General features: G+C 59.6%; 57 protein-coding genes. 27 read left to right on the top strand and 30 right to left on the bottom strand.

Annotated features, from left to right (window positions below; translation table 11 throughout):
- Window positions 1–181 precede the first annotated feature (181 nt).
- Together Q1B16_RS19495 and Q1B16_RS19490 are read right to left on the bottom strand one after the other, a co-directional pair.
- Complete coding sequence (locus Q1B16_RS19495; RefSeq protein WP_008335621.1) at window positions 182–520, bottom strand: DUF736 family protein; 339 nt, start codon at window positions 518–520, stop codon at window positions 182–184.
- 555 nt (window positions 521–1,075) lie between these two features.
- The gene (locus tag Q1B16_RS19490; RefSeq protein ID WP_299793072.1) at window positions 1,076–2,239 is read right to left on the bottom strand and encodes an ATP-binding protein; all 1,164 of its coding nucleotides are present in this window, start codon (window positions 2,237–2,239) and stop codon (window positions 1,076–1,078) included.
- Between the two features lie 105 nt (window positions 2,240–2,344).
- Here Q1B16_RS19490 and Q1B16_RS19485 point away from each other — a divergent pair, with 105 nt between their 5' ends.
- Complete coding sequence (locus Q1B16_RS19485; protein WP_299793069.1) at window positions 2,345–2,662, top strand: helix-turn-helix domain-containing protein; 318 nt, start codon at window positions 2,345–2,347, stop codon at window positions 2,660–2,662.
- A gap of 8 nt (window positions 2,663–2,670) precedes the next feature.
- Here the strand turns inward: Q1B16_RS19485 and Q1B16_RS19480 are convergent, their stop codons facing one another.
- From Q1B16_RS19480 to Q1B16_RS19430, 11 genes are all read right to left on the bottom strand, one after another.
- Window positions 2,671–3,582 (bottom strand): DUF2493 domain-containing protein, encoded by a 912-nt coding sequence (locus tag Q1B16_RS19480; protein ID WP_299793066.1) that lies wholly within the window; start codon window positions 3,580–3,582, stop codon window positions 2,671–2,673.
- Window positions 3,583–3,893: 311 nt separating this feature from the next.
- On the bottom strand, window positions 3,894–4,940 hold the full coding sequence (locus tag Q1B16_RS19475) for a toprim domain-containing protein (protein WP_299793062.1): 1,047 nt from the start codon (window positions 4,938–4,940) through the stop codon (window positions 3,894–3,896).
- Window positions 4,937–9,334 (bottom strand): strawberry notch-like NTP hydrolase domain-containing protein, encoded by a 4,398-nt coding sequence (locus tag Q1B16_RS19470; protein WP_299793059.1) that lies wholly within the window; start codon window positions 9,332–9,334, stop codon window positions 4,937–4,939. Before Q1B16_RS19470 ends, Q1B16_RS19475 begins: the two co-directional genes overlap by 4 nt.
- Window positions 9,335–9,460: 126 nt before the next feature.
- A complete protein-coding gene (locus Q1B16_RS19465; RefSeq protein ID WP_299793056.1) occupies window positions 9,461–9,760 on the bottom strand; it encodes a type II toxin-antitoxin system RelE/ParE family toxin in 300 nt (99 codons plus the stop codon).
- Window positions 9,753–10,004, bottom strand: coding sequence for a type II toxin-antitoxin system ParD family antitoxin (locus tag Q1B16_RS19460; protein WP_299793053.1), 252 nt, complete (start codon window positions 10,002–10,004; stop codon window positions 9,753–9,755). Before Q1B16_RS19460 ends, Q1B16_RS19465 begins: the two co-directional genes overlap by 8 nt.
- A gap of 50 nt (window positions 10,005–10,054) precedes the next feature.
- Entirely contained in the window at window positions 10,055–10,699 is a 645-nt protein-coding gene (locus tag Q1B16_RS19455; RefSeq protein WP_299793050.1) for a hypothetical protein, read from the bottom strand.
- A 109-nt stretch (window positions 10,700–10,808) separates the two neighbouring features.
- A complete protein-coding gene (locus tag Q1B16_RS19450) occupies window positions 10,809–11,285 on the bottom strand; it encodes a hypothetical protein (RefSeq protein WP_299793046.1) in 477 nt (158 codons plus the stop codon).
- 1 nt (window position 11,286) lies between these two features.
- On the bottom strand, window positions 11,287–11,670 hold the full coding sequence (locus Q1B16_RS19445; RefSeq protein ID WP_299793043.1) for a DUF6878 family protein: 384 nt from the start codon (window positions 11,668–11,670) through the stop codon (window positions 11,287–11,289).
- Window positions 11,671–11,747: 77 nt separating this feature from the next.
- Window positions 11,748–12,044: a hypothetical protein gene (locus Q1B16_RS19440; RefSeq protein ID WP_299793040.1), complete on the bottom strand. Its 297-nt coding sequence runs from the start codon at window positions 12,042–12,044 to the stop codon at window positions 11,748–11,750.
- A gap of 116 nt (window positions 12,045–12,160) precedes the next feature.
- Window positions 12,161–12,541, bottom strand: a complete 381-nt coding sequence (locus Q1B16_RS19435) for a DUF3768 domain-containing protein (protein ID WP_299793037.1) — start codon at window positions 12,539–12,541, stop codon at window positions 12,161–12,163.
- Between the two features lie 126 nt (window positions 12,542–12,667).
- Window positions 12,668–14,839, bottom strand: a complete 2,172-nt coding sequence (locus Q1B16_RS19430; protein WP_299793033.1) for a ParB/RepB/Spo0J family partition protein — start codon at window positions 14,837–14,839, stop codon at window positions 12,668–12,670.
- A 628-nt stretch (window positions 14,840–15,467) separates the two neighbouring features.
- Between Q1B16_RS19430 and Q1B16_RS19425 the strand changes: the two genes are divergently transcribed.
- The 5 genes from Q1B16_RS19425 (at window position 15,468) to Q1B16_RS19405 (ending at window position 21,868) form a co-directional block, all read left to right on the top strand.
- Window positions 15,468–17,063: a GMC family oxidoreductase N-terminal domain-containing protein gene (locus tag Q1B16_RS19425; protein WP_299793030.1), complete on the top strand. Its 1,596-nt coding sequence runs from the start codon at window positions 15,468–15,470 to the stop codon at window positions 17,061–17,063.
- A 74-nt stretch (window positions 17,064–17,137) separates the two neighbouring features.
- Window positions 17,138–18,337: a sugar ABC transporter substrate-binding protein gene (locus tag Q1B16_RS19420; RefSeq protein ID WP_299793027.1), complete on the top strand. Its 1,200-nt coding sequence runs from the start codon at window positions 17,138–17,140 to the stop codon at window positions 18,335–18,337.
- An 86-nt stretch (window positions 18,338–18,423) separates the two neighbouring features.
- On the top strand, window positions 18,424–19,371 hold the full coding sequence (locus Q1B16_RS19415) for an ABC transporter permease (RefSeq protein WP_299793025.1): 948 nt from the start codon (window positions 18,424–18,426) through the stop codon (window positions 19,369–19,371).
- On the top strand, window positions 19,368–20,897 hold the full coding sequence (locus Q1B16_RS19410) for a sugar ABC transporter ATP-binding protein (protein WP_299793022.1): 1,530 nt from the start codon (window positions 19,368–19,370) through the stop codon (window positions 20,895–20,897). Before Q1B16_RS19415 ends, Q1B16_RS19410 begins: the two co-directional genes overlap by 4 nt.
- Window positions 20,894–21,868 (top strand): ABC transporter permease, encoded by a 975-nt coding sequence (locus tag Q1B16_RS19405; RefSeq protein WP_299793019.1) that lies wholly within the window; start codon window positions 20,894–20,896, stop codon window positions 21,866–21,868. The genes Q1B16_RS19410 and Q1B16_RS19405 overlap by 4 nt, the downstream gene beginning before the upstream one ends.
- 455 nt (window positions 21,869–22,323) lie before the next feature.
- On the opposite strand, the gene Q1B16_RS19400 is transcribed toward Q1B16_RS19405, so the two are convergent.
- The 11 genes from Q1B16_RS19400 to Q1B16_RS19350 form a co-directional block, all read right to left on the bottom strand.
- On the bottom strand, window positions 22,324–23,133 hold the full coding sequence (locus tag Q1B16_RS19400) for an SDR family oxidoreductase (RefSeq protein WP_299793017.1): 810 nt from the start codon (window positions 23,131–23,133) through the stop codon (window positions 22,324–22,326).
- Window positions 23,133–23,927, bottom strand: a complete 795-nt coding sequence (locus Q1B16_RS19395) for a hypothetical protein (RefSeq protein ID WP_299793011.1) — start codon at window positions 23,925–23,927, stop codon at window positions 23,133–23,135. Before Q1B16_RS19395 ends, Q1B16_RS19400 begins: the two co-directional genes overlap by 1 nt.
- Before the next feature lie 140 nt (window positions 23,928–24,067).
- Window positions 24,068–25,063 carry a substrate-binding domain-containing protein gene (locus Q1B16_RS19390; RefSeq protein ID WP_299793008.1) on the bottom strand — a complete coding sequence of 332 codons (996 nt, stop codon included), beginning with the start codon at window positions 25,061–25,063 and terminating at the stop codon, window positions 24,068–24,070.
- A 48-nt stretch (window positions 25,064–25,111) separates the two neighbouring features.
- On the bottom strand, window positions 25,112–26,062 hold the full coding sequence (locus Q1B16_RS19385; RefSeq protein WP_299793005.1) for an ABC transporter permease: 951 nt from the start codon (window positions 26,060–26,062) through the stop codon (window positions 25,112–25,114).
- Window positions 26,063–26,103: 41 nt separating this feature from the next.
- Window positions 26,104–27,666, bottom strand: a complete 1,563-nt coding sequence (locus Q1B16_RS19380; RefSeq protein WP_299793002.1) for a sugar ABC transporter ATP-binding protein — start codon at window positions 27,664–27,666, stop codon at window positions 26,104–26,106.
- Between the two features lie 112 nt (window positions 27,667–27,778).
- Entirely contained in the window at window positions 27,779–29,368 is a 1,590-nt protein-coding gene (locus tag Q1B16_RS19375) for a GMC family oxidoreductase N-terminal domain-containing protein (protein ID WP_299792999.1), read from the bottom strand.
- A gap of 4 nt (window positions 29,369–29,372) precedes the next feature.
- Complete coding sequence (locus Q1B16_RS19370) at window positions 29,373–30,359, bottom strand: ABC transporter permease (RefSeq protein WP_299792996.1); 987 nt, start codon at window positions 30,357–30,359, stop codon at window positions 29,373–29,375.
- Between the two features lies 1 nt (window position 30,360).
- Entirely contained in the window at window positions 30,361–31,233 is an 873-nt protein-coding gene (locus Q1B16_RS19365; protein WP_299793171.1) for an ABC transporter permease, read from the bottom strand.
- A gap of 83 nt (window positions 31,234–31,316) precedes the next feature.
- On the bottom strand, window positions 31,317–32,822 hold the full coding sequence (locus Q1B16_RS19360; protein WP_299792994.1) for a sugar ABC transporter ATP-binding protein: 1,506 nt from the start codon (window positions 32,820–32,822) through the stop codon (window positions 31,317–31,319).
- A 59-nt stretch (window positions 32,823–32,881) separates the two neighbouring features.
- Complete coding sequence (locus Q1B16_RS19355) at window positions 32,882–33,937, bottom strand: ABC transporter substrate-binding protein (RefSeq protein ID WP_299792991.1); 1,056 nt, start codon at window positions 33,935–33,937, stop codon at window positions 32,882–32,884.
- 132 nt (window positions 33,938–34,069) lie between these two features.
- Window positions 34,070–34,744, bottom strand: a complete 675-nt coding sequence (locus Q1B16_RS19350; RefSeq protein WP_299792989.1) for a GntR family transcriptional regulator — start codon at window positions 34,742–34,744, stop codon at window positions 34,070–34,072.
- A 106-nt stretch (window positions 34,745–34,850) separates the two neighbouring features.
- Here Q1B16_RS19350 and Q1B16_RS19345 point away from each other — a divergent pair, with 106 nt between their 5' ends.
- From Q1B16_RS19345 to Q1B16_RS19285, 13 genes are all read left to right on the top strand, one after another.
- Window positions 34,851–35,720 carry an SMP-30/gluconolactonase/LRE family protein gene (locus Q1B16_RS19345; protein ID WP_299792986.1) on the top strand — a complete coding sequence of 290 codons (870 nt, stop codon included), beginning with the start codon at window positions 34,851–34,853 and terminating at the stop codon, window positions 35,718–35,720.
- Window positions 35,721–35,744: 24 nt separating this feature from the next.
- Window positions 35,745–36,779, top strand: coding sequence for a sugar ABC transporter substrate-binding protein (locus Q1B16_RS19340; protein ID WP_299792983.1), 1,035 nt, complete (start codon window positions 35,745–35,747; stop codon window positions 36,777–36,779).
- An 86-nt stretch (window positions 36,780–36,865) separates the two neighbouring features.
- Window positions 36,866–38,389, top strand: coding sequence for a sugar ABC transporter ATP-binding protein (locus Q1B16_RS19335; RefSeq protein WP_299792980.1), 1,524 nt, complete (start codon window positions 36,866–36,868; stop codon window positions 38,387–38,389).
- Window positions 38,386–39,387: an ABC transporter permease gene (locus Q1B16_RS19330; RefSeq protein WP_299792976.1), complete on the top strand. Its 1,002-nt coding sequence runs from the start codon at window positions 38,386–38,388 to the stop codon at window positions 39,385–39,387. The genes Q1B16_RS19335 and Q1B16_RS19330 overlap by 4 nt, the downstream gene beginning before the upstream one ends.
- Before the next feature lies 1 nt (window position 39,388).
- Window positions 39,389–40,177 carry an SDR family oxidoreductase gene (locus Q1B16_RS19325; RefSeq protein WP_299792973.1) on the top strand — a complete coding sequence of 263 codons (789 nt, stop codon included), beginning with the start codon at window positions 39,389–39,391 and terminating at the stop codon, window positions 40,175–40,177.
- A gap of 26 nt (window positions 40,178–40,203) precedes the next feature.
- On the top strand, window positions 40,204–40,698 hold the full coding sequence (locus Q1B16_RS19320; RefSeq protein WP_299792970.1) for a lactoylglutathione lyase family protein: 495 nt from the start codon (window positions 40,204–40,206) through the stop codon (window positions 40,696–40,698).
- Complete coding sequence (locus Q1B16_RS19315) at window positions 40,691–41,722, top strand: C-terminal binding protein (RefSeq protein WP_299792967.1); 1,032 nt, start codon at window positions 40,691–40,693, stop codon at window positions 41,720–41,722. Before Q1B16_RS19320 ends, Q1B16_RS19315 begins: the two co-directional genes overlap by 8 nt.
- 12 nt (window positions 41,723–41,734) lie before the next feature.
- Window positions 41,735–42,424, top strand: coding sequence for an RraA family protein (locus Q1B16_RS19310; protein WP_299792964.1), 690 nt, complete (start codon window positions 41,735–41,737; stop codon window positions 42,422–42,424).
- Window positions 42,405–43,325: a 2-dehydro-3-deoxygalactonokinase gene (locus tag Q1B16_RS19305; RefSeq protein ID WP_299792961.1), complete on the top strand. Its 921-nt coding sequence runs from the start codon at window positions 42,405–42,407 to the stop codon at window positions 43,323–43,325. The genes Q1B16_RS19310 and Q1B16_RS19305 overlap by 20 nt, the downstream gene beginning before the upstream one ends.
- Window positions 43,322–43,957: a 2-dehydro-3-deoxy-6-phosphogalactonate aldolase gene (locus Q1B16_RS19300; protein WP_299792958.1), complete on the top strand. Its 636-nt coding sequence runs from the start codon at window positions 43,322–43,324 to the stop codon at window positions 43,955–43,957. Before Q1B16_RS19305 ends, Q1B16_RS19300 begins: the two co-directional genes overlap by 4 nt.
- Window positions 43,954–44,655 carry an SDR family oxidoreductase gene (locus Q1B16_RS19295; protein ID WP_299792955.1) on the top strand — a complete coding sequence of 234 codons (702 nt, stop codon included), beginning with the start codon at window positions 43,954–43,956 and terminating at the stop codon, window positions 44,653–44,655. The genes Q1B16_RS19300 and Q1B16_RS19295 overlap by 4 nt, the downstream gene beginning before the upstream one ends.
- 10 nt (window positions 44,656–44,665) lie before the next feature.
- Complete coding sequence (locus Q1B16_RS19290) at window positions 44,666–45,181, top strand: 2,4'-dihydroxyacetophenone dioxygenase family protein (protein ID WP_299792952.1); 516 nt, start codon at window positions 44,666–44,668, stop codon at window positions 45,179–45,181.
- A complete protein-coding gene (locus Q1B16_RS19285; protein WP_299792949.1) occupies window positions 45,159–45,569 on the top strand; it encodes a methylglyoxal synthase in 411 nt (136 codons plus the stop codon). The genes Q1B16_RS19290 and Q1B16_RS19285 overlap by 23 nt, the downstream gene beginning before the upstream one ends.
- Window positions 45,570–45,581: 12 nt before the next feature.
- Here Q1B16_RS19285 and Q1B16_RS19280 read toward each other — a convergent pair whose 3' ends face one another.
- The 4 genes from Q1B16_RS19280 to Q1B16_RS19265 all read right to left on the bottom strand — a co-directional run bounded on the left by Q1B16_RS19280 (window position 45,582) and on the right by Q1B16_RS19265 (window position 49,588).
- A complete protein-coding gene (locus Q1B16_RS19280) occupies window positions 45,582–46,727 on the bottom strand; it encodes an alpha-hydroxy acid oxidase (protein WP_299792946.1) in 1,146 nt (381 codons plus the stop codon).
- A gap of 5 nt (window positions 46,728–46,732) precedes the next feature.
- Window positions 46,733–48,016: a TRAP transporter large permease gene (locus Q1B16_RS19275; RefSeq protein ID WP_299792943.1), complete on the bottom strand. Its 1,284-nt coding sequence runs from the start codon at window positions 48,014–48,016 to the stop codon at window positions 46,733–46,735.
- 10 nt (window positions 48,017–48,026) lie between these two features.
- Window positions 48,027–48,512 (bottom strand): TRAP transporter small permease, encoded by a 486-nt coding sequence (locus Q1B16_RS19270; protein ID WP_299792939.1) that lies wholly within the window; start codon window positions 48,510–48,512, stop codon window positions 48,027–48,029.
- Between the two features lie 77 nt (window positions 48,513–48,589).
- Window positions 48,590–49,588 (bottom strand): TRAP transporter substrate-binding protein, encoded by a 999-nt coding sequence (locus tag Q1B16_RS19265; protein WP_299792936.1) that lies wholly within the window; start codon window positions 49,586–49,588, stop codon window positions 48,590–48,592.
- Window positions 49,589–49,714: 126 nt separating this feature from the next.
- On the opposite strand from Q1B16_RS19265, the gene Q1B16_RS19260 reads away from it, so the two are divergent.
- From Q1B16_RS19260 to Q1B16_RS19250, 3 genes are all read left to right on the top strand, one after another.
- Window positions 49,715–50,440: a GntR family transcriptional regulator gene (locus tag Q1B16_RS19260; RefSeq protein ID WP_299792933.1), complete on the top strand. Its 726-nt coding sequence runs from the start codon at window positions 49,715–49,717 to the stop codon at window positions 50,438–50,440.
- Window positions 50,441–50,728: 288 nt separating this feature from the next.
- Entirely contained in the window at window positions 50,729–50,950 is a 222-nt protein-coding gene (locus tag Q1B16_RS19255) for a helix-turn-helix transcriptional regulator (protein WP_067264667.1), read from the top strand.
- Between the two features lie 65 nt (window positions 50,951–51,015).
- A complete protein-coding gene (locus tag Q1B16_RS19250) occupies window positions 51,016–51,216 on the top strand; it encodes a hypothetical protein (protein WP_299792929.1) in 201 nt (66 codons plus the stop codon).
- On the opposite strand, the gene Q1B16_RS19245 is transcribed toward Q1B16_RS19250, so the two are convergent.
- Window positions 51,210–51,788: a hypothetical protein gene (locus tag Q1B16_RS19245; protein ID WP_299792926.1), complete on the bottom strand. Its 579-nt coding sequence runs from the start codon at window positions 51,786–51,788 to the stop codon at window positions 51,210–51,212. The genes Q1B16_RS19250 and Q1B16_RS19245 overlap by 7 nt on opposite strands.
- A 132-nt stretch (window positions 51,789–51,920) precedes the next feature.
- Here Q1B16_RS19245 and Q1B16_RS19240 point away from each other — a divergent pair, with 132 nt between their 5' ends.
- The 5 genes from Q1B16_RS19240 to Q1B16_RS19220 are packed head-to-tail and all read left to right on the top strand — an operon-like array spanning window position 51,921 to window position 55,832.
- Window positions 51,921–52,235 (top strand): hypothetical protein, encoded by a 315-nt coding sequence (locus tag Q1B16_RS19240; RefSeq protein WP_299792923.1) that lies wholly within the window; start codon window positions 51,921–51,923, stop codon window positions 52,233–52,235.
- On the top strand, window positions 52,195–52,872 hold the full coding sequence (locus Q1B16_RS19235; protein WP_299792920.1) for a lytic transglycosylase domain-containing protein: 678 nt from the start codon (window positions 52,195–52,197) through the stop codon (window positions 52,870–52,872). The genes Q1B16_RS19240 and Q1B16_RS19235 overlap by 41 nt, the downstream gene beginning before the upstream one ends.
- A gap of 16 nt (window positions 52,873–52,888) precedes the next feature.
- A complete protein-coding gene (locus Q1B16_RS19230; protein WP_065335126.1) occupies window positions 52,889–53,170 on the top strand; it encodes a TrbC/VirB2 family protein in 282 nt (93 codons plus the stop codon).
- Window positions 53,171–53,185: 15 nt separating this feature from the next.
- Window positions 53,186–53,464: a VirB3 family type IV secretion system protein gene (locus tag Q1B16_RS19225; protein WP_274576734.1), complete on the top strand. Its 279-nt coding sequence runs from the start codon at window positions 53,186–53,188 to the stop codon at window positions 53,462–53,464.
- On the top strand, window positions 53,403–55,832 hold the full coding sequence (locus tag Q1B16_RS19220; RefSeq protein ID WP_299792886.1) for a type IV secretion system protein B4: 2,430 nt from the start codon (window positions 53,403–53,405) through the stop codon (window positions 55,830–55,832). The genes Q1B16_RS19225 and Q1B16_RS19220 overlap by 62 nt, the downstream gene beginning before the upstream one ends.
- Before the next feature lie 2 nt (window positions 55,833–55,834).
- Here the strand turns inward: Q1B16_RS19220 and Q1B16_RS19215 are convergent.
- The coding region (locus tag Q1B16_RS19215; protein ID WP_299792883.1) for a hypothetical protein at window positions 55,835–56,023 on the bottom strand (189 nt) is incomplete at its 5' end.

The raw sequence follows: 56,023 nt of genomic DNA, 5'->3' as shown, positions 1-56,023 counted from the left end.
GAGGGGGGACCAGGAAGACATCTCCTCCGAAACGGATTGCCTCATCATCTCCTACGCCCAATCAGCTTTCAGTTGCTTCCACCAAGCATACCAACCAGTGCGCGCCAACATGCAGGGGATGCGTATCAAGGCGAAGGGAAACAGAGGAAATCGGCTGGGCTGCCCCAGCCGATTCTTTGCGTCACGCGGCGTCTTTGGGGCCCCAGGGGATGACGGCCTGCAGGGACAGATCGTCCTGGTTTGCCGCCTTGCCGAGGTTGGCGTTGAAGCCGTGATCGCGGATGGTCAGCGTGTAGTAGTCGGCGCCGGTCTCCTTGTTCTGCTTCTTCCAGATGCCGCCGCACTCGACCAGCTTGCCGCGCGGGGAGCGGCCGAGGACGCGGTGCGTGGGGGCCATCGGGTTCGCGCTCGCGACGGGCTCGACCGTGATGTCGAGGTCGAAGGTCAGGGTCGAGATGGAGCCGACGCCCTTGGCGGTTTCGATGTCGGCGCTGGTGAATTTGATGCAGTTCGTGGTCATTGCTCTTCTCCTTGTTTGCGTTGCAATGATGGTCACCTTGCAGCTGGCCAAGGCCCGGCCACACCGAAGGCGGAGCGCAGCGGAGAGGGGCAGGCGCCGGTCTTTTTGGTCCGCGCGGAATGACCCGCAGGGTTAGGGGAAAAAGATCGGCGACAACCTTTGTGGACGGGACGACAGCTGCGACCAGCATGTCATGCAACTCAGACAAAGGGAGAAGTGCGGTGGCCATGAAGGAAAGTAGGGGAACAGACGAGAGAGATGCCGCAAGGAGTAGGGATTGTCTTCTCGCCCATCCAAACTTCAAGACTCTTCGAAGACCAAAGCCGTCAGATCACAAATCGATGGCAACGGCAGAGCATTCGCCCATCCTTCCGTGGCATCACAGGGGCGTTTGCGTTCGCATTCGGAGATGCAGGCGTCCAGATACCATCGAGTTGCCAGACACTCATCCGCTCTGGTGCCCGACTAATGGCCAGACCTGGCTCTGAGATTCTTCGCGTGTCGCTGTTATCCACAGACCAATGGAAGTGTCCTGAGCCAGAGATAAAAACGAGGTCATAGCGCGCTCAACAACTCGATTGCATGTGCCAGTGGTAACGCTCGAATGTCCTTCGCGACGGGGACCTCATGCTCACCGGCATAGACCAGGAGCTTTCGGTTGGCTCCAATGTCCTCGGCCCCTGTGTGAAATCCTCTCGAAACCTTTGGTGCAGTCGTCCGTTTGATCTCAACAGCCCAGATGTCGCCGCTTGGCAAACGCAAAACCAAGTCGAGTTCAGCACCGGCCGAAGTGCGATAGAAGAAAGGTTCGGTGCCTAAAGGGGCGGCAGCAAGAAGCGCCTCGATACAGAACCCCTCCCAACTGCCGCCAACGACCGGGTGCCCGAGCAAGCCTTCTGTCGTGCCGATGCCCAACAGCGCATGCACGATCCCGCTGTCTCTCACATACACCTTTGGCGATTTCACCAGACGCTTGCCGACATTCTCGTGCCAGGGCTGCAGGCGTCTCACCAGCATGAGATCGACGAGCAGATCGAGGTAGCGCCCAACGGTCTGGCCGGACACGCCCAATCCCTCGGCAAGGGCCGCGGCGTTCAGAAGGCCGCCCTGGACATGCGCAAGCATCGTCCAGAACCGCCGCAAGGTCGCTGCCGGAATCCGAGGTCCGAGGGCAGGGATGTCTCGCTCCAGATAGGTGCGCAGGAAATCCAGACGCCAGTCCATACTTGCCCGATCGCTCGCGGCCTGAAAGCTGTCGGGAAAGCCGCCGCGCAGCCAGAGCAAGTTCAACTGATCGGCCCCCACCTCGTCAGGCTGCAAGGGGGGCATTTCAACATATCGAACACGACCGGCGAGGGATTCCGCCGTTTGGTGCAAGAGGATATTGGAAGCCGATCCCAATAGCAGGAACTGTCCCGTCCGAAACCCGGCCCGCCGACGCTGATCGATCTGGCCGCGCAAGGTTCTGAAGAGGTCAGGCATCTGCTGCACCTCGTCGAGGATGACGAGTTTGCCCGCCTGTTCGTCCAGATAGAGATCTGGTTCAGTCAGGATTTGCCTGTCCGCCTCACGCTCAAGGTCGAGATAGACAGATGGGCGCTCTGATGCGATGTCGAGTGCAAGTGTTGTCTTTCCGACCTGTCGGGGGCCGAGAAGGACCAAAGCCGCTTGGCTCTCCAAGGAAGACTGAACGAATTGTTGGGTCTTGCGTTTGTACATACCTTGCAATTACTCCACGATACGGAAGATTTGCAAGGTTAATCTTACCTACGGCCATAGCTAGTTGCTCAAGCCGAAGTATCTTACTGCCCCAGCAAAACAGCCGTGGCCAAGGAGCATCGACGCAAAATGAGTGCATTCAAATCTGTATCCAAGGGCTTGGAAGAGGCTCTGGCCTTCGCGAATGGCGACTTAGCAAGCGCGAAGGTGCATGAAGTTTCCGTTGCTGAGGTCGATGTCGCCCAAGTCCGGCAACGGACTGGCCTGTCCCAGGCAGAGTTTGCAAAGAGCATTGGCGTCGCGAAAGGCACGCTGCTGAACTGGGAACACGGGCGTCGGCAACCGACAGGCCCGGCACAGGTTCTGCTCACCCTGATCGCCAAGAATCCTTCTGTCGTGCAGGATCTCTTGCGCGGCGCGTGAACCGGGGCCTAAGCCCCGATCCTCTTGATGCGGATCCCGAGCTTGCGGGCCTTGTCGACGATGTTCTCGGTGATGCCCGAACCGGGCGTGGCAATCAGACCCTGTGGCATGGTTTCGAGCATCTTGTCGTTGCGCTTGAAGGGGGCGGCCTTGCCGTGGCTCTTCCAGTCGGGCTTGAAGACCACCTGGGTGATCCCACGGGTATCTGCCCAGCGGGCCGCGATCATCTCGGCACCTTTGGGCGTACCGCCGTGCAGCAGCACCATGTCGGGATATTTCGCATGGGTGGCATCGAGGACGGACCAGATCAGATCGTAGGCGTGATAATCCCCGCCCGAGAAAGCGATCCGCGTGCCTTCGGGGCAGTGCACCTCGGTCTCTTTGCGGCGCTTGGCCGAGAGATAGGCCCGGCTGTCCACCACGGCGGAAGTCAGGCCGCGATGCGAGACGCGTGAACCGGTGCGGGGCAGCCAAGGAGACCCGGTGGCGGCCGAGAAGTGGTCCACGGCCAGATCGCGCATCTGTTCGAAGGCGTCGCGATGGTCCCAGAGCTTGAGCCCGATCAACTGGAGGCGTTCCAGTTCAACCGAAGCGACCTCGGAACCGTCCTGTACGCCCAAACTTTCCCGGACCTCGAATTCGTTGTCGTCGAGGAGCTTCTGGATATGGGAGAGCCGGCGATGGAAGATCGAGGTGAGGGACCAGAGCATCTCTTCGAGATTGTCTTCCAACTGGCTGCCAGTGAGGAGGCCGATGGTGGCCTCAAACAGTGTCGCCATGGCGAGCTCGACCTCGTCGGGTTGGGGCAGGGGGCGATGATCGGTCTCGCCGGGTCCCGGTGTTGCGCCGTGAAGTGCCAGGTGGTCGAGGATGGCGGAGGTTACGCCGGTTTCCTCCTGGATGTCTGTCTGATGGGGCATTGTCTGGTTCCTCTCTTTGATCTGACCCGATTTGGATGGGGCGATACCAGGACCGGCGGCGACCGGGCCGCATCCGTCAGGATCGGAGCGCAGCGGAGAATGCGCCCAGGGCCGGAAAATTGGTCCCGCGAGGAATGGCCCGCCACGGTCATGTGGTGGGGCAGGGGAATTTTCTGGTACGGGGCGCATTGCTGCCCGGGCGAGGAGCACTCAGCTCCGACCCGCCGGTCCATCGCTCCCCTTATCCAAACGGGATCAGATCGAACCGGCGGAACCTTTGCCCTGTCGGGCGTCACAGAGGGGGCTGGCGCTCACCCGTCCTCGATCTCCAGACCTTGTGCTTTCATGGCCTTGAGCAGGGACCGGCGCAGCACATCTCCGCCAAAAGCCCGCAGATCGTCGTTGAAATCCCCCATGGCCGGCACGAGATCACCGCAGACAATTTCTCGCGATTCCAGTTGGTTACGCAATCTCATGAATGCGTTATGTCCAGCTTCGTCATTGTCCCGCGCGATCCAGATACGCTTGATCCCCGGCGGCGGGATGAAGAGACCGAAATGGGTGGCGGTGAGACAGGAGGCGAGGTCAAACTCCGGAAGAGCCGTGCCGACCGAGAGAGTATTCTCGAGCCCTTCGCCCACGATGAGATCGGAGCGCGCCTCGCCAGACCAGAAGCGGATGGCATGGCCGTGCAGCTGTCCGAGGATCCGCTTCGGGCTCTCGATCTCGGCCAACCCGCCGGTGAACGGGTCGAGATAGAGCCGCGCGCATCCGGTGATCTGGCCCCGATTGTCGGTGATCTTTGCGAGCAGGGCAGGGGACCTCTGCGGCGGATCAGGGTTGTCCTCGCCCTGACGCAGGACGACCCGCGGGTGATAGCGCAGGGCAGGTCCAAGCCGTGTGATCCCGCGCCCCTGCAGATAGGTGGCGGCCAAGGTGCCAAACACCGGCTTGCCTGCGGCGAAAAGTTTGCGCGCCCGCGCGATGCGTTTGCTGGAGGCTGCATCCGGGCGCTCAACCCTTTGGGTTTCACGAGGTACGGTGGGGCGGGGAGCTTCGCCGAGAAAGGACCGGGCCTCCCTCAGCGTCTCCTTGAGCGTCACGGACCCAAGCCGTTCCTGCATCAGGTCGATCAGGTCGCCATATTCACCCGTCGCGAAATCTTGCCAGGACCCGGCTTTACGACCACCCTGCGCCTGCAGACGGATGGCGAGGCTCTGGCCCTTTGCACCGGACGTGTCGCCGACCTGCCAATAATTGCCCTGCTTGCGCCCCTCGGGAAAATACTGGCGGCAGAAACTCTCGGCACGGTCTGCCAGATCGGCCGAGAGGTCTGCGATGCTGCGCCGCGCGCTCATGCAGCGGCATCCGTTGCGCTGGCACCGACCGGGTGGTCGGCGAGCACCCGCGCCAGCACGTCAGTGCCTTCCACCGGGATGAATACCCGCGTCTTCCACTGGATCACTTCGGTGAAACAGCCCATAACCTTCAACCTCGGCATTGCTGCGCCCGACGCACCGATGAGTTCGAGCCTCGGCTGTCCCATGACGAGCGAGCGGCGCAGCTGATAACCGCCGCGAAGGCAGAGGGTCGTTCTTGCTTCCATGACCGCGGCGAACACCTCCTTCGGCGTCATCTCGATCTGGCAATCGAGTCCCAATCGCGCATAGACGTTCAAAAGCTGCTCCTGGCTGACCAGACGGCCGATGGCGCGTTCCCCATCCTCGGTCTGCAGACGGTAGATGCGCATGTTGTCGGCGGGCAGCCGGTCCCAGATCGGCAGGAGGAGGCCACAGATCAGCGTGATCTTCGAGGTGGTGAACTCCTGCACCGCGTCGACCTCGGCCTGCCAGAGCTGTTCGAACATCGCGTCATCGACCTCTACCCAATGCGATTTTGAGAACTCAGAGAGCGCGAGGAGCTCGGTCGCCATTGGCCGCAGCAGTTTCACCCGCAGGATCGGCACGCCATCCTCGTCCATGAAGGCCGGCGCTTTCACCATCAGCGCCGCGCGTTTGGAGGTCTTGTTCCAGCACAGCGTCGCGCCTTTGTTATCAGCGCAGATGGCTTTCACGCGGGGCAGGGTCAGCGGGTCGTTGCGATCCGTGCGCTCCACGGTCAGGGCGGTGGCCGTTGCCCCCGTCGCCTCATGCTCGAAAATCACTTTGCGATCAACAATCTCGAATTTTTCCGCGCGCAGGGTCTCTAGCCCGACATCGAGCGTTCCCGCCTGGCGCGCATCTTCGATGATGGCCGAGAGGAATCCGCCAAAAGCTTCGAAAATTGCGTCCTGCATGTCGATGCGGAGCGCGAGACAGCGGTTCAGGAACTGCTGGATCGGCGGCAGGTTTTCCTTCATCGTGCCATCCGCCTCATCGAGCGTCAGCCCGATCATCTCCTGGAACTTCGCGTAGGAGCAGGCCTCGATCTTGCCCGCCCGCAGCTTGTAGAAGAACTGCCGTAGCGCAGCGCGTGCGTAGGGGCTTTCGAGATTGTCCTCGGCGCGGAACATGTTCTGGCCGCCGGTCTCGCGTTGCCCCTTGGTGATCGCCCCGAGCGTGTCGAGGCGGCGGGCGATGGTGGAGAGGAACCGCTTCTCACCCTTCACGTCTGTGGCAACGGGGCGGAAGAGCGGCGGCTGCGCCTGGTTGGTGCGGTTGGTGCGCCCCAGCCCCTGGATTGCATTGTCTGCCTTCCAGCCGGGCTCAAGGAGGTAATGCACCCGGAGGCGCTGGTTCTTCGCACCCAGATCGGCGTGATAGCTGCGCCCCGTGCCACCGGCGTCAGAAAAGATCAGGATGCGCTTGGCATCATCCATGAAGGCCTGCGTCTCGCCGAGGTTGGAGGGGGCGGGGCGGTTCTCGACCTTGAGCCGCCCTTGCTGCGTTTTCACGATGCGCCGTTTGCGCCCCGTGACCTCGGCGACCGCGTCGCCCCCGAAATGCCAGAGGATCTGGTCGAGCGCGCCCTGCACCGGGGCAAGGGCACCGAGATGCTCGACAAGATCATCCCGCCGCCGCTCCGCCTCACGGCAGATAATCGGATTGCCATCACCATCGGGGGCGGGACGCGAGCGTAGGTCGCCATTCTCGTCGGAGTAGGGCTCGAAGAGCTGCGTCGGGAAGCTGTGCATGAGGTAGTCCATGATGTTCTCGCGCGGCGTAAAATCGACCTGCAGGTCGTCCCACTCCGAGGGCGGGATCTCTTCGAGGCGCCGTTCCATCACCGCCTCGCTGGTCGAGACCACCTGAATCACGGCCGAATGCCCCGCCGCCAGGTCCGCTTCGATCGCGTGGATGAGCGAGGGGCATTTCATGGCGGTGATGAGATGGTTGAAGAAGCGCTGCTTGTTGCTTTCGAAGGCCGAGCGCGCGGCGGATTTCGCCTGGGGGTTCAGCGTACCGGTCTCAGAGGAAATACCCGAGGCCCGAAGGGCGGCCTCCAAGTTGGTGTGGATGATCTGGTAGGCGTCGGCATAGCTGTCATAGATCGCGACCTGGGCGGGCGTCAGCTCATGCACCAGCATTTCGTATTCGACCCCGGCATAGGAGAGGGACCGCGCGAGATAGAGCCCGAGCGCCTTCAGGTCGCGCGAGATCATCTCCATGGCGGCAATGCCCCCGGCCTCCATCGCGGCAACGAACTCGGCCCGCGTCACGAAGGGGAAATCCCCCGTGCCCCAGAGACCGAGGCGGGAGGCATAAGCGAGATTGCCGACGACCGTGGCGCCGGTGGCCGAGACGTAGAGCACCCGCGCATCGGGCACGGCGTTTTGCAGCGCGAGGCCAGCGAGACCCTGCTGGGACGCCTTTTTGTCGCCGCGGTCGGACTTTTCGCCGGCGGCGTTCGCCATGGCGTGGCTTTCGTCGAATGCGATCACTCCGTCGAACCCCTCACCGAGCCAGGACGTCACCTGGTCGAGGCGCGAAGCCTTCCCGTCGCGTTCGGCCGAGCGCAGGGTGGCATAGGTGACGAAGAGGATGCCTTCGGGCAACCGGATGTCACCCCCTTGACGGAATTTCGAGAGCGGCACGATATCGCTTTCGCGGCCCCCGAGCGCCATCCAGTCGCGCCGCGCATCTTCGATGAGCTTGTCGCTCTTCGACACCCAGACCGCCCGGCGGCGGCCCTGCAGCCAATTGTCGAGGATGATACCTGCCACCTGCCGTCCCTTGCCGCAGCCCGTGCCATCGCCTAGAAACCAGCCCTTGCGCAGACGGAAAGCGCCTTCGTCGCCCTCGGCCGCGGCCATCAGCTGGCCTTCGATCTCGCCGCGCTTGAACCAGCCCTTCAGGTGCGTTTCGTGGGCATTGCCCGCATAGATGACGCTTTCAAGCTGCGGCGCGGAGAGGAGACCGTCCGCGACGAGGGTCTTCGGCAGCATTGGGCGGTAGGTCGGTACCGGCGGCGGCACCGAGGCCATGGCGGCGGATTGCACGAGTGCGGTCGGATGAGCGGCCGCGCCGTCGATCCGGATCGATTGCAGGTCATAGGCTTCGTAGACCGTATCCTGCAGCGCGCCCTCGGGTTCGCTCCAGACTTTCGGCAGGTAGTCGAGCGGGGCCGTGTCGATGTCGTCAAAGGGATGCTTGGCGCGTTCTTCGGCGAGGGCGCGGGTTTCTTTGCGTGCTGCGTTGCGCAGGGCGTGGAGGTTGGTGCGGGTCGGCTGAGACGGGACCGAAAGGGCCGATGTGGTGGGGCAGGGCGGGGGGCTGCGGCGTTCCGGGCAATGAGCGAGCACAGCGGAAAGAAGATCACTCGTGGTCGCGCAGATCGGATGATAGGCGGCGTCAATATCAGCCGGTGCGGTCTCTTGTTCGCCCGCCGTGCGCTTGTCGATCACCGTCAGCCGTGTGTCGATCGTGGTGCCATGCCGCGCGAAGACCTTGCCGTCGATGGCGGCGGAAAACACCACGTCAGCGCTCTGGCCGATCCGCTGAAATGTCGATCGGAAGCTTTTCGTGGAGGGGCAAAAACTCTCACCGGTGATGACGACCAGTCGCCCGCCCGGCGCGAGGCGTGCCAGGGCAGAAAGCACATGCTGACTGGTCGCCTGCCGGAACTGACCCTCGACATGGTTCGCAGCCGAAAACGGCGGGTTCATTGCGATGACCGAAGGGGTGAGCGACCGGTCGAGACGGTCGTCGATCGACGCGGCATCGTGATCCGAGACGACGACCTCCGGAAACAGCTGTCCCAGCAAGGCGCGGCGGGTTTCGGCAAGCTCGTTGAGCGCCAGACGTGCACCCGCAATCCGGGCGAAAACCGCCAGCATGCCGGTGCCGGCGGAAGGCTCGAGCACCAGATCGTCGACACGGAACCCCGCTGCCTGCGCGACGATGGCCGCAAGGGGCAGAGGCGTTGAGAATTGTTGTAGACGCACGCTGTCCTCGGAACGCCGCGTGTGAGACGGAGCCAGACCGGCGACACGCTCGATCATGGAGAGGAAGGCCTGCGGCGTGGACGCCTGCCGCTGCATCAGCGCGCCGTAGCGGGCAAGCATCAGGATCTGGGCCACCTCGGCGGCCTCATAGGCGTCCTTCCAGACCCAGGCGCCGCTTGTGTCACTGCCGCCAAAGGCATCTTCCATCGTGGTGCGCAGGGCCGCAGCGTCGATGGGTTTGCCGGCCTCGAACATGGGGACGAGGGATTTAGCAGCCTGCATCAGGTTGTAGGCGCAGCGCGAGGCATCCGGCAGGGCAGGGGGCTCGGCCTCGGTTGCAAACGGGGCGGAATGGGGGTGAGCGTTCATCGGCAATCTCCGGGGTTGAGGGTTGGCCCCGAGCCCCGCGCGCACTCTCTCACCCGGGAGGGGTCACCCCTCCCGCCCTGTCTTTCGCTCTTTCATGGCAAAGCCCCGGTACGCAATTGCCCTGTGTCAGGTCGGCCGCAGATGGCGCGGCACGTCCATGGATTCATGCAGGACCCGGATCACGAATATCCTGTCCGGGTCCACCTCGTAGAACACGAGGTGGCGACCCGTGATCAGTTTGCGCGCACCCTGCTGGAGGTCGGAGCAGTCCGATCCCATTTGCGGGTTGGCGATGACCCCCTTCAGGGCACGATCGATGTCGTCGAGATAGCGGTCCGCCTGCGCCGCGCCCCACTGTCGATCTGTCTCGACACAGATGTCGACGAGATCGGATTTTGCCGCCTGGGAGTGATGGATTTCACGCATCGGAAGCGCCGGAGCGGCTCCGCGCTTCGCGCTTGATCTCATCCATGTCAAGCGGACCGGCGTCACCGGATTGTTTGCCCTCCTTCAGCGCAACGCGAAGCCGCGCCCGCTGACCTTCCTGCTCTTCCATCAGACGCAAAGAGGCGCGGATCAGCTCGCTGGTTGATCCGTAGCGCCCCTCCTTCAGCATCAGGGCGATGAATTCGTCCCAATGGGGGCCAAGTGTTACGCTTGTGCTTGCCATGCTCACCTCCAAAATACGCATGAATAAGATATATGAGTATTTCGGGCGTTTCAACTCGGGGGTGGGCTTGCGCCCTGTTCCGCAGCGGCGGGTCTTTGTACCTCTCGCAAAATCAGAGGATCTACAACCGCCCGCGCCTCGGACAGGCAGTCCAGCTCATAGTGCCCGAAGAACCCCCAACAGGCATCGATCTCTTCACCGTCACGCTCGACGACATAGCCGTAAACCCGTCCGCCGAGGTAGGCGTCGTAGCTGACGATTTCGCCGCGCAGGATGTCGGCTGCCTTTTCGCGTAGCGTCTTGGTGACGCGCTTCACTTCGAACTCGTCCCGGACTGCCTCAAGCGTCACATAGACATAGCCGACCTGACCGGAATCCCACGGACAATGGAAGCCGATGGTGTTCATGGCAAGGCCGGAATGATCGTAGAGAAACACGGGCAGAAGGACTGCCTTGCGGTCCGCCCGCTCGCGCAACTGCGCCATCGAAAGGTCGCTCTGATCTGAGACATCGGCGAGATCGCGCAGGAACGCTTCGGGGCTGTCGAACTGATGGCTGTCACCGAGCCGATAGCGCCGGTGCCAGCAGATCAGCGTGCCGAGGTTGGACCATTCGCGTGGGTCCTCAGCGTCGGGGTCGTGGAAGATTTTGATGGTAAGGCCCTGATAGGCCTCCTCGTAGACAGGGTCGTGCATGTCGATGTCCTTTCTTGAAACGCAATCGACCCGCCAAGCCGGTTGTGGCGCAGTCGGGTCGATTGGAACGGGATCAATTGGGCGGTTGGCAAGCTTGCCGCCCGGTGGATCAGGGGGCGGCGCGGTTCTGGCGGTGCTGAACGTGTTCGACCGAAACCTTCAGCAGCCATTCCTCGAAGCCGAGAATGGTCTGGTGACCCGTAACCGCTTCGACCCAGGCCGCACGCGGATCGCCGACGATCTGCGTCGGATCGTCGTCGATCCGGCCATTGGCCATCCACGGCTCTGGCTGAATGCGCCCGAGCCAGTCTGCCAGCGACGGGATGCGTCCCTGGCAATCCTCGCGCACATGCTGTTCACCGATCCAGCGGATCGGGACGACCCGGCCCGCGCTGTTGGTCAGGCTGCGACCGAACAGCCGTTCGGCATCATAGATCCCAACGGCATGATGTTTTTGGGCTCTGTGAACAAAGAGACCTAGGTGCTCTTTGGATGAGTCGAACCAGTCATGCACGAACTGATAGTCATCTGGCACACCGCCGAACTTTCGGGCTGAGCTTTCGGCGTGATGGAGGGGATGAGCCATATCAAAGCCCCTCGTGTTCGGTGGTGTTGGTTTCGATATAGCGGTTCGAGTGGCTGACATCGATTTTGTCAGTCGCGAGTGCCCAAGTGAGTTCGCCATAGCCGCCTTCGTTGTTCTCGAACCCGGGGCTGAGCGCATAGGCGAAGTCCCAGCCGAAATCTTCGACCAGGCGGCGCATCTCTTCTGTCAATGTGATCGTGTCGGGTGACACGAGGACCTCCTCGACATTGCCGGAATCGCCGTAGCCTTCGTATTGCACCTCGATGTTCGTTATGCCGAGGGTGCGCAGTTCGGAAAGAAGCGCCGCGCGAGTTTCTACCCGCTGTCCGGCGGTACGCCTCTGGGATTCGAGTATCTGCGCGTAGAAATCAGTCTCTTGTGTCATGTCTTTGATCCTTTGGAATTGAGGAAAGGGGAGGGCGACCATTACGCGAGGTCGCCCAGAAAGTTTCCTGCGGGGCTTCAGGCCGCAGCGTCGCCGCGTTTCTCAGCCGTCCTGTCAACGAGGTTGAAATAGAGGTTCTCGGTCGCGCGCTTGAACCCCGGCGGTTTGCGCGGAGCGAGGCAACGCACCGAAGCGCTGCAGCTCTCGCCGTGCTCCATCGCGTACTGCGTCACCTGGTCGATGAGGTCATCCATGCCCGCGGCCTGAATGCGTTTTTCGGGGTAGCTCCCCAGCATCTGGAACTGGGTAACAACGAAGGCGCCATCGCGATGCGCGGGATAGAGGGTGATCTGGTAATCGAGTGTCTTGGCCATCTCTGGTCTCCTGCGGCGGACGGGACGCGACAATCGCGCCCATTGGAACCCGCCAGCCCGAAAGGACCGCCCTTTGTGCAAGGGCGATCCGTGGCGATGTCGGTGAAAAAGGGGCGTCAGTATTCCGACGGGAGAAGCAGGGTCAGCACGCGACGCGTCTGCGCGGGGTCGGAGGGCTCGGGCGAGCCGTACGTGTAGTCGACGTCATACAAGTCGAGCTTGAACCAGACCGTCGTGTCCTCAAGCTCGATGACCCCCATCTCGTGCCAGCCATGGGGGTCGCTATCAGCATTGAAGCCGTCGAAGGCCGCAACGCGGCGTGTGAGCTCCAGTTGCGCATCAAGGCCAAGTGCGGCGACACCGCGGGTCATCACGAACTGGCCCTGCGGGGAATCAGCAACGGGGGTATTGCCGAGGATGGTACGGCGAAACGCGTCATTCTGTCCGGCAATGCGTGCGGCTTCCTGGACAGGATCGAGGTCGAGTGTGGTGGTCATGGGATATCTCCGGGACGGGCCAGCCGATCCGATATCGGCTGTAGGCAACCCGTCAGTCGGAAAAGGCCGCCCTCGATATGAGGACGGCCCAAGGCTCAGGTCAGGTTCAGGTTGGTGCTCGGCTCGTCAGGCCGCATCCTCGCTGAGGAAGGCGGGCAGGGACGACGGTTCATCGCTCTCGGCCTCAGTCAGGGAATCTTCGGCGGACACATCCCCCTCCTCGGCCTCCGGCACATCGCCAGCCATGTCGGCACCGGCGTCTGTGGCACCGGAAAACACCATCCCGTCGGGCAGCCAGCGCGTCGTCTTCGCAACCCTCGCCGCGTCGAACCCTTCCGTCTCGCCGGCCGTTTCCGCGAAAGCCCGCTCCATCGCGGCCGCGATATCGCCTTTGCGCTCGCGATTGCGATCCTCGGCGTAGTCGTCGCCGATCAGCTTGCGTGCCGTGGTCACTGCATGGCCCTTGTTGACCCGGCCCCAGTAGTTTTGCGCGGTCGGGCGCCAACAGGCCGCCACATCGACGTCGAGCCGCGCGCCGATCTCCTCGATGATCGAGGAGGGACGATTGTCGGAGGAGAGCTGGGGTTTGACCGCCAGACCCGTTGCCCAGGCGAAAAGTGCCTGCTTGTCGGCAATGGGCAGCGCCGACATCGCCCGGAAGTCCTCTGGCTTCTCCAGCTTCATCCAGTCGGTGGCGAGGTCCTGTTCCAGCGCCTCGAGCATTTTCTGGGCGACGGTATCCGCATGCAGTACCTCGCGGTTCTGCGCCTGGAAGGGCCGGATCGAGATGTCGAGCGCCTCGTTGTTGTAGGACCGTCCCAGAGCCTGCTCGCAGAGCGCGTAAAGCATCGCATCGAACGCCACCTCGAAATCCGCCGCCAGATGCGCCCGCAGGATGTGTTGGCGCGTCGCCCGCAGATCGTCGGCCAAGCTTGCCGAAATCCCGTCTGCCTTGCGCAAAGTCGCAGCCGGGTCGGAGGTTGGCACCGGCGTCGAGGAGGTCGGCGGCGTCACATGAGGACGGGCAGGGGAGGGAGAGCCACCCGTATCGGCGGCGGTCTCGTCGGGCTTAGGTGCAGCAGGAATATCCTCGGGCCGCACCAGGCCCTTCTCGACACGCAGCGCCCCGTCATGACCGATGGTCAGAACAACGCCTGCGATGGCACGATCTTCGTCCGCATACGGCTGCCGTTCGCGCTGCAGAGCCTCGATCTCGCGCAGGCGCGGCTCGATGGCGTAATATTCTTCCGTCTCGGCGTCCGTCCAGTCTTCGCCGTCATTCTGCGCCGCCAGTTCTTCCTCGCGCGTGATGAGACGTTCCTCTTCGTCGAGAAGGTCTGGATCAGGTTCGATATCCTGCGGATAGACCCGCCCGAAACTGCGAAACGCACCGTAGTCGACCGAAAGATGCACCTCGACCCATTTCCACGCCCCCTCGAAGGGTTTCGCCGCAGCTTGCAGCTTCTCGATCGCGAGACGCTCCAGGAGCTCGGGGTTTTCCATATGGGCGCTGGCGCGATCATCAAAGAGATCGCGGAGCAGTACACCGCCCGCCGCCTCATAGGCCTCGATGCCGACAAACCGACCCAAGGCCGAGTTCGCCGAATGCGCCATCTCGGTCAGATGACGTTTGATACTTTGCGGGTGGATGTGGTAGCCGCCCTTCACTGCATTCCAAACCGCCAGCTGGCGGTCATGGTCGTCGGTCAGGGTGAACGCCATCACGCATTCGAGGGTTAGGTCGCCAGCACGAAACTGTTCGATGATCTCGGGTGCGACGCGAGCGAGTTTCAACCGGCGGCGCACGAGGTCGACGGAGACCCCGAACCTCAGGGCGATCTCGTCCTCGCTGCGACCCTCGACGATCATCTTATCAAAGGCCTCGAACTGGTCGGCCGGATGCATCGCCGCGCGCTGGAGGTTTTCTGTCGCGGAGGTGAGGATGGCGTCGCGCTCATCTTCGATGAGACAGAGCACCGGGTGATCCGCAGGGATGACGCCGTCCTCGGCGAGCTGCTTCAGCGCTTTGAGGCGGCGGCCGCCGGCATCGACGGCAAAACGTCTCTCAGACAGTGCGTGAACCACCAGGTTTTGCTTGATGCCGGTCTCGCGGATGCTTGCAAGAAGTTCGGCGTCGTCGCTGACGCTCGCGGCTACTTTTCGGACGTTGAGCGGGCTCGGCTCCAGTTGGTCGAGCGGGATCAGGCGGATATCGGCGGTGCCGGCAAGCGCGGCCGATCCGGGCGCTTCGGTCTTCTTCACGTTGGCGGGTTTCGGGCGGGTTGAGGTCTTGGCCATGGTCAGGGTCCTTGTCACGCCGGACCCGGATGAGACTCTCTCTATCCTTTCAAGCCCGGCACCCGGGCTTCCCTTTCTCTGGCTCTCTGCATTTGCGGAACACGTCACCAATCGACCGTTTGTAAACGAATGCAAGGGTGGGTTCTCTGATGTTGATTACCGGAATGCCCTTGGTTTCCATAGGCTGAGCGCGATCAGAGAGCCCTCGCCGACTATCGCCCGCGCGTGCTATATAAGAAGCGCGCGTGCACTCTGAAAAAATCCTTGGGTAAAATGCTAAAACCCAGTGCTTTGCACATATGAAGCCTCAACCGCCAGCCTTTCATGATGAATCGGCCGCTATCTTTCTCGATGCTGAGGAGGTGGAGCAGTCGTCCGAGGACGATCTTTGATCGCCGGAATCACTTCGCTCGACGCTTTGAATCGAAACTTTGCCCCTAGGCGACCAGTGCTTCTTCGAACTCACAACTATCCCTCCTAAATTATCCAGCTTCAGGATAGGTGCGCCACACAAATTGACGATGATCCGATTAAAGGGCACCGCGATACCCACCTAAGATATCAGATTTCAAGATTCTGTTGACACACTAATATCTGATATGTCAGTTATGGATGGGGAGGGACGAAAGTGCCATCATACGACTACATCATCGTTGGCGGAGGATCGGCAGGAGCAGCGCTCGCTGGTCGCGTACTTTCGCGCTCTGATGCCAGAGTGGCGCTGCTGGAAGCCGGTTCGAAAGACAGCCATCCCTTGATGCCGCTTCCGGCTGGATTCGCCAAACTGATGCCAACAAAGCATTTGTTCCATTACAAGACCACACCGCAACCGGGGTTGGACGGACGCCCACGTATTCTGCCACAGGGGCGCGTTCTGGGCGGCGGATCATCGGTCAATGCTATGGTGTATATCCGTGGGCAGGCGGAGGATTTTGACGACTGGGCCGACATGGGTGCCGAGGGCTGGGGCTATGACGACGTCCTGCCCTACTTCAAGCGCGCCGAACGCAATCAGCGGTTCTCGGGTCAGTATCATGGCAACGATGGCCCGCTCGGTGTGTCAGATATCGGGCATATTTCTCCCATGTCCCGTGGGTTCGTTCGGGCGGCGCAGGATGTGGGTCACAGCTATAACCCTGATTTCAATGGCGGTCATCAAGAAGGGGTGGGGTTCTGCCAGGTCACCATTCGAGACAACCGCCGCTCCAGCTCGGCCCGCGCCTATCTGCATGGGCAGCTCGACAATCCTAATCTGACCCTGATCACAGAGGCCTTTGCCACCCGGGTCAACCTGTCGGGCGGTCGCGCGGTCAGTGTAACTTACCGGAAAGGCGGCCAGAGCCACACGATTGCAACCGAGGGAGAGATCATCCTGTCAGCTGGTGCGATCGCGACGCCGAAATTACTCATGCTGTCGGGCATCGGACCCGAAGCGGAGCTGGCCCGACACGGGATAGACGTCGAAGTCGCATTGCCGGGCGTTGGCCAGAATTTTCACGACCATTGCGAAGTGCCCGTGATCGGATTCTGCCGTCCCGGAGAGCGGCATGGATACTTTGGCCAGGACAGGGGCTGGCGCATGATCCGCAACGGGGTTCAGTTTCTGGCCACAGGAACCGGGCCAGCGGCCTCGAATGTGGTCGAGGGGCATTGTTTCGCAGCGACGGGTCTCGCTGGTGCGCGCCCGGACGTGCAGATGCAGTTCCTTCCGCTGGTCTATCTCGACCTCATGGATCGGCCGGTCATCAACAGGCCGGGCGCGACCATCAACACCTGTATGCTGCGCCCGAAAAGCCGAGGAGAGGTCACACTGGCCAGTGCCGACCCCTCTGCGCCGGCAATCATCGACCCGCGCTACCTATCGGAGCAAAGCGATGTCGACACCACGATGCGTGGACTGGAGTTGGCGCGCGAAATCATGGCCTCGCCGCTGATGCGGGAATTCGTGATGGAAGAAGCGATGCCGGGGCCTGCCTGCACAAGTGCCAGGGACCTTCGGGAATTCTTGGGTGCCTATGGCAAGACAGTCTACCACCCGGCGGGCACCTGCCGGATCGGCCACGATGACATGGCCGTCGTGGACCCGCAGCTTCGCGTTCGCGGGGTAGATGGCCTGCGCGTGGCCGACGCATCCGTCATGCCCGTAGTCACCTCGGGCAACACCAATGCGCCGTCCATTATGATCGGAGAGAGGGCAAGCGATTTCGTTCTGGGCAATCGATGACCCGCGCCGTCTTGCACGAAACATCCGACACAAAAAACCAGCGCATAATGCGCACAACAGGAGGAAATGATCCGATGAAACTCAACCGTAGACGCTTCATGGGCACTGCTGCAGCAGCGTCCGTGATGAACACCGCTCTCGCGCGCCCGCTCTTTGCGCAGGAGACGGTCAAGATCACCTCGGTCGTCACACGCCTTGCCAATGACTATTTCACCGATTGGAACGTCGGCGCGACGCAGGCCGCCGAGGCGTTAGGGGTGGACTACAGCATTCTTGAATACGAAGGCTCGGCCGCGAAGCATATCGAGATTATCGAAAGCCAGATCGAAAACGGGGTCAAGGGTTTCTTTGGCGACAGCAACGACACAGCGAACGTGCGCAACATTACGAACCTCGCCGGGTCGCGTGATGCCACCAATATCGCTGTATGGGATACTCTGCCCTGGATGCACCCGATCGACCAGGGCATGGGCTACGGCACGTATTTCACGGCCGATGACGTGGTGAATGCCTACTCCTTGGCGAAAGTGCTGTTCGAGGAAATGGGCGGTGCGGGGAACCTCGTCCATATCACCGGTTTTCCCGGAGCGTCGCCTGATATCGCGCGCACACGTGGCCTGGACAAGGCTTTGGAGGAATATCCCGACATCAAGCTGATCGTCCGCCAGCCCGGGAACTGGAATCCGATCGACGGTCGGCAGGTGATGGAAGATGCCATCGTGGCCCATGGGGAAATTGGGGGCGTCTATGCCCAGAACGACTCAATCGGGCTTGGTGTCGTTCAGGCCCTCGAAGAAGCGGGCATTACCGTGCCGGTTGTGGGGCATGACGGCAATGCTGCGAACCTCGACATGATCGCCGAGGGACGCTATCTCGCAACCATCAGCTACATGCCGCAATACCAGGCCGGATATGCATTGGTCCGGGCGTATGACGTGATCCAGGGTTTCCAGCCGTCGGCCGTCGAGCGAATGATGTATACCGGTGGCACCCTTGTGAACAAGGACAATGTCGGTGCGTTGAAGACCTTCCTCGCGGGTGACAACGGCAAACTGCCCTTCGATTGGCGCAAGATGTCGCGGACCCTGCACCCCGATGACTGGGATCCGCAGAATGTTGTTTGGCCCATCGACGCGGCAGACATGTGGGCACCTTATGACAAGCCGGAAGGTTACGCGCTTCCGGAAGCCTATCTGACGGCGGTCTCGGCAGGTGAGCTCGAGTCCGTGACGGCGCTCTATGCTGATCACTACAAGATGAAACTGCCATTCTGACCTTCATGCGCCCGGCGGTTCTTACGCCGCCGGGCGCCCGATACCTTATGAAATTTTGCCCGCGTGGGCTTGGGACGGTTCCATTTATGTCAAACCACACCGGTCATCGGGACTATCGTCCGCTCGCAACTCTCGGGTTTCTTGTCCTCCTGGTTGTGCTCTTCTCTGTCCTTGAGCCCAACTTCCTTGCCGCGGGCAATCTGCGTTCGATCAGCTTTGCACTGTCTGTTACGTTGGTCGCATCCTGCGGAGCGACGATTATCATCCTAATGGGGTCTATTGATCTGTCGGTCGGGGCGATTGCCAGCATTTCGGGCATGGTCGCCGCCGCCTTGGCACCAGAGCTCGGTTTGGCGGTATTTCTTGTTGGCCCCCTGGCGGGGCTCTTTTTCGGGCTGTTGAACGGATCCCTGTTCGTCTGGCTGCGCATACCGTCGATCCTTGTGACCCTTGGTATGGCGACAAGTCTGTCGGGGCTGGTTTTGTTCATCTCGGATGGCCAGTCTATCCCCATTCTAGACGAGCGCCTGATCCGGGTCACCCATGCCGGACCTGTACAAGCGCTGCCGGTGATCGTCTTGTACGCATTGATCATCTATCTCTTTGCGACTTTCCTGCATGAAAAGACACGGTTCGGGCGCGTCCTTTTTTCGATTGGGCGGGACGAGACGAATGCCCGTCTGCTCGGGGCTCCGCTCGACCGGGTGAAGATAGGGGCATTTGCCTTTTCGGGGCTTTTTGCCGGTATGGCCGGCACGTTGCTGATGTCGAGGCTGGGCACGGGGGCTGCCAGCATGGGCGATTACATGATGCTGGAAACCATCACCGCCGTGGTGATCGGTGGAACCGCCATCACCGGCGGGAAAGGTGGAGTGCGGCTGACCATTTTGGGTGTGGCGATCATCGTGGTCCTGTCGAACGGCATGAACATCATTTCGTTGCACCCCTACATTCAAACCGCCGTCAAAGGGCTGACCATCCTGTTGGCCGTCTACGTGACGTCCCGTTCCACCAATGTGGAGGACGTGAAATGACCGAATGGCTGCTTTCGACCGAGGGTCTGGCAAAATCCTATGGGGACATCCGGGTCCTGTCAGATATCTCGATCCGCATAGGATACAACGAGATCGTCGGCATCGCCGGCGAGAACGGGGCAGGCAAATCGACGGTGCTAAAGCTGATTTCCGGGGTCGTAGCACCGACAGAAGGCGCGATGGTGCTGGGCAGTGCGCAATATCGGCCCGTGTCTTATCGCAATGCGGTGACCATGGGGGTTTCCATGGTTTTTCAGGAACAGGCACTGATCGGCAACCTGAGGATATACGAGAATATCTTCTACGGCTTCGAAGACAGTTTTACCCGAGCGGGTTTCGCGCTGGATCACCGCAGGATGCGTGCCGAGGCGCGCGAAAGGCTGAATGACCTCGGGTTTTCGCATATCGATGTGGATGTTCTTGCTGATGACCTTCCGTTCCACGACCGGCAAATGGTCGAGATCGCGCGCGCGTTCATTCTGTCCGAACATTCCGGAATTTCCCATCCTCTCATCCTGCTCGATGAGCCGACCGCCTCTATCGGGGAACGCGAGATAACGCTCCTGTTCGACGCTGTGCGGCGGTTGCGGGACAAGGCATCCTTCGTGATCGTCACGCACAAGCTGTCCGAGTACATGGACCTCTGCGACCGGATCTACGTCTTCAAGGACGGTCAACTGGCCGGTGAGGTCGCAGGGCCGGAAATGGATACGGAAACCATTCATAGGCTGATGGTTGGCCGCATTCGCGATGAAGCGCTCTATCATGAGAACAAGCAGCGCGATGCATATGGGGACGTGCGCCTAGAAGTGTCCAACTTGGACGGGCAGGACGTTTCGGCCGTCAGTCTGACTGTCGCCGAAGGCGAGATCCTGGGTATTGGCGGTCTGATCGGCTGCGGCAAGGAAGAGGTTGTGCGCGCCATTGTCGGGCAGCAGCCGTTTCCCGAAAACGGTAGGGTCACGCTTTGCGGAGACCCATTGCCTATCAAGAATAGAGCCACCGTCGTGAAATCCCGCGGGCTTGGCTATGTGCCCAAGGAACGCAAATCCGAAGGTATCGTCGGCTATATGTCGGTGGCCGAGAACATCTCTTTGCCATCGCTACCGCTGGTGTCGACCGTCAGGGGGGTGATTTCGCGCAAGAAGGAAAGCATCCTTGCCAAACGTCTAATTGAACGGCTCTCGATCAGGACCCGCGGTCCTGCACAAGACGTCGTCTACCTGTCCGGTGGCAACCAACAAAAGGTCGTTCTGGCAAAATGGTTGGCGCGCGATATCTCGGTCATGGTGCTGCACAATCCGACACGCGGTGTCGACGTAGGAGCGAAATCCGAAATCTACCAGATTGTCCGCGAACTGGCCGCCAAGGGCGTCGCAATTCTGATGGTATCTGACGACCTGCTCGAATTGATAGGGCTATCCAACCGAATACTGGTCATGCGTGAAGGCAGGATTTCAGCTGAAATCGACGCACAGGTCTCGGCCAAGCCGGGCGAGAGGGATATTGTGAGGCACATGACATGAGAGGTTTTCTGACACTGTTTTCCGACCGGCAATTGGCCATTCTTCGTGCCGTTCTTCCGCTCCTAGTCATTTTCGCGCTCATCGCCTTGTTCTATTCGATCAACCCGCGTTTTCTGTCGACGCCGAACCTGTTGAACTTGTTGCGGCAGTCGGCCGTGCTGTTGATTGTCGCATCCGGGCTGACATTTGTTATCCTGATCGGATCAATCGACCTGTCGATTGGCGCCATCGTGACCTTTTCGGCCATCGTCACTGCGCTGATGCTCAGCACTGTGCAGGCCCCCGCATTCGTCGCAATAGTGGTAGGCATTCTGGCAGCGGTTGGCGTTGGGCTCGTCAATGGATTTCTGATCGTCAAAGGGCGCATACCCTCGTTTGTCGCGACACTGGGCACGATGACCGTCTTGGGGGGTGCCACGGTTTGGCTGACCGGGGGACGCAATGTGCTTTTCAGGGACGAAACCCTGCGTTGGCTGGCGTCAGGCTCGACCATCGGGATCATTCCGAATGTTGCACTCTGGGCGATCCTCATTTTTCTCGTCTTGGCCTTTGTTGGCGCGCGCACGCATTTCGGAAGGCTGATCCTCGCAACGGGTGCAGCTCCAACGACAACGATGCTGTCCGGCTACAACGTCGTTCGCATCAAGATATTCGCCTTTGTTCTCTCGGCTTTCGCGGCAGGTATTGGCGGCGTCATGATGGTTGCAAGAACCTCGGCCGGGACGATCCGCATGGGCGACGACCTGTTGCTTGACGGGATCGCGGCCGTGGTGATCGGAGGGACAGCTCTTTCAGGAGGCAGCGGGGGCGTTCACAAAACCATCGTCGGCGTGGCGATCATCGCGATCGTCAAAAATGGTCTGAACGTCGCGCAGGTCCACCCCTATAATCAAACACTGTTGACTGGCGTAATCGTGATCGGCGCTGTTGCCGTGACTCTCGACCGTACGCGTCTTGCCTTCGTCAAATGATGCGACCGTTGAGAAATGCCTCGGTGTTCAGCCACAATGGGTGCCCGTTTGGATTCAAATTGAACCTACCCGGTTTTGATGCTCGGATTTCACAGATGCATACGGACGGGGTGAGGCCCTGCAGGATCTACAAACGTTTCGTGTGGTTGTCAGCCGCCGTGACGTCAGCGCTGTGCGCTTCCATACCATTCCGCCATAATCCTGAAACATGAAAGTCGCGCATCGCTTTCACCGTTCTCGGGACAGAGCTGTTCCAGATTTACTCAAGTTAAAGGCACAGCGCTTTGGCCGACGATGGATATTGCAATGCGATTGCTTGACGGTCGCCTTCTTGATTGCTTCGTTCATGCCCACGCGCCACGTTGTGTCCCCTTTGTAAGGCAGAGTTCGATCTCATTCTCGTGGCGCAGGGGATTGGCACAATTGGAATAGACCGTGGCACTTGGCCGTGCGGTTCACCAATCAGGAAATCTGGTCTCGACAAGCTTTGGGAGCTTAACAGCCAACAACTTCTTGAAGGCTGACTTCAGTGCGACTGATGGCGTGACAGTCGCAGCTTTGCCATCTTTCGGGACATAGCCGATGATCCTCCGCGTCTCATCGATGTCCCAACGCATACCCGGGTTCTTGGACATCAAATTCAGTGTGGCGAAGGATACATCCTTTGCGTCGATCGCGGCGCGCATCCCATGCAGAAAATCCCGGTCGCTCAGCCACATCTCCTGACCCCATCGGCCCATCGCCATATGCGGCCCAGGCTGATTGTCATGGGTCCACTGTGTCCAACCGATACGTAGACAGATGACGGACAAGTGGTGATGCTCGGCAAAATAGGCGCCAGTGCGTTCGCAAAACAACTTTGACATGCCATAGGCGTTTACCGGGCCCGGTGCGGTCGCGCTGTCTATGGCGTCTTTTGTGAATCTCTTGTTACCGTGCACCCAATTGGAACTGGCCAGAACGACGCGTGAAACCCCCATAGCCACCGCCTGATGATACAGGGCAAGGGTCACGTCCATATTGTGCTTGATCGCTGACGACCATGACGCCGCCGGCTCCCTGTCGCCGGCCAGATGCACAATCACGTCTACTCCCTTGAGCAAATGGCCCCAATCGCTATCTCTGGACATATCCACGGTGTGGATGGCGGGGTGATCGACAGGTCGGATGTCAAGACCAGAGACCGTGCAATCGGGATCCTGTTCAAGCGTGTCGAACAGTTTCCGGCCAAGATGTCCGCCTGCTCCTGTTATCAAGACGTGCACTAAATCATTTCCTTTTCATTCCTGAGAGACCGTGTTGCGTCCTTGTCTGCAGACAGACGAAATACTTGGCGAAACTGCAGGGTTTCATTCGGGGAAAGGCTGCGCGCGGGAGAATGCCATTCCGCCTCGCAATAATCGTAGTCGCCCGAGTTGAAGATTTCGAAGGGATACTGGTGCGCAAACCTGTCGCTTGGCTGCGGTTTCGCAACCAGGCATTCCAGCCAAAGGGTATCTTTGCAACAACGGATCACTGTGCGCCCAGTTGGGTTCGACAGCCCGATCTTGAATTGCTGCTGCCTCTTGCAGTCGGCGACGACGCAGCCATCGCCTTTGGCGACCATTCCATCCACGTCGCCAAACACGGGTTGCATCACCGGTTCGTCCATCTCCACCGCAATCTTTGCCGGTGTATCCAGCATCATCACCGACCAAATGCCTGTCCACCGAGAGCTCGAGCCGTAACTGGTTACACTGTGATCAATAGTCCATTCGTTGCCGGAGTTGATGGTGACAAGACGTGTGATCGATAACTGAGAATTCGGACAAACTGGACTGACCATTTTCAAATGATTGCTGCCTTTGGACGTGACCTCGTATGCGCCGCTGTCCAACACGGCAGACGGAGCCCCGTTGGCCCAAGAGCTGTCTGGGGCGATCCAGGTCTTTTCGCCACCCCAGAGCGGAAAGCCGAATTGTGGAGATCGCGTGGGCAGGCTGCCAGCCCTGGTTTCATCCATTGCCAGGCCTGTGAGATCAGGATTTTGGAAAAGCAGCGAACTTTCTTGGAATGTCACGTCCCATAGACGCCCCCCGATACCGGGCAGGAGGGTTAGCCGGAGGGTATCTTGTTGAAGGTGATGGACGCTCCATCTGTTCGACATTTCAGGCCCTCCCGGAGTGGCCCCGGCGCAGATAGTCGTGCCGGGAGCCGATATTACACGTGCTTGAACTGTGCTACGTTCTCGGCGGTGATCGGCATCACGCCGGTTTCAACACGCTCGGGCAGCGGGTTGATCCCCGCGGCTTTCCAGTCCGGCAGAATCTTCAGGGCATCCGTGTTCTGCCAATGCATCATGTGAAAGGCCAGAAATATTTCCAGATAGGATTTCTGAGCCACGGCACCATAGATGGTCCCGTCTTCGATGTAGGGCAGCATGTCATCGTTCCGGTCCATGGCGACGATCTTGATGTCCTTGCGTCCCGCTTCGTTGACGGCAATCGCGGCGCCCTTGCCACTGTCGCCATCCGTGCCACCGATACCGACGATATCGGGATTGGCCTGAATCGCCTGGAGATAAGCTGTCGGAGCGTAGGATGGATCGGCCTTGTCGTTGACCACATCCACGACTTCAATATCGGGGTACTTTTCGGCAAAGAGCTGCTTGTAACCTTCGACACGCTCCAGCGTGGAAGGCGCGGGGAAAGTCCCGAGGATAACCTTGCCCTTGCCGCCAATGGCCTGCGCAAGCATTTCGCCGCCGACACGGCCAGCCTGAACCCCGTTTATTCCCAGGAATGTAGAGCGCGGGCTGTCGGGGATATCCCCGATACAGCATGTCACCGGGATTCCAGCTTCTACGGCGCGTTCAACGCCAGGGGCCAGCGTTGCCGGGTCGCCAGGAAAGATGAGGATCCCCGCAGGACGACGTGCAATAAGCTCGTCCAGCTGCCGGGCCTGGGCTGCGGTGTCAAAGTCCAGCGGACCTGTGAAGGTGGCCTTGATGCCCATCAGCTCTTCAAGATCCTTCATCGCGTTGCGATAATCCACCCAGAACGGCACCTGCGTAACGATGGATAGGAATACGTATTCCTTGCCCGCACCCTGCGCCATCGCTTCGCTTGATAGCATCGGCAGGCCAAAGGCGGCGGCAAGCCCAGCAGTGGTGCCCGCTGTGAGAAGCCTGCGACGGTTTACATTGAAGTCAGTCATTCTTGGTCTCCCTGTTTTGGATTCTTTGGCGTTGATTCTTTGGGCGTGTCAGTCCCGCTTGCTTCGTATCAGCATGTCGAGCGCCACAGCGGTGACGAGCACGCCGCCGATAACGATCATCTGCCAGTAGATCGACACAGCCAGCATGGTCATCGTGTTGTTGATCAGCGCCACAAAAACGACGCCCAAGAAAGCCCCGAGGATGGTGCCTTCGCCACCGCGCAAGGAAGCGCCGCCAATGACGGCCGCGGCAAGAACCTGCAATTCAATGCCATTGCCCGCCGTTGGCGTGCCGGTCATCAGGCGTGAGGCCAAAAGGACACCGGCCAAGGCCGCCAAGACCCCCGTCAACGCGTAAAGGATGATGCGCACCCGGGTTACATGGATGCCCGACAGCACGGCGGCTTTCTCATTCGCACCGATGAAATAGACTTGCCGGAAAAAGCGCGTATGTCTGACGGCCAAATCGAACAGGATCACCAGGATCACTGTCAGCAGAACAATCACCGGGAAACCGCCGATGTCTGCCTTGCCGATCCATGCAAAAGACTGGGGCAGGCTGGACACGGAAAACCCTTCGGTCAGGACAAGGGCAATGCCGCGGGCAATCGACATTGTGCCCAGGGTTGCGATGAGCGGATTGATCCCCATACCCGTCACCAGGACCCCATTGACCACCCCGACCACGCCACCCAGGATCAGCCCGAGAACCACGGCAAGCGGGATGGGCATACCGGTCAAAAGCAGCATTGCGACGACTGTCGAGGAAAGCGCCATGACCGACCCGACCGAAAGATCGAACCCGCCCGATGCCAGAAGGATTGCCATTCCGATCACAATGATTGCCGTCGGCGCCATGCCCACCGCTACGGCCCTGAAGTTGGAAAAGCTCAGGAAGTAGGGGTTGATGTTCGACATCACGATGATGATGACGGCGATCAAAACGATCAGCGTGAGCTCGCGAATATCGACAAATACCTGCAAAAGGCGGTGCGGCATGGGTCGGCTCATAGGCAAATTGGAGTGAGCAGTCATCGTTCCTACGCAATTCCTGATTGATTGGTATGACAGGGTCTTGTGGTCGGGCGCACGGTCCCGGCGGCCATCTGAAGGAGTGTGTCTTCTGTTGCCTCGGCGGCATCCAGATCGCCCATCAGCCGGCCTTCGTGGACGACGAGGATACGTGTGCAAAGCGAGACCATCTCCGGAAAATCGGATGACACGACAAGGATGGCCATGCCTTCGGCAGCGCAACGCAGCAGTTCGGTGTGAATCTGGAATTTTGCGCCGACGTCGACACCCTTTGTCGGCTCCTCGACAATCAGCAGGGCAGGGGCCCGCTTGAGCCATTTAGCGAGCATGATCTTCTGCTGGTTGCCGCCTGACAGATCCCCGACGTTCTCAGATACGCCGTTGGTCTTGACGCTGAAGGCCTCTACCGCCGTCTGGGCTGCCCGTTTAATTGATTTTGCTCGCATCAGACCTGCGGTCGAATGCTCTGACAGACTGGCTGCGATCAGGTTGTCGCTCAGCGACTGTTCCAGAAAAAGCCCCTCGGTCTTGCGCTCTTCGGGGACGAAACCGACCCCTGCCCGCATCGCCCGGCGCAAAGACGCAAAGGTCACGTTGGCACCGTGAAATAGAATCTTTCCGCTGGTGACGCGCCCGAGACCAACAATGGATCGGACGATTTCGCTTCGGCGCGCGCCCATCAGACCGGCCATTCCGACAATCTCTCCGGCATCCACCGTGAAAGAGATGTCTTCGAAGTCACCGGGGTTCGTCAGGTTGCTGACGCGCAGGACTTCTTTGCCGCCAACATAGCCCGCACGGCTCACATCTCCTGGGTGGGCGGCACCGATCATTTCGGCAACGACTTGTTCCTTGGATGTCTCCGAGGCCGCCATTGTGCTGATGCAACGTCCGTCTCGAAGAACTGTAATGCGGTCTGCAATGCGAAAGATCTCGGCCATATGGTGGCTGACGTAAACGATCCCGATGCCCTTGCGCGTCAAAGCCCGCAGAATTTCGAAAAGCGCGTCGACTTCGTCCGGTGCCAAGGCGGATGTCGGCTCATCCAACAAGAGCACGCGAGAGTTGAGTGAGAGCGCCTTTGCAATTTCAACAATCTGGCGGGAACTGATCGGCAGCCTGTCGACCGGACGGGACACGTCGATGTCGAGGCCAAACTCTGCAAGTAGAGCCGTGGCGCGGCGGCGCAGCTCGGGCCAGTCGACAACCCCGAACCGGGTTGGTGCGCGCCCCGCATATATGTTCTCCGCGACATTGAGCGCGCCAGCAAGGCTGAGTTCCTGAAAAACACATCCAATGCCCAGCGATTGAGCCCGCGATGTGCTCTCAATCCGGGTTTCGTTCCCGTTGCACAGAATTCGCCCTGTTGACGGCTGATGCAGGCCGTAGAGCAAGCCAAGACAGGTGGATTTTCCTGCGCCGTTTTCACCGCAAAGTGCATGTATCTCGCCGGGGCGGACATCGAAGTCGATGCCATTCAAGACGGTATTGTGTCCAAAGCTTTTTCCCACGCCGTCCAATTGAAGAAGCGGTTCTTTCTCTGCGTTTCGCTTTGTCATTGCTGAAAACATGCCGACCTCCCCCCACTGGAAGATACGTTGACATCTGATATGTCAGATGTCAACGGGTGAATCGTTCGGGACTGGATCGCATTCCATCAGACTGTCGTTTCGGGGATAATCGTCACAGGAACTGGCAAGCATATCTCGCGGTTGCGTAAACTGACATGCATGTGTTGCCCGAGACAGGGCCGGGGAAGACAGATGCGTCTACGACTTTCAGACGATCCACCCCGATGACGGAAAACCGTTCGTCGACGACGGCCCTGTGATCATCCCTTCTTCCAATTCGGCAAGTTCCCATGGGGTGATAAACCGTCTTTGTGAACTTCTCGATGTGTGCGACGAAGTCTTCATCGCTCTGACAAGCAGCGCCTGGCAGTGCCTCGTTGCGGATCATGGTTCTGAGCGGCGCTTGTTCGAATATCTGTCGCAGTTTGCGCAAGGCCGAGATCATCGTTTTCCGATCGTTTTCCGCGGTCAGAAATCCCGTCCTGATTAACGGAAGCTGCGCCGGATCAGATGATCTAAGGCTGATCTCGCCCCGAGATTCAGGACGCAGCAAGCAAGCATTGAGCGTCAGACCATGCGATTCCTTGATGTCTGTCGCATCCTTGTCGAGATAGATACCGGGCACGGAAAATATCTGGATATCAGGCCTGTCCTGATTGTTCGTGGATCTGAAGAAGCCGCCCGCCTCGACACCATTCGATGCTGCGGGGCCCGTCTTGAATGCAAGATACTGCAAGCCGGCCAGCCAGCTTCGGGGTCCACGATCCAGTCCGTAGTATCCCAAGGGATCATGTGTGTAGGCCGCAATCGGCGCCTCACAATGGTCGATCAAATTACGGCCGACATTGGCGTTGTCGTAGAGCACGTCGATCCCGTGCTTTGCCAGAGTCCTTGCGCATCCGATTCCGGAAAGCATCAGGAGTTTTGGCGAACTGATCGCGCCGGAACACACGATCACGTCGCGCGTGCATGACAGCGTTGTTGTGCCGTCTTGCGTCCGAGCGACGACACCGGTCGCCGTGCCGCCTTCGAATACCACCCTTTCCACGAGTGTGTCCGGCATTATCGTCAACAAATGATGGTATTTTATCGGGCGAATGAACGCGTCAACAGCGCTCCATCTGCGCGTGTCCCTGGTATTGAGCTGATAAAAGCCAACGCCCTCGGGTCGGCCTGAATTGAAGTCCGGATTGTAGGGCAGGCCTGCGCCTTGCGCAGACGCGACGAAAGCGTGCGAAAGACTATCAAGTTTGGTCGGGTTGGACACATATAAAGGCCCGGAGACACCGTGGGTGTCACCTCCGAATGTATTGTTTGCCTCAAGATCGTGGAAAATCTGCCAGAACGTTTCGCCATTCAGACCGTTGATGCCTGTCAGTTTACCCCATTCGTCATAGTCCTCTTTCTGTCCCCTTATATGCACCATCGCATTGACCGATGAACCGCCGCCCAGCACCTTGGCGTTTTGCATACGTGGGCCGCGGTGGCCGAGCTGCGGTTCGTCTTCGGCCCGATAGTCCCAGTAGTGCTTGTTTTGAGTGTAGAACTTCAGGAAACCAGCGGGGACACGGAACAACAGACCCTTGTCGGTGGGCCCTGCTTCGATCAGCAGAACCTTTCTGGATTTCTGGACGACAAGATGGTTGGCCAGAAGACAGCCGGCAGGCCCGCCACCGACAATGATATGGTCATATTGGGCCATAATCTCAGGTTTTCCTATTGCTGACGCTCGCCACGACAGACGCCGCGAAAATGATCATGCCTTGCACGATCAATTTTGCCGGTTCGCCAAATTTCAGGGCGGTCATGATGTTGAAGACATAGGCAAGGGCGTAGGCCGCCAGGATCGCGCCGATGATGCTCTTTTGCCCTTTTCCAAAGGTGATACCACCGAGAATGACACCGGCGATCGAGGTCATGACGATATCCGTGCCAATCTTGACGGACCCCATGCCAATGTACCCGGCAAGAAGAACGCCGCCGAGGCCTGCGAAACCAGCAGATAAGACGTGCGTCGTGAACAGGGTTTTGGCAACCGGAATCCCGGAAAGCGCAGCAGCGTTGGTATTGGAGCCGATGACACGTACGAAACGACCGTAGACGCTGCGGCGCAGATAGACTTCCAGTGCCAGTGTGGCCGTCAGCCAGATGATTGCTGCGATCGGGACAATTCCAATTTTCCCGACGCCCAACCACTTGATGAAATCTCCAGCCGACCCTGGTGGACGGCCACTGCTGAGGAGCAGTACGAAACCCATCAATACAGACCCCATGGCCAAAGTAACCACCACCGATGAAGAGCGAAGAACAGCCACGAAGAAGCCGTTTATCGCACCGATAACCATTGCCACCAAAACCGGGAGTACCAGCACCAGTCCGTCAGGCAGGCCGTGCAAAACCGAACTGGTGACAAGGTAGTTCATCAGAATGAACACTCCGCCCACTGAAAGGTCTATGGAATTGGCGCGCATGACCAATAGCTGCGCGCAGATCACCAATCCCACTGGCGCCGCCTGGCGAAGGATCACCATCTGAAACGGCAATTTGGTCAGGACCGGAACAAGTGCCAGCGAGACCACCACGAGACAAACGATCACGAAGATCGACGGGGGCAGTTTCAGTAGTGCAGTTCCGAGTCTGGCCAGCGAGCTTTGTCGTTCTGCCGTTGCGGGTGTCGTCATTGTGTTGGCCATGTCAGATCCCAATCGTTTTCCGGCGGGTGAAGCCGACTGCGATGAGCAACAACAGGCCTGCTACAATGGCCTGAAGAAACGGGGACACGTTCAACAGGTTCATTCCGTTGCTGAGGAATGCCAGAAGCATGCACCCCAGCAATGTTCCCCTGGCACCGCCCAGCCCGCCTGTGAATTGCGTGCCGCCCAGGGCAACAGCCGTGATCGAGGCAAGTGTAAAAGGCAAACCGATCAGCGCGTCCCCGGACGAAATACGCGTCGCAAGAAAGAGCCCGGCAAGGGCGGCGAAAGCTGAACAGGCGATATAGGACAACACGGTGACACGCACGACATTGATCCCCGCCAGACGCGCGTTTTCAGCGGACCCGCCTATGGCATAAATATAGAGTCCCAGCTTGGTCCGACCCAGCAAACCGAGCGCGAGCAGAAGCGCGAGGATGCACCACAGCAATTCGATCGGAATGCCCGCGATGTCGCGTCCGGCGGTGCCGGCCAGCCACCCGGGAACGTCGCCGCCCGGTGTCGGTCGGAGGATCAGCGCGATTCCGGTGATCACGGTGCTTGTGGACAACGTTGTGATGATCGGGTGAATGCCCAGCAAGGCTATTGTCAGCCCGTTGATTGAGCCGACAACAGTGACAGCGACCATGATCAGCAAGACAGCCAATGCCGGTTCAACGGGTGCGGTCACTATGGCCGCAGCAAGCCCGATCATAGCCCCCACCGATACATCGAGCCCGCCCGTGAGGACGACGATCATCTGCCCCAATGCGACAAGCAACAACGGTGTCATCTGAACGATCAGGTTCTGCGCGTTCTCTGCCGACAAGAACTGTTCGGTCGACACTGTCAGTCCGACGGCGACAACAATCACAATCAGCAAAGCCAGATTCTGTCCGCCCTTGCGAGAGCTTGTAGATATCCCAAGGTTGCCTGGGATCGAATCGAACGGGTTTGTCACGCCAAAACCTCCTCTCGCGTTTCGCCTGTGATTGCGGCGTGCAATATGCTGGATTCCGTTGCGGATTCCGCGCTCATCTCTGCGACAATCGCACCTGCACGCACCACGAGAATGCGGTCGCACAGTCCGATCAATTCGTTCATTTCACGCGATAGAACGACGATGGATTTTCCTTGAGAGACGAGCTCTCGGAGCAGAGCATAGATTTCCGCCTTGGCGCCGATGTCGACGCCACGGGTCGGTTCTTCGATCAGAAAGACATGGGCACCCGAAGCGAGCCACCGGCCCAGCATGACCTTCTGCTGGTTGCCGCCAGACAGTGTACCGACGATCTGTTGGTCACTGGTCGCGGAAACATTCATACCGGCCATCATTTCCCGCACGATTTTTCGCGTGTTCTCGACGAACCCCCAAAACCCGCGGTTTTGATGGCGGCCAATGGCGATGTTCTCGTCTATGGGAAGCGATAGGTAGAGTCCTTCTTTCTTGCGGTCCTCCGGCACAAACGCGACCCCCGAAGCCACCTGCGATCCCACCCCGGCGTTCAGGTCATGGGTCCGGTCCAAACCGTCGTGATGGCTGATCATCGTGCCCGCCAAAGCCGGTTCTGCGCCAGCAAGAGCACGTACGATTCCTCGCTGGCCCTGTCCTTCTAGTCCCGCGATACCCAGGATCTCTCCTTGTTGCGCGGTAAAGGACACGGGTTCTGTTTGATCTTTGCAGAGCAGGCCTTCGACCGACAATGCGGGGCGGTCCGTCGCTGTATTTCTGGGCGGAAACCAGTCCCCCATTTCACGGCCGACCATCAATGTAACCAATTGATCTACCGTCAGCTCGGATGCGGGACGGGTTGCCACGTGCTGACCGTCCTTGAGAACGGTGATGGTATCACAGAGGTCAAAAATCTCATCCAGTCGGTGCGAGACATAGAAAATACTCTTGCCGCTGTCCTGAAGCTCCCGGATCAGGCGCTTTAGCTTGGTGACATCTTCGTCTCCAAGGGCCGCTGTCGGCTCATCAAATATGAAGACTTTCGCACTGGCCGAAATGCCGCGCGCGATTTCGACCATCTGTTGTTCGGCGACTGACAGCGTCGAGATGAGGCGGTCAGGAGCAATATCCAACCCGACATGATTCAGCACCGCGCGTGTGCGGTCGCGCATTTCGGACAGGCCAAGGCCCAGTTTGGCAGAGCGTTCCTGGCCGAGGAAAATGGATTCGGTGATTGTTAGATTCTCGATCAGAGAGAATTCCTGAAAGACAGTGGATATGCCACCCACCAAAGCATCGCGCGGGGTTTTGAAGTCGACGGTTTCGCCATCAAGTATAATCCGCCCAGTATTGGGGCGCATGACGCCGCCGATCAGCTTCATCAGCGTTGATTTTCCAGCACCGTTTTCGCCGGTCAACGCGTGAACCGACCCTGAACTGCAACCCAGGGAAACGTCACGCAATACAGTAACTTGTCCGTAGCTTTTTGACAGATTCTCTACTTCGATCACGTTCTGTCCTCCCAAACGAATAGCTGGCGCCCGATGTCGGACGCCAGCGGATCTATGGATCAGTTCTGGCCATAGATTTCCTGCAGCTTCTCCTCAGGAAGCGACGACGGGAACCAGAGGTTTTCATTCAGATCTTCGCGCAGATAGTCTTCACGCTGGTCCTGCAGAATCGGGTCGGGCTGCCCGACATAGCGATGCATCATCTCTTCACCTTCCAACAGCGCCATGGCCGCGCGAACAGCCGCTGCACCTTGTTCTGGCGGGAAGACGGCTGCCATCGACTTGGCTCCGGAGGCCTTCCAGACCTTGAAGAACCCGTTGTTGCCCTCGCCGGAAATCGGCGGGATCGGAAGGCCCAGCTCGACGAACACATCCATGCAGGCGTGCGTCATTGCTGCACCAGACGACCAGATACCATCAGGATTCGGATCGCTGAGCGCAAGGCTTTCACAGACCTGTTTGCCCTTGTCATAGGCCCAATCACCGTGCTGTTCGGAGGATATCGTGATGTCGGTCCCTTCCAGCGCCGTGAGCAGTCCTTCGTAACGGAAAAGGTCTTCGGAGACGCCGGCCTGACCCCGCAGTACCCAGATATTGCCTTCGCCGCCCAGTTCATCGACGAGGAAATCGCCCATGACCTTGCCAAAGTGATGGGGGTCGCCCTGAATATCCACGGTGTAATTGTCTGTATCCACGGCTGTCGAGTGCACGACAACGGGAATACCCGCCGCTGCGGCCTTGTCGATGATCGGGGAAACGGCGTTGAGCGATACCGGGGCGATGACGATGGCGTCGACCCCTTGTGCGATCATGTCTTCGATATCGGCGATCTGCTTTGCCGGATTCGAATCCGCGTTCGAGAAAATGAAATCGCCAACGTTTTCATTTTGAGACGCGGCATAGCGGGCTTCTTCGGCCATCTGGATCATCCAGGTGTTGCCAAACCCCCAGATGCTGAATCCGATCTTCCACGGTCCATCTTTTTGATAGGTGCCCGCCTCGATAACGCGGTTGTCTCCCTCGCGCGGCACCATTCCATCCATCAGAAATACGTCTGCCAATGCAGACGACGCCAGCATCGTAAATGCGGCAGTTGTCATTAAGAACTTCTTCATAGCTACCTCCTGTTGCCAAAGACAAACTGCAATCTGATATTTCAGATGTCAACAATAGAAAGCAACGTCCGTCAAAATGGAATGCAACCAGGGGCGCACCCCTGCACGAAGAACGCCCCGCCGTTGGTCTTCCTAAGAGGAGCCAATCCCTTCCTCCAGAATGATGGCAGCGCTTTCGTAGGCTTGCCGCGTGCGGTCGATGTGTTGCGACAGCAAATCCCGAATAACGCTCATGTCGCCCTTGCGTACCGCCTTGGCCAAGCCGACATGCTCCTCATAGGAAAGTTCAGTGTGCTGTGGCAGTTTCGCAAGATGCGTACGCAAGGCCGCGATCTTCCCGACATAGCGCGTGTAGCTGGATGTCAGATAGTCGTTCCCGGCATGAAAGAAGATCAGGTGATGAAACTCGGTATCCAGTTCCAGGTAGCGCCGTTCGTTTCCGGCCTGACGGGCTGACTTCATTTCGCTCACCACGCGCGCCATGTCATCAGCCAGCGCATTGGGGCTGCGTTTGAGTGCAAGCTCGAAAGCGGCCGTCTCTATCGCCTGCCGGAAATCACAAATTTGGGCGACCTCCGATTCGGAAAGCGAGAAGACGCGAGCGCCTTTTTGGGGTTCGATGCTTACAAGCCCCTCGTCCCTCAACTGAGCCAGCGCTTCGCGTACGGGTGATTTCGAAACCCCCAGCTCCTCCGAGATGCTGCGTTCCGAGAGGGTCTGCCCCATCTTCAGATTGCCGCTGACGATGCTCTTGCGCAGATGCTCCAGCGCCAGTTCGCGAAGCGACTTCGGTCTTTCGAGAGCCATCGGAAACGCCTCCAAAATTTGTATTGCATTACATTAGATATCTGATACACCAGACAATGCAACCTGGTATATCAGATATCAACGTGTCCTGGGGAGGATGATACACATGACCGCAAAGCGCGTCGTCGATTGCCGCAATGAGCACGGAGAGGGGATTTTCTGGAATCCCGCAGACGGGCTTGTCTGGTGGACCGACATCGAAGGGCGCGCGCTTTGGTCTTACGACCCAGCCAGCGGGAACAGTGTAAAAACTACCATGAAGGACCGTGTCTGCTGCTTCGCGCCGCGCCGCAAGGGTGGGCTGATCGTGGCCTATGCCGACCGGGTGGTCTTGCTCGATCCGGCGACCGGTGATGAAGAGCTGATCCACAGGTTTGAGCCCGACAACTGGGAAACGCGCCTCAATGACGGGCGCACAGACCGGGCGGGGCGGTTTGTACTGGGGGGAATGAACGAAGTCTCCGGAACTGCCAATTCCTCGGTCATTTCCATCGCACCCGACCTGTCAGTTCGTACCCTGATAGAGGGCGTCTCTTGCGCCAACTCCACCTGTTTCTCGCCCGACGGTACGACGATGTTTTTCGCCGACACGCCAGACCGCGAGATCGTGGCCTACGACTACGATACAGAAACCGGCGCGGTCTCGAACCGCCGTGTTCATGCCAGTTTTGCAGACGAGCCCGGCTTGCCCGATGGGTCATGCGTCGATGCCGAAGGCGGGGTCTGGAACGCCGAATGGGAAGGGCGTCGCGTCGTGCGTGTAGCCCCGGACGGAACGATCGACTGCGTGATCGATGTGCCAGTCTGGAAGCCCACCTGCTGCGCCTTTGGCGGCCCGGATCTCGACACTCTCTACATCACAACGTCCCGCCTGATGAGCAGTGACGACGTGCTTGCAAACGAACCGGATAGCGGCGGTCTCTTCGCCGTCAAACCCGGCATTCGCGGCGTGATCGATGCGCCATTCAACGGATAGCCATCAGACCTCAGGAGGAGAACAATGCTGAAATCCGTAATCAAGACCACCTTGGCCGTCAGCTTCGCCGCATTGGCGACCGCTGCAATCGCTCAGGATTATCCGACCCCGGTGCCGCTGCAGGAGGGCGCTCAGGCCCCCATCGACGCGATCAAGCCGGTAAACGAGACTTTCCGCATCGCCTACATGCCGCCGGCGACCGAATTCAATTACTACATCGCCATCGGCGAAGGCATCAAGGCCGTAGCCGCCGAGGAAGGCGTCGAGGTCTTCATGCTAGCCCCGCAATCAGGCGCCGACATCAACGGGCAAATGGGCATGATCCAGGACGTTCTGACCCAGGACGTGGACGCGATCATCTTTGGTACACATGATGAATTCGCCGCGGCGCCGCTTCTCAAGCAGGCGGTCGACAAGGGCCTTGCTGTTGTCATGATCAACTCGGACATCCCAAATTTCCCGACCCCGATTCATGGTGTGGTCGGATATTCGCAGCGCAACGGCACCCATAATCTCGCTGATTGGGCGATCGAAAACTATGGTGACAAACCTTTGAAGGTTGGGATCATTGAAGGCCAGCCGGGCTATCATTCGACCGAACGGGTCGGCGGCTTCCTTGACGGGATCGAGGGGAACGAGAACTTCGATGTCGTCGTGTCCATCGACGGGAAATGGAACGTCGAGGGCGGCAACACGGCGGGGATGGATATCCTGCAGTCGCATCCTGATCTCGACATGATTTTTGCCGCCAATGACTACATGATCATCGGCGCTTCCTTTGCCGCCAAGGCGCTCGGTCGGTCCGATATCGTGCTGCTGGGCAATGATGGCGATACCTCTGGACTGGAAGAAATCGCCGCGGGAAACATCACGGCCACCGTCAACACCTCGCCCTTCCTAATGGGCAAGGCTGCGATGCACGCAACCCTTGATGCGCTGAACGGCACTTATCCCGGCGGCTGGGTCGAAACGCCAACCTCGATCGAGGATCAGGCTGGCGCGGTCAAAGTGCTGCAAGAGCCCGAGAAGCTCTTCCCACAACCATCCAAAGAATACTGAGGCTCCTCCCGGTCTCCGGCAGCGCACTTGCGCGCTGTCGGGGACATATTTCACCCGCAATGCACGCAACGGCCGAGGCAACTGTGATGACATCCGCAACTCCCATTTGGGAATTTTCCAATATCACCAAGGCTTATCCGGGTGTGCTAGCGAACGATCAGGTTTGTATCAAGCTCATGCCCGGGTCAATCCATGGGTTGTTGGGCGAAAACGGATGCGGAAAGTCCACGATGATCAAGACGCTCTCGGGTGTGCAACAACCCGACAGCGGACAGATCCTGTATAACGGCACGCCGATTACGATCAGTGACCCTCAGGCTGCACGGGATCTGGGCATCGCGACGGTGTTTCAGGAGTTTTCCATCGTGCCGACCCTGTCGGTAGCAGAAAATATTTTTCTAGGGAACATGCCAAGGTCGCGCTTTGGCGTGATCGACTGGGGCAAAATGCACAGGGACGCAGCCCGCGTGCTGACAGAAATGGACGTCAATATCTCGCCTGATGCTATCACCGGCACGCTGTCAGTGGGCGAGCAGCAGTTGGTCGAGATTGCCAAGTCCATCGCGATGAACGCAAGTATGATCATCCTAGATGAGCCAACGGCAGCCCTCGGAGAGGACGAAATTGAGCGTCTCCACCAGCTTTTGCGCAATATGCGCAGCCGCGGCACCGCCATTCTCTATGTGTCCCACCGCCTTGATGAGGTCGAGCGGATCGTCGACGAAGTGACAATCCTGCGCGGAGGGCGTGTTGTGCGCGCAAGCGGAGAAACGAAGATCAACGTCACGGAAATCGTCAATGCGATGGTCGGAGAAGACATCGGCGAGCACTATCCTAAGGAGCAAAACGCTACCGATGAGGTTGTGCTGGAGGCGGAGGGCCTGGCCACCGACGCCGGAGTAAGGGATGTTGCCTTCACGCTGTGCCGCGGTGAGGTACTGGGTCTTGGTGGCGTGCTCGGGAGTGGGCGGACCGAGATCGCCCGCGCGCTCTTCGGGACCGATGAACTGCGTGCAGGCCAGGTGACGCTGCATGGCAAGCCCGTTCGCTTTCGCCGCGAGATCGACGCGATCCGCGCTGGCCTCGCGCTGGTTCCTGAAAACCGCAAGTTTGACGGCCTGTTCTTCAATTTCCGGGCCAGCGGTAATATCACCGCTGCTGCGCTGGGGAGCCTAAGCCGCTTTGGTGTCCTGCGCCTGAAAGACGAAGAGCGGGCAACAAAAGAGCTTGTTCGAGACTTGGAAATCTCAGTTCAGGCCGAACAAAAAACCGTCAATTTCCTGTCCGGGGGCAATCAGCAAAAGATCGTCATCGCGCGTTGGCTGTACACAGACTCGGATATCTTGATCCTCGACGAGCCGACACAGGGTATCGACATCGGTGCCAAGATCGCGGTTTACGAACTGATCAACCGGCTGACCCGCGCCGGTAAATCCATCATCCTGATCAGTTCCGACCATGACGAGCTGCTCGCAATGAGCGACCGGATCGCTGTGGTTCAGCATGGAACGATCACGCGCATTGTCGCGGCGTCCGAAGTAACCCACGGCGATCTCGTTCGCGCCTCGGCAAATGGTCCGCATTCCATTGCACAGGAGGCTTTTGCATGAAGCGGATTTTTGACACCCAGCTGATAGGGCCCTTTGCCGCCATGGTGATTGTCGCCCTGATCGTCGCCCTGACCACAGAGCGCTTTCTTAATCCCGGCAACCTTTCGAATCTTTTCCTGCAAGTCAGCATTGTGGCGTTAATCGCTATCGGCTCGACCATCGTCATATTTGCAGCCGGAATTGATCTAAGCTCCGGGTCCATGGTGGCGCTGTTGACCATGATCCTGGCACAGATGCTGAAATTCCTGGGCATACCGCTGGTGTTGGCGGTGCCGCTCATCTTGTTGGTGGGCGGTCTTCTGGGCCTTTTCATAGGCCTGATCACGGCCTACGGGCGCATTCCCTCGTTCATCACCACGCTCGCGGCGCTGATCGCCTTTCGAGGTCTTGCGCTGACCTTCAACAACGGCTCGCCGATCTTTTCGCTCGATCCTGCGCTCGAGCCGATTTTCTACGGCAAGGTGATCGGTATTCCTATGCCGTTTTTCTACCTTTTGTTCTTCTACGCCCTTGCCGCTTTCACGATGAACTTCACGAAACTCGGCCGCGAAATATACGCTGTCGGAGGCAACCCTTCCGCCGCCGTTCTGACCGGCATCAACGTCCGCAAAGTGCAGACTACAACCTTCGTCATTGCCGGCTTCATGACCGCCGTGGGCGCGATTCTGATGTCTGCGCGCCTGAATTCCGGCTCGCCCAACTATGGGCAAACGCTGGAATTGCAGGCCATCGCGGCGGCGGTTGTCGGAGGTGCCAGCCTTGCAGGAGGGCGCGGGAACATCCTTGCGACCCTGATGGGCGCAATGACCATCGTAATCGTTCAAAATGGTCTGAACCTGAATGCCGCGCCGTCCTCGGTACAGAATATCGTGCTGGGCCTGATCATCCTGATGGCCGTGGGAATCGACATGTGGCGCGCGGAAGTCTCGACACTGATGCGCAACATGTTCGGCCGGTCTTCGGCCAAGTCTTCAACCAAAATAAAGAAGGAGGCCTGACATGGATCTGGGTCTTAAAGACAAGCTGGTCCTGGTAACCGGGTCTGGGTCGGGCATCGGCAAAGCCACCGCTCGTGTATATCTCCTGGAGGGCGCGCGCGTGATCGTGCATGGCCTGACGGATGCGGAAGTCGCGGCTTGCGTTGACGACCTGACCCCCTTTGGAAACGTCAAAGGCATCGCTGCCGACCTTACCAAAACTTCTGATGCAACGGCCCTGGCCGATTTCGCGCGGGCTCAGGGCGACGTCGATGTGCTGGTCAACAACGTCGGTATCTTTTCAGTCAAGCCGTTTGAAGATCTGACAGACGACGACTGGATTCACTATTTCAATATCAACGTCCTGTCCGCCGTCCGGATGAGTCGTATCTTTCTGCCTGCTATGCTGAAACGGGGCGAAGGCTCGATCATCAATATGGCCAGCGAAGCCGGGGTCAAACCGCTGCCCCAAATGGTGCACTACTCGGTGACCAAAACGGCCATGCTGGGCCTGACCCGCGGCATGGCAGAGCTGACCAAAGGCACCAAGGTACGGGTCAACTCGATTTTGCCTGGTCCCACCTGGACCGAGGGAGTCGAAGCCTATTTTGACGGCCTGGCAAACCAGAAGGGTGCGCCGCTCGACACCATCATCGACAACTACTTCAAGTCAGACGAACCGACGTCTCTCATTCAGCGTTTTGTCCAACCGGATGAAGTCGCCCGGATGATAGTCACAATCTCGGCCAGCACGGCGTCGAATGGCGCAGCGCACCGGATCGAAGGCGGCATTGTTCGCAACATTCTCTAACAAACGTACAAAGGACCAAACTACCCATGGCTGCTCTTACATTCTCTCATATCGGTATCACGGTTCCTGACCTGGAAAAGGCCGTGGAGTTCTATTCAAAAGCATTTGGCCTCTACGTTCTGATGGAGCCGACCGAAATCCACCACGACGAAAGCGCAATCGGCCAGATGTGTGATGATGTCTTTGGCGAGGGCTGGGGCAGTTTCCGTATTGCGCATCTGTCGATGGGCGACGGAGTCGGGATCGAACTGTTCGAATTTCCAAAAACCATCGACGAAGACCGCCCGTTTGAATACTGGCGTCGGGGCCTGTTCCACTTTTGTGTCCAGGACGAAGATCTCGAAGGCCGCGTCAAGATCATCGAAGAGCTAGGTGGCAGGCAGCGCATGCAACAGGTGCGCAAGTACTACCCCGGCGAAAAGCCTTATCGCATGGTCTATATGGAAGACCCGTTCGGCAACATTTTCGAGCTCTACAGCCACTCGTATGAACTGACATATTCGGCGGGTGCATATGATTGATTCAGCCAGCTTTGCGCCAAGAAAGGACAGACCCAAAGTTGTGATCACCGACTACGACTTTGGTGATGTAGCTATCGAGACGGAAATACTGGAGGCCGCAGGCGCGGAAGTGATCGCGCTTCAGGCCAAAAACCAGGCGGATCTGTTCGACATCGCGCCGCACTGCGCCGCGATGATGAATCAATATGCCCGCATCGGGAAAGAAACGATCACACGGATGCAGAGATGCGAGGTCATCGCCCGCTACGGCGTGGGCGTCGATATCGTCGATGTCGACGCTGCCACGGAACGCGGCATCCTGGTGACCAATGTGCAGGATTACTGCACCGAGGAAGTGGCAGATCACGCCATTTCGCTTTGGCTGACCTTGGCACGCAAGTTGCCGGATTACGACCGGGCGACGCATGACGGTATCTGGCGATGGCAGAGCGGCCAACCGGTCTACAGGCTGCGTGGCCGGACGATGGGGGTCGTGTCGTTCGGCAAGATCGGTCAGGCCATCGCGCTTCGGGCGCAAGCCTTTGGTGTGAAGGTCATCGCCTATGATCCGTTCCTACCCGCCAATATTGCGGCCTCCTTCGGTGCCGAACTGGTCTCCAAGGCCGATCTGTTGGCACGCTCGGACTACATCCTGATGCAAGCCCCAATGACCCCAGAGACCCGGCATTTCCTGTCAGACGCGGAATTCGCTGCCATTAAACCGGGCGCGATCCTCGTCAACACGGGGCGCGGTCCAACCGTGGACAACAAGGCCCTCTACCGCGCGCTGACAGAGGGACATTTGGCGGCGGCGGGCCTTGACGATCCGGAGGAAGAACCGGCCAAGCGCGCCAACTGGTCGCCCGCCGACAACCCGATCTTCACCCTTCCGAACGTGCTGATCACCCCGCACGCCGCCTATTACTCCGAAGAATCCATCCGTGCGGCGCGCGTCACGGCAGCCACACAGGTGGCCAAGGTCCTGACCGGCCAAGCGCCTGATTACACCGTCAATGCCAAGGCATTGGCCAAAGCGACGACATAACAGGAGATTGTCATGCCAGAAGTGAGCACGGACCTCAGGGTCTTCAATGATTTTGACCGCAACCCGGAGCTATTGAAGAAATTCGACAAGGTGTTGCAGGCATATTCCGCCGCCGCCATCTTCGCCGATGTGCAATATCGCACGGGCGTCATGGACAGCGCCATCAAGCCCGCTTTCCGGGCAAAAGTGACTGGCCAGGCCGTGACGGTTCAGCTGTCGAAGGGCGATCTGGTCGACCCGCTGCGCGCGCTTGAAATGGCGCAGCCTGGCGACGTGATCGTGGTTGATGCCGGTGGCGATCTGCAAACCTCGGTTTGCGGCGGTCTGATGGGCGGTCTGGCCAAAAACCGAGGCATTCGCGGCATGATCGTTGACGGAACTGGACGCGACACCGATGAGCTCGAAGACATCAACTGGCCGATCTGGACCCGCGCGATCACGCCACGCGGAACGCACACGATGTTTTCGGCCCGCAAGGAAGAGCTTTCGATCAATGTGCCCATCGCCTGCGGCGGCGTCGTCGTGAACCCTGGCGACTTCATCGTCGCCGATCTGATGGGCGTCGTTGTCGTTCCGCAAGAGATCGCCGAAGAAACCGTGCGGCTTGCACAGGAACAGGCCGATCGCGAAGAGAAAACCCGCGAATGGGTCGCACAAGGCAAGACGGTCGAGGATTTGCTGAATGAATTCGGCCGCATCTGAACCGGCGCTGATCGGGATCGATTGGGGCACCTCGTCGCTTCGCGCCTTTTTGATCGGCGCAAACGGCGAGGTGCTGGATAGGGTGTCGTCAGCTGAGGGCATCATGCAGGTCAAGGACCGCAATTTCGAAGCGGTCTTTGACAAACTGATCAGCTGTTGGGGTCATCACTCCAAACTGCCGGTGCTTGCTTCAGGCATGATCACCAGCCGCAACGGCTGGATCGAGACGCCCTATGCGCGTGTCCCACTGGATGCACGCGATCTTGCGCAGGCTCTGGTATGCCATCGAACCTCTGGCGGGACTGAACTGCGCTTTGTCACGGGGGTCACCACAGAACATGCATCCGGCCCGGATGTCATGCGCGGCGAAGAAACCCAGATTGTGGGGGCGCAGGCGGTTGGCCTGTCGGACGGCACCTTTGTGATGCCCGGTACCCACAGCAAGTGGATCCGCGTGGCTGGAGGTCGGATCGAGGATTATGCGACCTATATGAGTGGTGAAATCTTCGCCGCTCTAAAGGGACACACGATCCTTGGTACTCTGATGGAGGAGGGGCCCCATCACGCTGCGGGCTTTGCTAAGGGCGTCGCGGCGGGTCTCGATGCGGGGTCCAGTTTGCTTCACGATCTTTTCCACGTCCGGACGCTGCCCTTGATGGGCCGGATGGAGGGCGGCGCGGTTGCGGATTATCTGTCTGGTCTGTTGATCGGGGCAGAAGTCAAGGCGGCGCTGGCGCGTGGCGATGCGAACGGCCCGGTCACGATCATCGGGCGCAGCGACCTGGCCGACCGATATGAAACGGCGCTGACCACCGCCGGTCTGCAAAGCCGCCGCGCCCCTGATGAAATCGTGGCGAAGGGGCATTTCCTGATCGCACAAGCCGCGGGGCTGATTTCATGATGACACTTGATGGCGCATTGAAGGCGACACCACTGATCGCAATCCTGCGCGGGCTCGATCCAGATCGTGCGGTCGCAGTGGCCGAGGTGTTGGTGGAGGCGGGGTTTCGGGTGATCGAGGTGCCGCTCAACTCGCCCGCGCCACTAACATCCATCGAACGGATCGCGCAGCGCCTGGGGGACGACGCCCTCGTAGGCGCGGGGACCGTGTTGACCGAAACTGACATGGCATCAGTGTCTGACGCCGGGGGACGGATCATCGTCGCTCCAAACATGAACCCCGCACTCGGCGCCGCAGCGGTGGCCAAGGGCCTTGCCTGGTGTCCGGGCGTGATGACCCCGACCGAGGCCTTTGCCGCGCTCGACATTGGTGCTCAAGTACTGAAACTTTTTCCGGCGGAAATGATTCCGCCCAAAGCCGTCGCTGCGATGCGCGCCGTCCTGCCGCGCGAGGCGCTTGTCGCTGCGGTGGGCGGGATTACCCCTAAAGGCATGGCAGCCTACCGTACTGCCGGGACTGATGCATTCGGGCTTGGCTCAGCGCTGTTCAAGCCCGACTATTCACTGGAAGACATTGCCACGCGCGCGCGACGCTTTGTTGCGGCGGCGGTGGATCTGGAGGGTACGGTATGAAAACCGCGGTCGTAACTGGTGGAACCCGAGGGATCGGGGCAGGGGTTGCGCTGGCACTTGCAGGGGCCGGCTGGCAGGTTATTGCCGCCTCACCATCGGAGGCGGAGCGCGCGGCGTTCGGCACACATCCGGGGATCACGCTGGCCGATTTGGATGTGACCGACGCCGCCTCTGTCGCGGGGCTTTTTGGCGGTCTGGACAGGTTGGATGGATTGGTGAACTGCGCGGGCATCCTGCGCCGGGGCGAAGAATATGATATCGACGTGTTTGCCCGCGTGCTGGAGGTCAACCTTACAGGCACCATGCGCTGCAGTCTTGCCGCCCAGTCGCTGCTGGCGGCCTCAGGCGGCGCGATCGTCAATACCGCGTCGATGCTCAGCACATTTGGCGGCCCGCTGGTGCCGGCATATTCGGCATCGAAGGGGGGGGTCGCGCAACTGACCAAGGCGCTTGCGGGGAGCTGGGCCGGGGACGGAATTCGGGTCAATGCCATCGCCCCCGGCTGGATCGAGACAGAGATGACCCAGGGGCTGCGCGATGATCCCACGCGCACCGCAGGAATCATGGCCCGAACGCCTATGAAACGCTGGGGAAAAGCCTCGGAGGTTGGCGCGTTGGTGCGCTGGCTTCTTAGCGAAGAGGCAAGCTTTGTCACCGGGGCGGTTTACCCGGTGGACGGCGGCTATCTTGCAATGTGAGGATGAAGACATGACCGAAGACACGTCACGCATGCCCTATCAGCTGCCCTTTCCGAAGGATGTGCAGGACGAGATTGTCATTCCCAATGCCATGAACTGCGACGAACGGCTTTGGGTTCCGCAGGCGGAAAACGTCTGGTTCCGCCCGCTTTGCCTGAACCGGTCGCAGGGCTACTGGATGAACCTTCTCAAGGTGCGCAAGGCTGGAGTGCTGTCGCGCCACCGCCATCCGCAGCCGGTGCATGGCTTCGTTCTGAAGGGGCGTTGGCACTATCTGGAACATGACTGGACCGCCGAAGAGGGCGGATATGTCTTTGAACCGCCGGGCGAGACGCACACACTGGTCGTGCCCGACGACGTAGAGGAAATGGTCACCTATTTCCAGGTCAACGGCGTCATGTGCTACGTCGATCCCTGGGGTAAGGTCACGGGCTACGAGGACGTGTTCACCAAGATCGACCTTTGCCGAAAGCACTTTGCGGAAGTTGGTCTTGGAGAGGACTATGTCGAACAATTCATTCGATAGCCCGCCTCGCTTTGCCCTTGTCGCGCATGATGCGCGGAAGGATGAGATTGTCGCATGGGTCGGCCGGCATCGAGACCAATGGGCCTCGGTGTCGATCTATTCGACAGGTACGACCGGTAGACGGATCGCGGCGGCTTTTCCGGAGCTCAACGTGACCGCTCTGAAAAGCGGACCCTTGGGTGGAGACCAGCAGATCGGCGCCATGATATGCGAAGAACGCCTGGATGCGCTGATTTTCTTTGTCGATCCTCTGTCCCCCATGCCGCACGATGTCGATGTCAAGGCACTGACGCGGCTAGCGACGGTCTATGACCTGCCGATGGCTTGTTCGGCCTCGACAGCCGACCTTATCGTGGCGGGGATGCTGGGAAACAGGCTTTCGTCTTGACCGGAAATTCCGTCAACCCCGGTCAAGAAGGCAATCAGCAAGCGCGTCAAAGCTTTCGACGCCCAGTTGGCTCATGTTGGCGGTGATATCGGCCTTGACGATATGGATCAGATGGTCGACGCCCTTCTGTCCAAACGCTGCGACGGCGTATTGAAACGCGCGGCCCAGCATGACAAAGTCTGCGCCCATTGCCAACGCGCGCATGACGTCTAGCCCCCAAGAGACACCTGAATCGTATATCAGGGGCATGTCAGGGCCGACGGATTCACGGATCTTGGGCAATTGGTCTATCACGGCAGGACCCGCTTCGAACTGGCGGCCCGAATGGTTCGAGACCCAGATGCAATCTGCGCCTTCCGAGACAAGCCGGCGCGCATCTTCAGGGCGCAGGACGCCCTTAACCACCAGCTTGCCGTCCCATTCAGCGCGCAACTCCCGCAGGTACTTCCAGTCAGGAACACCGCGGATCAACGCTCCGGCATGGGTGAAGCTTTCGCGACCGCGCGACGGAACATAGTCGTCGAAGAAACGCATTCTGGGCATGATCCCTTCGCGCAGGTGGGCTAGACACCAAGCCGGACACTTTGCCATTTCCGCAAGCGTACGAAGGTCAGCCTTGGGCGGCACTGTCAGGTTGGCGCGGCGCTGCCTCTCGCGACGGCTCTCTTCCGGGACATCCACAGTGATGACAAGCGTGTGAAACCCCGCTGCCTTGATACGCAGAAGCATCTTTTGGCGCAGTTCAGCGGAATTTACCGGGTAATGCTGGAACCAGCCGTTGTTGCCAATAAACGGAGCCACGTCCTCAGGCGAGGCGACGGCGACGCTGGAGAGGCAGAACGGAATGTTGGCGCGCACGGCCGCCTTGGCCAGCACCCGTTCTGCACCTGCCCACATCAGCCCCGACATACCCACCGGCGCAATCCCAAAAGGCAGGTGATAGTCCTGCCCCATCAAGCTACGGTTTAGATTGGCCTTGGTCCGCCCACACAGGATCGCGGGCATGAATCCGATGGCATCCAGCGCATCGCGGTTGATCTTCATCCCCAGTTCGCGGCCCGTCGCGCTGTCGAGGTATTCGAAGGCAAAGCGCGGTATCCGCTGTTGCGCGGTGCGGCGCAGGTCTTCGATCGAAGGGTGCGAGAGATCCAGATCCATTCTGCTCACCACAAGGACGGTAGTGCGAGCGAAATCGCCGGCACGTAGGTCACCAGCATCAGGAGTACGAGCATACCGACGAAGAAGGGGAGTATCGCCCGGCTCAGGCCCTCAATAGAGACTTTCGAGATACTGCTTGCGACAAACAGGTTTACCCCCAAAGGCGGCGTACAGAAACCGATTGCCAGATTGACAGTGAGGATGACACCAAAAACGATAGGATCGACGCCAAGCGCGGTGGCCACCGGTAGCAGGATGGGTGTCATGATAATGATCGAAGAGATTGTCTCCATGAACATGCCAATTATCAGCAGAAGGACATTGATCAGTAGAAGGATCATGATCGGATTGTCTGACAGACTGGTGATGGTCGTTGCGAGCTGAGACGGGATCTGCGCGAGTGTGATTAACCTGCCGAAAGCCGTGGCCATAATCACGAGGACCAAGATCGTTCCGCTTGTCTTGGCGCTGCCGGCTAGGATTTCAGGCAGGTCCCGGATCGTGATATCTCGATAAACGACAATTCCGATGAAAGCAGCATACACGACCGCCACCGCCCCTGCTTCGGTCGGGGTGAAGATGCCGCTGTAGATGCCGCCCAAAATAATTCCGGGCACCAGTAGCGCCCAGATCGAGGCGCGGAAGCTGTGCCAGACACCGGGGCCGGAGAAGGGCTTGGTTGATTGCTGAACCACTGTATCGTTGCGCAACAGGATCCGTGCGACGAGCATGAACATCAGCGCAAACAGGATCCCGGGCACGACGCCCGCAAGGAACAGCTTGCCGATAGAGACCTCGGCGGTGACTCCATAGATGATAAAGGGGATGCTGGGCGGGATCATCACGCCGATCATCCCCGACGAGGCGGTTAGCGCGCCGCTGAACCGGCGAGAATAGCCAACCTTTTCCATCTCGGGGATCATGTTCGACCCGATGGCCGCAACTGTCGCAGGCGACGATCCCGAAATGGCGGCAAAGAACACGCAGGCCAGCACGTTCACATAGGCCAGCCCACCGCGGATATGCCCGATCAGCGCATTGGCAAAGCCTACCAGCCGCCGGGACATGCCGCCGTGCTGCATAAGGTCACCGGCAAGGATGAAGAGTGGCACGGCGATTAGCGGAAAGCTGTCCGCGCCGGTCACTACCGAGCGCGCCAGCAACACCATCGGTGGCGTGCCTTCGACAAAGACCATCACGATCATTGTTGCAAGGCCAAGGCAGATACCAATGGGAACACTGAACAACAGCAGAGCAAAAAGCGTCAGGAAAAGTACGGTTGCAAGCATGGTTTGGCCCTCACGCCTTGGTTTCTGCGATCTGACGCAGGGTTCGGATCAGGTGCTGGACGACACGGATAGCAGATAGGCCTGCCCCGACCGGCGCAGAGGCGTAGAGGATCGGGATCGGCAGTCCCAGTACGACCGAGCTTTGGCTGGCGACAAAGGGCATGCGGATCAGCTTGATGCACTCAAGGGTCAGGACGATCAGGAACCCCAGCACCAGCAGTGCGATAACCACATCTGCCATCAGCCGCGCGCGTTCATTCAGGAAATCCCGCAGGACCGTGATCCGGACATGGTCTCCGGTATGAAATGCATAGCTGACGCCCAGCCAGACGAACCAGACGAACATCCAAAGGGTCAGCTCCTCTCCCCAAGACAGAGAGGCGTTCATGACATAGCGCATAAAGACGTTGCCAAAGATCAGCAGGACAATCGCGGCGAGCAACAGGCTGGCCAGCAACTTTTCCGCATTCAGATCAATCCATTTGATGACTGACATGTTTCCCCTCCCCGAAAAAAAGAGGGGCACCCGCACCACTGCGGTACGGATGCCCGATCAAGAACCGTACCTGCCGATCAGTTCGCGCTGGCTGCAGCCACGGCAGCGACCCAGGCGTCATAAGCCTCGGCACCAACCTCATCGCGGTATTGCAGCCGGACGCTTTCGGTCTTGTCGGCGAAGGCCTGTCGCTGTTCCGCTGTCAGGTCGAGAACCTCGACACCGGCCGCGCGGATTTCTTCAAGCTGGGCCGTATCCTCCGAGGTGATCAACTCGGCCTGATAGGTCCGCGCTTCTGCCATGGAGTCGCGGATAAGCTGCTGATGCTCGGCCGACAGGCTGTCGAAGAAGGGCTTGGAGATCACCGGCATGTAAACAGCAAATACATGGCCGGTGGTCGAGAGGTACTTCTGTACCTCGTAGAAGCGCTGCGAAGTGATGATCGCCAGCGGGTTTTCCTGCCCATCAATGACGCCTTGCTGCAGCGCAGAATAGACCTCGCCAAAGTTCATCGGCGTGGGGTTTGCGCCCAGCGATTCAAATGTCGCGACATGCGCGGGCACCTTCATCGTCCGCAGCTTGATGCCTTCCAGGTCCTCGGGGGTGGCGATCGGACGGGTGTTGTTGGTGACGTTGCGCACTCCCAATTCCAGCCAGCCCAGCCCGACAAGCCCCTGGTTCTCAACACGGGCCAGCATGCCGTCGCCCTCTCCGCTGTTCAAAACCTTCCAGGCGACTTCCTTGGAAGAATACATGTAGGGCAGCTCGATCACGGCAAAAGCCGGATCCCAACCCGCGAAGAAGGACGACGGAGGGATGGCCATCTCCAGAACGCCTGTCTGGACGCCTTCGATCATCTCGCGGTCTGGGCCCATCTGCGACGACGGGAATATCTGAACGTCAATCTCGCCGCCCGACCCGGCCTCGACCAGTTCCTCGAACTTCAGCAGCGCACGGTGCATGTGGAATGTTTCAGCGGCTCCATGGCCGACTTTGATGACAGTTTCAGCAGAGGCCCCAAAGGCGAGACCAAAGGACAAGGTTGCGCCGAGCGCGTAGGTTGAAAATTTCAGCAATGTATCCTCCCTTAGGCAGACCTGAGGCGGGCGCCCCAAGTGATGCCGCCTGATATCTCAGATATTGTATGGATTGCAATCGTTTTCGTGGTATAGTCATCTGCATAATGGAAAGGCGTCCTCAAAATGCTGGGCACACCACAGTTCAAAAGACCAGAATCATTGAAGAAACTGGCGGAGGTGCAAATTCGCGAGGGAATCATTCGAGGGCGATTTCGTCTGGGCGAGCCGCTGCAGGAGGCGAAACTTGCGGACGAGCTTGGTATCAGCCGCACTCCGATTCGCGAGGCGCTCGTAGCGTTGCACCTCCAGGGTCTGGTGAAAATCTTCCCACAGAGGGGGGCCTTCGTGTTCACACTCTCTCGCGAGGACATAGAACATCTTTGCGGATATCGAACCATCCTCGAGTTCAATGCGGTCGATTTGGCCATTGAAAGAGATCGCCGGGCGTTCTTGCTTGATCTCGAAAGAGTTCTTTCCGAAATGTCTGTCGCCCAGTCAAATGATGATTTCGAGAGATATCTGGATCTCGACGCGGATTTCCACGACGCTTTCTTCAATTTTTGCGGAAACGCCTATCTGAAGGATGGATATCAAAAAGTGGGGGATATCGTCAGGACAATCCGAACATATCTTTCGCGCGGCCCTAGGCGCACCGACAAGTCATTTGCCGAGCATGAAGATATTGTAAAATTCCTCACGAGTGGACAACTTGGCCCAGCGAAAGAGGTTCTAAAGAGGCAAATATCGCGCGGCGAGCGGGCTTATGCTGAACTCACGAATACCTCGCCCAACTCATTTTCATTTGATAACTCGTCACAGCCCAAAACCAATTCCATAATATTTACATAAGAAGTCTTATGCGATTTTTAGCTGACCTCAAAGCTCCCTGTAGAATGAGTCCTCTACAACCTCCCTGTAGACGACCGACTGGCGGCACCGGTATTGCCGGTGCCGCCCTTTTCCGAAAGAACGACTGAACGGCCCATAATGTTTGCGAGACGGATCATCCCGTGACCTGCGTATCGGCAGGAATCCCATTCCGGCGATCTCGCGCCGTTCCAAGAATTCTTCTCTGCGCCTCCGAATGTAACATATATCGCGTGGCGATATTTCGCGCACCGTGTCCGTTTCACGGGCATGAACTTGCGGGACCGTGTAGCACTGAACATCCAGGACTTGAGACGCGCCCGCGGCCTCAGCCAGGAGGAGCTTGCTCATCGGGCCGACGTGAGCCGCGGCCATATGGGCAAGGTCGAGAACGCCAAGTTCGCGGCTTCCCTCGACCTTCTCGAACGCATCGCCAAGGCGCTCAATGTCGACCCCGAAGAACTCTTCGCGAAGCGCAAGTCCGTTTCCTGAGGCTTTGATCCCGCCACCCAATACGAAAGACAGAACGGCAAGAACGGTACGAGTGGCGCGGGTACATGGCGAAGAGAAAGACAGGCTGGCCTTTCCAGGAAGGGTTTCTGAACGACGGGGCGCAGGAGATTCACCTGTTCACCGATTACCGTTGGAATGATGGCTCGGTGAGCCGCCGCTGGCATGTCGATCCGGAACGCTTTGATGCCAGTCTTGCCATCGTGCGCCCGTTTTCCCTGACGCCCAGTGACAGCTCAGATCAGTAGGAAAACCACTCCGAGTGACCCATGTTGCCCTCGTAGTCGCCGTATTCGACCATGATGCTGCGAGAATAGAAGTGCCATAGGCCAACGCTGGTCGGGTAAGCGATCTCCTGGCCGCTTTCCGAGATGAATGTCGCGGGCCAGGGCGTGTGGGACCCGTAAACCCGCTGGATGTAGCGGCAGGTCCGGTTTTCGCGATCGCAGGAGCGGATCGACCAGTCCCACTGACGTGGTTCGTCGCGCGGTTCGTAGGAGCGCCCGGTGAACCAGATTACGTGAGTGCGGTTCAGCCATTCGTATTCCGGCAGGTTGGTGTCGAGTTCGCCCTCCCCGCCGGGCCCACCAAGCTCGACCGGCACATGGGCGAATGTGCAGACCCCGAAGGGCGGCAAGCTCGGCCAGGGGGTTATGCGGCGGATCATCGTGCGATAGGCGCGCGCGCAGACAGCGCTCGGGGGGAACCCGCCGGCCATGCAGAGCATGATGGCGCAGTCGATGTCATAGGCCCGCGCCTTCTCCGGCACCCCAAGAACCCCAAACACCCCGATAATCGCCGCCAAGACCTGTCGTTTCATGTCACTCTCCCGCAAAAGTTGCGGCGACTATCGTGCAATTTGTATTTTTCTGCAATATGTCGTATTGACTCCATATGTCTTTATGGCCTTAGTGTCGTGAAGTAGAAGGGCTCTCATGGGGAGAGTCCGAACATGCCGATAGCGCGCAACCAGATCCTGATCACCATTGATGGTGTGAAAGACCTTCAAGAAGAAGGCATCGCGTTCCGCTGCCGGTATGAACTCGTAGGGTTCACGGACGATGGCAAGCCGCGCTACCAGTGCATCTACCTGCGCGCAGGCGAGCCGGAAGCCATTCTGGTCTCGACCCGGATCACCCCGCACGGGCCGGAGCCGCGATATTTCAACATATGGCCGGGGCTCTTCAAACATCATCTCGAGTTCGGTGACGGGCGCGATCTGCGCTTTGGTCCTGATTACAACATCACCCTCGAGGAGCGCGGCTGATGTCATCGCCTTCGGCCGCGACGGCACGGCCTGGACATCCGGCTGGACCTTTCATGGCGAGCGGCCTGCATGGGCTGGTCTGGGTGATAGCACGGATGACGATGTTGTTCTGACCTCGCTGGACGCCACGCCGCCTTCCGGTCGCGACGGCATACTCTCCCTGATCCGTACCACCGCCGAGCGCCATGCGGGCAATCGTGCCTTGGGTCGCGTCGGTCTCGACGCGCAGGACTGGCAGATCCTGTTCCGCGCCCTGGTTGAGGCGGAAAGCAGCTATAACCCGACCGCCGTGAGCCCCAAGGGTGCCTACGGCCTGGGCCAGCTGATGCCGGACACGGCCCGCGGCCTCGGAGTCGATCCGCGCGATCCCTCCCAGAACCTCGACGGCGCGGCGCGCTATCTGCTCGCGCAGCTCGCCACGTTCAAGGACATCGACCTGGCGCTCGCAGCCTATAATGCCGGGCCGCACCGCGTGATCGAGTATTCAGGCGTCCCGCCTTTCACCGAGACCCGCGACTATATCGCGCGCATCCATCGGATCCGGTCCCGGCTGGCAGGTAAGCCTGTTTCCGCTCCGGACATCCGCGTCGCAGACGGTGTTCCAGCCCGCGCGCCCGTCCTCATCGATCTTCAGTAAAACAAGGAAACTTCGCATGCTCCGACATCGCCTCAGCCGCCTCTTGCCTGTCGCCACAACCCTGGCGGCTTTCGCAACGCCCGCCTTCGCGCAGGACTTGTCGCCGATCCAGACCATGCTGGAAACCGTAGAGGCCGCCCTGACCGGCCCGATCGGGATCGCGGTCGCCACGCTCGCCGTGATCGGCACCGGCTTCATGTGCATGATGGGGCGGCTGAACTGGGGCTGGTTTGCCTCGGTTATTATCGGGATCGTGCTGATCTTCTCGGCCGGTACCATCGTCGACGGCTTCTCCTGAGATCCGAGTAGAGCAGTGGCAGAACGATCCCCCCTTTTTCTGGGCCTCGCCCGTCCGCCCAAGTATCTGGGTCTCCCTGTCGGATACCTTGTGGTGCTGGCGACCGGGGTCGTTCTGCCGTTTATCTGGACGAAGTCGATGGTCTTCTTCCTGGTCGGGCTCGTCGCCTATCCGATCCTCTGGTTCGTCGCCGACCGCGAGCCGCATTTCTTCGAAGTGCTGCGCGTCTCCTATGGATCGGTGCGCCCGACGAAGAACCGGGCCCTGCACGGGGGCGACAGCTTTGGCGCTTGATGCAGGCACTCTTTCCACTCACGGAACAGCCCTGCATCAAGCGGGCGGCGGGGCGTTCGCGCGGGAGAGCTATCTCGCCGAACACCTGCCGTATTTTGCCCTCGCCGATGACGATGTCATGGTCCTGCGCGAGGGCGATCTCCTGGCGACCCTGCGCCTCGACGGGCTGAACCCGATGACCACCGAGGATGCCCGGCTCGATGCGCTCAAACGCGCGGTCGCAGCCATCGTCGCCCAGACCGGCAACGCCTTCGGTTTCTACATCCATCGGATCTCGGTCCCGCAGGATCTCGGCATGCGCCCCATCGAGGGGGACAACTTTGCCGCCGCGATCGACGCCCACTGGCAGGCCCATGTCAAAGACCTGCGCCCGGCAAAGCGCCAACTCTATCTCAGCGTCATCCGGCGTCCCGACATCTCCGCGCGCATTCCGCTCCTGCGCGCGCTGGCCCGCAAGGCTTGGGTCAAGGACCGCGCGACACGGATGCAGGAATTGAACGAGGTCATGGGCTTCTTCGAGGTTGCGCTTGCCTCGGCCAACCCCGTCAGGCTCACGAAATCGGGCGGCGAGTGGCTGGGCTACCTCAACACGCTGAACGCAGGCAGCTTCTCCCCCATCGCCTTCGGGCAAAGCGCCCTGCCCCTCTCGCATACCTTGAGCAACTGCCGCGCCACCTTTGACGGCGACGTCGTCACCCTGACCGACGCCGTGACCGGTCAGGTCAAATACGGCGCGCTCTTTTCCATGAAAACCTATCCGGCCCTCACGGACGTCACGCTTCTCGACGCGCTCGACCTCCCCCTCGACATCGTGCTGACGAACTCCTTCAGCCCGATCCCGAACAACATCATGGCCGAACGCATTCAACGCATCATCCGCCAGATGCAGGCTTCCGACGATGCCGCCGTCTCTCTGCGCGAACAGCTCGGCCAGGCTGCCGACGATCAGGAGGCGGGACGGATCGCCTTTGGCGATCATCACCTCTCCATCGCCGTCTATGCCCCCGACCGCGACACGCTCGAGCGCGCCGCCGCCCAGATCAAACGCGTGGGCCAGGAAATCATGTCGGTGATCGTGCGCGAGAACATGGCACTGAAAGCCACCTACTTCGCGCAATCCCCCGGCAATTTCGGCTACCGCGCGCGCAAGACACCGATCTCCTCGATCAACTTCGCCGACTTCGCGGCCCTCCATGGCAGCGTCGAAGGGCGTGGCCCGGACCAATCGCCCTGGGGCCAGACCATTTCGGTCCTGCCGACGGTTGGCACCTCGGGCTATCGCTTCAATTTCCACGAGACGGGTAGCCCGGGGAAGGAACCCACCGTCGGCCATACGCTTGTGCTGGGGCGCACCGGCACCGGCAAGACGCTGACCACCGCCTTCCTCGCGGCGCAGGCGCAGCGGGTCGGCGCGCGGCTCTTTTTCTTCGACAAGGATCGCGGCCTCGAGATGGCCGTGCGCGCCCTCGGCGGCCGCTACAACGAGATCCGCGCCGGGGTGCCCTCGGGCTTGAACCCCCTCGATACCGAAATCGACGAACGTGGCCGCGCCTGGCTCTCGGATTGGCTTGCGACACTTCTCACACGCAATGGAACCCTAACGGGCGAGCAGTCACGACACATCCAAAGCGCGGTCTCACAAAATGCCCATGCCGAGGGCTCACTCCGGCGCTTCGCGAGTTTCGAGACCCTGTTTCAGTCGCTCGATGACGATGGCGAGCTGCAGTCCCGCGTCGCTGAATGGGCCCCGGGCGGTCGCTACGGCTGGGTTTTCGACGAACCAGAGTACGGTGCCGGGCTTGAACTGGCCTCTGACATCATCGGTTTCGACATGACCGAGATCCTCGACATGACCACCGAGCGCATGGCGGTGCTCTCCTACATCTTCCGCCAGATCGAACGCGTGGTCGAGGATCGCCGCCCCACCATCATCGTCCTCGACGAGGCTTGGAAGCTCTTGGACGATCCCTACTTCGGGGCGCGGCTGGAAAACTGGCTGGTGACGCTGCGCAAGATGAACTGCGTGGTGATCATGATGACGCAATATCCGAGCCAGCTGCGGGATTCCCGCGTCGGCAAGACCATCGTCGAGACGGTGCCGACCCAGATCCTCTTCCCGAACGATCGCGCCACGATCTCCGATTACGACTTCCTGCGCGTCAACGCCAAGGAGGCCGCCCTCCTTGTCCAACCCACCATTGGCCAGCGCATCGCGCTCGTGCGCTCGGCGGGCGACAGCGTCTTCGTCGATGCGGACCTTTCCGCCTTGGGCGACCTCCTTCCCATCCTCGGTGGCGGCGCCACTGGCGAGGCCCGCGTGCCCGCCGATTGGCGCGCCAATCCCAACTTCTGGAGACATGTGATATGAGTTTAAATCCGTTCCTCGCGCTCTGCGCCGCCGCGGGCCTCCTCTCGGCTTGCGAGAAATACACCGAACAGACCTCGCCCTGCTTCGGTCGCAATGGCGAGCCGCAGGTCACACGGTCTGAACCGCTCCGGGTTTTCCGGAGGCTGATTGGTCTTAGTTACGCGGCCATGTCTGATGTTTCCAGAGCCGCG

Origin of the sequence: uncultured Marivita sp., from assembly GCF_947488135.1 — a bacterium.
In the GTDB taxonomy this organism is placed as follows: domain Bacteria; phylum Pseudomonadota; class Alphaproteobacteria; order Rhodobacterales; family Rhodobacteraceae; genus Marivita.
The sequence above is the reverse complement of the archived record's forward strand: the minus strand, read 5'-3'. Positions and strand labels throughout refer to the sequence as shown.

Excerpts from the sequence above, each read along its gene's own strand:
- Q1B16_RS19220 (WP_299792886.1), top strand. The coding sequence starts at position 53,403 with ATGGATCGGTGCGCCCGACGAAGAACCGGGCCCTGCACGGGGGCGACA.
- Q1B16_RS19380 (WP_299793002.1), bottom strand. The coding sequence starts at position 27,666 with ATGTTTTCAGCAATGACAAAGCGAAACGCAGAGAAAGAACCGCTTCTT.
- Q1B16_RS19345 (WP_299792986.1), top strand. The coding sequence starts at position 34,851 with ATGACCGCAAAGCGCGTCGTCGATTGCCGCAATGAGCACGGAGAGGGG.
- Q1B16_RS19415 (WP_299793025.1), top strand. The coding sequence starts at position 18,424 with ATGTCAAACCACACCGGTCATCGGGACTATCGTCCGCTCGCAACTCTC.
- Q1B16_RS19320 (WP_299792970.1), top strand. The coding sequence starts at position 40,204 with ATGGCTGCTCTTACATTCTCTCATATCGGTATCACGGTTCCTGACCTG.
- Q1B16_RS19410 (WP_299793022.1), top strand. The coding sequence starts at position 19,368 with ATGACCGAATGGCTGCTTTCGACCGAGGGTCTGGCAAAATCCTATGGG.
- Q1B16_RS19435 (WP_299793037.1), bottom strand. The coding sequence starts at position 12,541 with ATGACCACCACACTCGACCTCGATCCTGTCCAGGAAGCCGCACGCATT.
- Q1B16_RS19325 (WP_299792973.1), top strand. The coding sequence starts at position 39,389 with ATGGATCTGGGTCTTAAAGACAAGCTGGTCCTGGTAACCGGGTCTGGG.
- Q1B16_RS19390 (WP_299793008.1), bottom strand. The coding sequence starts at position 25,063 with ATGACTGACTTCAATGTAAACCGTCGCAGGCTTCTCACAGCGGGCACC.
- Q1B16_RS19470 (WP_299793059.1), bottom strand. The coding sequence starts at position 9,334 with ATGAACGCTCACCCCCATTCCGCCCCGTTTGCAACCGAGGCCGAGCCC.
- Q1B16_RS19420 (WP_299793027.1), top strand. The coding sequence starts at position 17,138 with ATGAAACTCAACCGTAGACGCTTCATGGGCACTGCTGCAGCAGCGTCC.
- Q1B16_RS19305 (WP_299792961.1), top strand. The coding sequence starts at position 42,405 with ATGAATTCGGCCGCATCTGAACCGGCGCTGATCGGGATCGATTGGGGC.
- Q1B16_RS19445 (WP_299793043.1), bottom strand. The coding sequence starts at position 11,670 with ATGACACAAGAGACTGATTTCTACGCGCAGATACTCGAATCCCAGAGG.
- Q1B16_RS19490 (WP_299793072.1), bottom strand. The coding sequence starts at position 2,239 with ATGTACAAACGCAAGACCCAACAATTCGTTCAGTCTTCCTTGGAGAGC.
- Q1B16_RS19450 (WP_299793046.1), bottom strand. The coding sequence starts at position 11,285 with ATGGCTCATCCCCTCCATCACGCCGAAAGCTCAGCCCGAAAGTTCGGC.
- Q1B16_RS19385 (WP_299793005.1), bottom strand. The coding sequence starts at position 26,062 with ATGCCGCACCGCCTTTTGCAGGTATTTGTCGATATTCGCGAGCTCACG.
- Q1B16_RS19240 (WP_299792923.1), top strand. The coding sequence starts at position 51,921 with ATGCCGATAGCGCGCAACCAGATCCTGATCACCATTGATGGTGTGAAA.
- Q1B16_RS19460 (WP_299793053.1), bottom strand. The coding sequence starts at position 10,004 with ATGGCAAGCACAAGCGTAACACTTGGCCCCCATTGGGACGAATTCATC.
- Q1B16_RS19290 (WP_299792952.1), top strand. The coding sequence starts at position 44,666 with ATGACCGAAGACACGTCACGCATGCCCTATCAGCTGCCCTTTCCGAAG.
- Q1B16_RS19480 (WP_299793066.1), bottom strand. The coding sequence starts at position 3,582 with ATGCCCCATCAGACAGACATCCAGGAGGAAACCGGCGTAACCTCCGCC.
- Q1B16_RS19375 (WP_299792999.1), bottom strand. The coding sequence starts at position 29,368 with ATGGCCCAATATGACCATATCATTGTCGGTGGCGGGCCTGCCGGCTGT.
- Q1B16_RS19430 (WP_299793033.1), bottom strand. The coding sequence starts at position 14,839 with ATGGCCAAGACCTCAACCCGCCCGAAACCCGCCAACGTGAAGAAGACC.
- Q1B16_RS19465 (WP_299793056.1), bottom strand. The coding sequence starts at position 9,760 with ATGCGTGAAATCCATCACTCCCAGGCGGCAAAATCCGATCTCGTCGAC.
- Q1B16_RS19260 (WP_299792933.1), top strand. The coding sequence starts at position 49,715 with ATGCTGGGCACACCACAGTTCAAAAGACCAGAATCATTGAAGAAACTG.
- Q1B16_RS19230 (WP_065335126.1), top strand. The coding sequence starts at position 52,889 with ATGCTCCGACATCGCCTCAGCCGCCTCTTGCCTGTCGCCACAACCCTG.
- Q1B16_RS19300 (WP_299792958.1), top strand. The coding sequence starts at position 43,322 with ATGATGACACTTGATGGCGCATTGAAGGCGACACCACTGATCGCAATC.
- Q1B16_RS19285 (WP_299792949.1), top strand. The coding sequence starts at position 45,159 with ATGTCGAACAATTCATTCGATAGCCCGCCTCGCTTTGCCCTTGTCGCG.
- Q1B16_RS19280 (WP_299792946.1), bottom strand. The coding sequence starts at position 46,727 with ATGGATCTGGATCTCTCGCACCCTTCGATCGAAGACCTGCGCCGCACC.
- Q1B16_RS19275 (WP_299792943.1), bottom strand. The coding sequence starts at position 48,016 with ATGCTTGCAACCGTACTTTTCCTGACGCTTTTTGCTCTGCTGTTGTTC.
- Q1B16_RS19440 (WP_299793040.1), bottom strand. The coding sequence starts at position 12,044 with ATGGCCAAGACACTCGATTACCAGATCACCCTCTATCCCGCGCATCGC.
- Q1B16_RS19255 (WP_067264667.1), top strand. The coding sequence starts at position 50,729 with ATGAACTTGCGGGACCGTGTAGCACTGAACATCCAGGACTTGAGACGC.
- Q1B16_RS19355 (WP_299792991.1), bottom strand. The coding sequence starts at position 33,937 with ATGAAGAAGTTCTTAATGACAACTGCCGCATTTACGATGCTGGCGTCG.
- Q1B16_RS19270 (WP_299792939.1), bottom strand. The coding sequence starts at position 48,512 with ATGTCAGTCATCAAATGGATTGATCTGAATGCGGAAAAGTTGCTGGCC.
- Q1B16_RS19295 (WP_299792955.1), top strand. The coding sequence starts at position 43,954 with ATGAAAACCGCGGTCGTAACTGGTGGAACCCGAGGGATCGGGGCAGGG.
- Q1B16_RS19455 (WP_299793050.1), bottom strand. The coding sequence starts at position 10,699 with ATGCACGACCCTGTCTACGAGGAGGCCTATCAGGGCCTTACCATCAAA.
- Q1B16_RS19245 (WP_299792926.1), bottom strand. The coding sequence starts at position 51,788 with ATGAAACGACAGGTCTTGGCGGCGATTATCGGGGTGTTTGGGGTTCTT.
- Q1B16_RS19330 (WP_299792976.1), top strand. The coding sequence starts at position 38,386 with ATGAAGCGGATTTTTGACACCCAGCTGATAGGGCCCTTTGCCGCCATG.
- Q1B16_RS19250 (WP_299792929.1), top strand. The coding sequence starts at position 51,016 with ATGGCGAAGAGAAAGACAGGCTGGCCTTTCCAGGAAGGGTTTCTGAAC.
- Q1B16_RS19475 (WP_299793062.1), bottom strand. The coding sequence starts at position 4,940 with ATGAGCGCGCGGCGCAGCATCGCAGACCTCTCGGCCGATCTGGCAGAC.
- Q1B16_RS19495 (WP_008335621.1), bottom strand. The coding sequence starts at position 520 with ATGACCACGAACTGCATCAAATTCACCAGCGCCGACATCGAAACCGCC.
- Q1B16_RS19310 (WP_299792964.1), top strand. The coding sequence starts at position 41,735 with ATGCCAGAAGTGAGCACGGACCTCAGGGTCTTCAATGATTTTGACCGC.
- Q1B16_RS19370 (WP_299792996.1), bottom strand. The coding sequence starts at position 30,359 with ATGGCCAACACAATGACGACACCCGCAACGGCAGAACGACAAAGCTCG.
- Q1B16_RS19350 (WP_299792989.1), bottom strand. The coding sequence starts at position 34,744 with ATGGCTCTCGAAAGACCGAAGTCGCTTCGCGAACTGGCGCTGGAGCAT.
- Q1B16_RS19405 (WP_299793019.1), top strand. The coding sequence starts at position 20,894 with ATGAGAGGTTTTCTGACACTGTTTTCCGACCGGCAATTGGCCATTCTT.
- Q1B16_RS19315 (WP_299792967.1), top strand. The coding sequence starts at position 40,691 with ATGATTGATTCAGCCAGCTTTGCGCCAAGAAAGGACAGACCCAAAGTT.
- Q1B16_RS19340 (WP_299792983.1), top strand. The coding sequence starts at position 35,745 with ATGCTGAAATCCGTAATCAAGACCACCTTGGCCGTCAGCTTCGCCGCA.
- Q1B16_RS19335 (WP_299792980.1), top strand. The coding sequence starts at position 36,866 with ATGACATCCGCAACTCCCATTTGGGAATTTTCCAATATCACCAAGGCT.